The organism is Ancylobacter lacus, from assembly GCF_018390635.1.
In the GTDB taxonomy this organism is placed as follows: Bacteria; Pseudomonadota; Alphaproteobacteria; order Rhizobiales; family Xanthobacteraceae; genus Ancylobacter; species Ancylobacter lacus.
In genome coordinates, this window is sequence record NZ_JAHBGE010000079.1 from 1 (window position 1) to 56,329 (window position 56,329).

Genomic DNA, 56,329 nt, shown 5'->3' on the forward strand with positions numbered 1-56,329 from the left:
AACGGTGGCCGGATAATGATTGGAATAGGTGGCCGGTTACGTCGGAATCCGCAGGCTATGGCCGCGAGCTCGGCGACATGGGCATCCAGCAGTTCGTGAACAAGAAGCTGGTGCGCTACGTCCCGGCCATGAAGGCACCAGCTTAGGCCTGACGAACGTTCCGCCAGCGGTGCCAGCCGCTGGCGCCCCCTCGCAAGGCGAAGACCAAGGTCGTCATTATGTATGTCAACATTGCCGTTCTCCGGGAAACCCGGCCGCATGAGCGCCGCGTCGCGCTGACGCCCTCGGTCGTGCCCAAGTTGATCAGGCTGGGCGCGAAGCTTCATATGCAGGCCGGCGCCGGCACGGCCGTCCATCTCCCAGACGCCGCCTTCGACAACGTCGCGATCCTCGCCGACCGGGCGGCGATGGTCGCTGATGCGGACGTGGTCCTGGCGGTTCAGCCACCGGCGCTGGGGGTCATCGACGCGATGAAGCCCGGTGCCGTGCTCGCCTGCTACATCTATGCCGCGCATGAACCGGAGCTGGTGAGGCACCTGCTGGCGAAGAGGATCACCTGCTTCGCCATGGAACGCATCCCGCGCATTTCCCGAGCGCAGGCCATGGATGCCCTGTCCAGCCAGTCGGCGCTGGCCGGCTATTATGCGGTGGCGCTCGGCATGACCCACATGACAAGCGTGCTGCCCAAGATCACCTCGGCAGCCGGTGTCATCGGGCCGGCCAAGGTGCTGGTCATGGGGTTAGGTGTGGCGGGCCTGGAGGCAATGGCCACCGCTCACCGCCTCGGCGCGGTCGTCGAAGGGTATGACGTGCGGCCAGAGACGCGCGAGCAGGCGCTCTCACTTGGCGGCACCTTCCTCGATACCGGCATCGATGCCACCGGCGCGGGCGGCTATGCCCGTGCGCTCTCGGCGGCGGAAAAGAGCACGGTCGATGCCGCGCTCACCTGGCACATTCAATCCGCCGACCTGATCATCACCACCGCCGCCATTCCCGGCAAACCTTCGCCCAAGCTCATCAGCAAGGCGCAGGTGGCGGGCATGAAGGCCGGCTCGGTCATTGTCGACCTTTCGGCCGAGGGCGGCGGAAACTGCGAGGATACCGAACCCGGCCAGACGAAGTTGGTCGGCGCCGTGACCATCGTGGCGCCCCTCAACGTGCCCTCGCTGCTCGGCCGCGACGCCAGCGAACTCTATGCCAGGAACCAGCATGCGCTGCTCGCGCTGATGATGAAGGACAACATTCTCGTCATCGACTGGACCGACGAGGTGCTGGCCAAGACCGCGCTGACCCACGCCGGCAAGCTCTGCGATGCCGCTCATGTCGGCGAGGCGCCGCCCCCCGCATCCGGCAAGAATTCCGCAACAGCCGCCTGAGCCAAGCCCCGGAGGGCATTATGGACTTCTCGATCACGATGACCGGCTTTGTCGCCCTCTACATCTTCATGCTCGCCGGCTTTGCTGGCTGGGTGATCATCGGCCACGTTCCGGCGATCTTGCACACGCCTTTGATGTCCGGCTCCAATTTCGTCCACGGCATCGTGGTGGTCGGCGGCCTGTTCGCCCTCCTCAATGCCAGCACGGTGCAGGAACAGGCGATCAGCTTTGTCGCCGTTCTGCTCGGCGCCGGCAATGCCGCCGGTGGCTATGCCGTCACCACCCGCATGCTCGCCATGTTCAGGATCAGCGGCGCGCCAGCCAAACCCGCCCATGCGCGGGTTCATCATATCAAGAAAAGCTGAGGCGCCCATGTTCACCCTGATCCCGCAGCTCGTCATAGGAAGTGCGGACCTCGCGGCGGCCTTCCTCTTCCTGTTCGGCCTGCAACGCATGTCGTCGCCGGCAACGGCGCTGTCGGGCATCTCCATGGCCGGCATCGGCATGGTGGCGGCGGTGCTGGCCAGCTTCCTGTACGTGTTCAGCGTCAGCGACGCCGCCCGGCCGCATCTGATGACGAATGTCGCGCTGGCACTGATCGCTCTGGCGCTCGGCGGTGGGCTCGCCTGGTGGAGCGGCCGGAAGGTCGCCATGACCGCCATGCCGGAGATGGTGGCGCTCTACAATGGCATGGGCGGCGGGGCGGCCGCCGCCGTCGCCGCCGTCGAACTGTTCGGCACGCGGACCAGTGGCACCACATTAGGCGTCGCCCTGCTCGGCGCACTGATCGGCGCGGTCTCCATGTCCGGCTCACTGATCGCCTGGGCGAAATTGAGCGGGATTCTCAGCAAACCGCTCCGGGTCAAGGGCCAGCAGATCGCGAATGCCGCGGTCATGCTGGTCACGCTGGCGGTGGGCGGGGCCATCATCTTCGCAACGCTTTCGGGCGCGCCGCTGCTGCTTCCGACGTCGAGCTGGATCTATATCTTCTTCGGCTGTGCCCTGCTGTTCGGCGTGCTGATGACATTGCCGATCGGTGGTGCCGACATGCCGGTTGTGATCTCGATCTACAATGCACTGACCGGGCTTGCGGTCGGACTTGGCGGGTTCGTTCTGCAGAATCCGGCCTTGATGATCGCCGGCATGGTGGTGGGCGCGGCCGGCCTGTTGCTGACGCTGCTGATGGCCAAGGCGATGAACCGCTCGGTGGCCAACGTGGTCTTCACCAATTTCGGCGAGGGGGCAAAGCACGCGGCCAGGACGATCAAGGGCAGCCTGCGTCCCGTCGCAGCCTCCGATGCCGGCATTGCCATGCGCTATGCCGCCAAGGTCATCATCGTGCCGGGCTATGGGCTGGCGGCCGCGCAGGGGCAGCAGAAGCTCTATGAATTCGTCAAGCTGCTACAGGCGGCCGGCGTCAGCGTCCGGTTCGCGATCCACCCGGTCGCCGGCCGCATGCCCGGCCAGATGGACGTACTGCTGGCGGAAGCCGGCGTACCCTATGACATGATTTTCCAGTTGGAAGACATCAATGACGACTTCGCCACTGCCGACGCCGCGCTGGTGATCGGTGCCAACGACGTGGTGAATCCGGCGGCCCGGACTGACAAGTCGTCGCCGATCTTCGGCATGCCGATCCTCAATGTCGACAAAGCGAATCAGGTCTTCGTGGTCAAGCGCGGCGAAGGCAAGGGCTATGCCGGTATCCAGAACGCGCTGTTCTACGGCGACAACTGCAACATGGTCTACGGCGATGCACAGGCCGTGCTGGTGCAGATGATCGAGGCCGTCCGGGGGCTCGGCGCCGCAGCCGCCTGATCCACGCGCAACTTCCCACTGACATCGTTTCTCCCGAAAGGAGCCCATCATGTCTCGCCAGAAGATGCAGGCCGCCGTCGTCACGGCTTTCGGCAAGCCGCTCGAACTTCAGGAATGGGACGTGCCGACGGTCGGTCCTGGCCAGATCCTGGTCAAGACCGAAGCCTGCGGCGTGTGCCACACTGACCTGCACGCCCGCAACGGCGACTGGCCGCTGAAGCCCAGCCTGCCGTTCATTCCCGGCCACGAAGCGATCGGACGCGTGGTGGCGGTCGGTGCCGGCGTGAAGATCGTGCGGGAAGGCGACCGGGTTGGCGTGCCGTGGCTCTATTCGGCCTGCGGCCATTGCGAGCATTGCCTCGCGGCCTGGGAGACGGTGTGCGGCGAAGCTGAGTTCGGCGGCTATACGAAGAACGGCGGCTTTGCCGAATATGTCCTCGCCGATCCGAACTACGTGGCGCACATTCCCGCCGGGCTCGGCCCGCGCGAAGCCGCCCCGATCATCTGCGCCGGCATCACCACCTACAAGGGGATCAAGGAAACCCGTGCCAGGCCGGGCGAGTGGATCGTGGTCTCCGGCGCGGGCGGCCTCGGCCATCTGGCGGTGCAGTATGCCAAGGCCATGGGTCTGCACGTCTGCGCGGTCGATATCGATGACGGCAAGCTTGCCCACGCCACGCGGCTCGGCGCCGATCTCGTCGTCAATGCACGGCACGGCGATCCGGTGGCCGCGGCGAAGCAGGGGACCAATGGCGGCGCCCATGGCGTGCTGATTACCGCTCCCTCGCTGAGCGCCTTCAACCAGGGCGTCGGGATGACCCGCAAACGGGGCACCTGCGTTCTCGTCGGCCTCCCGCCGGGCGATTTTCCGTTCCCGCTCTTCGATGTGGTGGCCAATTGCATCACCGTGCGTGGCTCTTTCGTGGGCACGCGCGAGGACATGGCCGAATGCCTTTCCTTTGCCGCTGAGGGCAAGGTGAAGGCCGATATCGAGCTTCAGCCGCTCGCCTCGATCAACGACGTGTTCGAGCGGCTGGAACATGGAGATGTTCCCTCCCGCGTGGTTCTCGACTTCCTGCCGAACGTCGCGCAGGCCTCCATCGCTGCACGGCCGCTTGAGGCCGTCTGAACCAAAGGGCAGTCGACAGACACGCCAAACGTGAACACCTCACCTGAACGCCCCGGCTGCATTGCCGGGCGGTCGGGCGTTTCAGTGGGAGAAGGACATGGAAAAGATCATTGCGATGTCGTCGGCGGAAACGCCGGGCGGCGACATCGTCACCCTCTACGAGGTGGAAGACGAGATGGACGCCGGAACCGAAGCGGAACCGAACAAGCGGAAGGCCGGCATCCGGCGGATGCAGCTCGCAGACGGGCGCGTGCTGACCAGGGTCGGGGACGGTGAATACAGGCTTGTAGGGACCGATGAGGTGTTTCTGGTCCGGACGAGGGACCAGGGACAGCGCTATGACGGCGCCGTCCTCACGCCGCCCGATCACAGCAAATGATGAGAGGGGCATGCGAGGCGCCGCCCGTTGCGGAACCAGCGCATTTGCGTCTCTCTGGATCCTGTAACCCGCCAGTATTTCCGCGATGCAGGCCGCAGACGGCGCACCGTACTGAGTGTTTTCCGAACCTTCCATCTACAGATCGTCGAAGCCTATCCTTTCGATGCCGGATCGTGCTGGCGCGAAGGATTTTCACATGAGCTCCAAACCCAACGGAACGATCAAAAAGGCTCCGGCCGATGTCGCCCATCCCGGCATGATGGGGGATGGCACTGAAGAGCAGAGCCTGAATGAACGCGGTGATCCGGCCGCACGGATCACCAAGGCAGATCTCGACGCCGCATTCGCCGTCAAGATCAAACCGAAGACCGACGCCAAGCGGTGATGCAGGCGAAAGCACCGCCGGCGTCGCCCCGGTCGTACGTCCTGTTCCGCGAACTGCCGCGATGTGGAGAGAGCAATGCCCGACATCCCCGATCTGGCCATCGCCACCCGCAAGGTCTGCTACATTCTGTCCAAGGCGCGGCAGTTTGACGGTAAGGAAGGCATGACGGATCCGGATTCCGGCTCCAACGCCAGCGACGACGGCATGATTGATGTGCTTGAAGATGACGGAAACGACCCGGTTCAGCATGAGCTGCGCAGTTTCATCCACGACCTGGACGTGGATGAGCAGATTGAGCTCGTCGCGCTGGCTTGGCTCGGGCGAGGTGATGGCACCATCGCCGATTGGAGCCAGCTTCAGGCGGACGCCAGATACGCCCATAACGTCCGCACGGCCGGCTATCTGCTGGGCCTGCCGCTTGTGTCCGACTACCTGGAGGAGGGGCTCTCTTTGTTTGGCGAGACCTGTGAGGGTGTCGACGCGGAGTGACCGCTGAGGCGCGCCGCACGGCGCGATCCGACTGCCATCAGGCCGGCGCCGAGAGCCGCCCGGCTTCCTGCCCCGAAATCCGGCCATCGATGACATCAAGGATCCGGTCGCAACGCCGGGCGAGTTCGAGATTGTGCGTGACAATCAGGAACGTCGTCGAACGCTCCTTGTTGATCCGCCTCATCAGGTCGAAGACACCGTCCGCGGAGACGCTGTCGAGATTGCCGGTCGGCTCGTCAGCCAGCACAAGAGAGGGGTTCATCGCCAGGGCTCGCGCGATCGCGACCCGCTGTTGTTGGCCGCCCGACATGTTGGTGGCGCGGTTGTCGCGCCAGCGCGTTAACTCAACATCGGCGAGAAGACCATAAGCGACGTCCTGCATCGCATCGGTTCGCCGGCCATGACTCACCAGCATCGGCATCATCACGTTCTCCGCCGCCGTGAATGCGGAAATGAGGTAATGGTACTGGAAGACGAAGCCGATCGTGTGGCCGCGCAGCGCCGTCAGCCCGGATTCGGACAGGCCTGCGGTGCTCTGCCCGTTGATCGAGACGGTTCCCGATGTCGGGCGGTCCAGCAGGCCTATTATGTTCAGGAGCGTGCTCTTGCCCGAACCGGACGGCCCCATGAGCGCGACGAACTCGCCAGCGGCAAGCGTGAGATCAATGCCGTGCAGCACCTCGGTCTCGACCGGGGTACCGACGTTGTAGGACTTGCGGATCTGCCCGAGCGCCAGGACATCAACCACGGATCGCCTCCACCGGATCGAGACGCGCGGCTCTCAGCGCCGGCGCCATGCCCGCAGCCACGCCGGTCAGTGTTGCGACAGCGGCGGCAATGACGAACAGGCTCGGCTCCAGGATCAGCGGGAAGAGTTCCGTGCCGTCGGCCTGCCGTGCAGTCCCGTGCCACAGGCCAAGGGCACCGGCCCCAAGGCTCGAACCGATCAGGGAGCCGATGAGGCCGAGCACGCCACCCTGGATCAGAAACACGCCCAGCACCTGGCCACGCCGCGCGCCCATCGCCCGGAGGATGCCGATGTCCTTCGAACGCTGGATCACCGAGACGACCAGCACGGCCGCGATACCGAAGGCAACCGAGAGCCCCACGAAGGAACGGATCAGCGTGTTGGACGATTGCTGTGCACTGACCGCCGTGAAGAACTGGGCGTTGGTCTTGATCCAGCTGTCGGCCTGGATGGGAAGCGCGGCCGAGATGTCCTGCGCGATCGACTCGGCAGCGTAGATGTCGGTGACCGTGACATCGAGGGTCGTCACGCCACCGATCAGGTCTAGCAGGCTTTGCGCCGTCCGCAGCGCGACGAAGGTATTGCGCTCATTGGCGCTCTTGTTGCCGAGGTCGAAAATGCCGGTGATGGTGAGGACACGTGTGGCGCCCGACGAGACGCTCAGATTGAGCTTGTCGCCAATGGTGGCGCCGAGATCCTTGGCAAGCTCGGTGCCGATCAATATGTCGTCGCTTTCCAGCTTCGATGTTCCCACGACGATGTAGTCAGGCACCCTAACGATCTGGAAATAGAGCTCCGGCTCCATGCCGGTTAAGGTAATGCTGCGAGAAGCGTCGCCGCGAATGGCGAGCGCCGAGCCCGTCGCCGTCGGCGATACCGTGACGACGTCGGGCCGCGCCTTCATGGCGGTTCTGATGGTCTGCCACTGATCGATCGACAGGATTCGCTGGGAAGGCCTCTGCACGATGGCGCCCTCCACGATGTCGGTCCCCGACCGCAACGGCCGCGCGATCTCATCGGGTGGAATAATCTGGATATGGGCCTGGGAGGTCAGCACCCGCTTGATGAAGTTGGCCTGCAATCCCGCAAGCATCGCCGACATGAAGACGATGACGCCGACGCCCATCGCAATTCCCGTGAGGATGAAGACGGTCTGCATGATTCCCTCGGTGAGGAAGCGCAGCGCGATCGTCCATTCGATCGGCGCCCAGTTCCTCATGAGGCCACCGGCCGCAGGCGCTGCCCGGCACGAATACCCGCTGCGATAGGCACCAGCCGTTCACCAGGCGCGACGCCACTGAGTATCTCAATTGAGTCCGCGGCGCGCAGGCCGATATGGACGGTCTGCGCCTGCGCGCGTCCATTCCGGACGACGAGAACCCAGGGCGCGGCCGTGAGGGAATCGTGAACGGTGCGCGCGGGCACGACCATCACGCCGTCGCGGCGTGCGACTTCGATATCGACCGAAACCGTCATGTCCTGGCGCAGATAGGCCGGAGGCTTGGTCGTCGTCAGCTTGACCTCGATTGAGGCGCGGCTGATGTCGACCGAGGGATTGATGTAGGACAGGATCGCCGGAAAACGCTGGTCGGCATAGGCGTCGGCCGATGCGAGAGCTGCCTGCCCGAGGCTGAGCAGACCGATGTTCTTCTCGTCGATTGCCAGCACGAGCTGGACCGCGCCGGTCGGTGCGAGGACGAGAAGGGCCTGACCGGGCGCGACGACCGTGCCGCGCTCGACGCTGCGCGTGATCAGAACGCCGTCTCGCGGCGAGGTGATGGTGGCATATCCCCGCCGGGCTTTGGCCTCATTGAGGCTGGCCTGCGCCTGTTCGAGCTGGGTTTCGGCCATGACGAAATCCGCGCCGCCGGCCGTTGAGGTGAAAACCTGCAATTCGGCCGTCCGAACCTGCGTCTTGGCGATGTCGATATCCTTGGTCGCGGCATCGAGAACGGCGCGCGTGCCATAGCCGGAGGTCGCGAGTTCCTGGGCACGCTGAAAGGCAGCCTCGGCATTCAGAAGTGTTGCCTTGGCCTGCTTGAGGCTCTCCTCGGCCGCGGGCAGTGTCAGTTCGCGCATCTGGCGGAGCCGGGCGTCGGCTTGTGCCGATGTCGCGAGCGCCTGCACGACGGCGGCCTGAAGTTCCCGCTGGTCCAAGGCGACAAGAGGCTGGCCGGCGGTGACCGACTGGCCCTCCTCGACGAGAACTTCGGCAACTGTCGCCGTAATCTGGCTGGCGATTTCGACGCGAAACGGCGTCTCCACGTGCCCGCTGGCAACGACGGTCTTGACCAGATCCGAGCGAAGCACCGGGTAGACCGCGACCTCAGGGCCGACAAGCCAGCGCAGCACGCCCAGGCCGGCCGCGATGCCGAGGACGAGAACACCGGCGATCACCCATTTGCGTGCCCAGAACCACCGACCGCCTTGCAGCAGCAGAGAAGTCGGGGGCATCGGGGCGTCGATTGCCGCAGTCTGACCCACTATGACCTCATCGTTGTGCTGAGCGGTCAAATAGAAGGCCTACCATACCGATGGGCTAGCATCGGAATCTACGCAGTCCTCGTGGGAGGGCAGACATTTTACCGATCAGATTGCGATGCTGGTTGTTCCGAAGGTGTTTTAGAGAGCGGTCGATGCGTCGCTTCATGGCTGCGAGAATGGGACCTGAGTAGTTTCCGGCCCTGCTGTTCTTCTCAAGCTGGCGATAGGTTCCTTCCAGAAATGAGGGGCGTCGAGCGCCTGCCACGGGGCTGCTGAACGCAGCTCTTGAGCGATGGTTCGCGCGGGCGGCTCGCCTCGGGAGCCTCCACACGTCGCGCCAGCATCAGGACGGCGCCCTTTTCGGGCGCAGGAGCCGGTCTTTGGGACACGCACCATGACACTGCCATCTCTTGAGCGCGTCGAAATTAGGCCAAAAGCAGCCGGCACGCCCGCGAGCGTGCCGCCGGGCGTGCTGGGGCTTGGGGCTCTTACCGCCGTCGTCATCGGGTCGATGATCGGGTCTGGCGTCTTCAATCTCCCGCAAAACCTCGCGGCCGGCGCCGGCCCGCTCGCCATCATCATCGGCTGGACGATCAGCGGCATCGGCATTCTGGCTCTGGCCTTCGTCTACCAGGGTCTTTCCATCCGGAAGCCGGAGCTGAATTCGGGCCCATATGCCTACGCCAAGGCGGGGTTCGGACCCTTCGTCGGGTTCAACAGCGCCTGGGGCTACTGGCTCTCCGCATGGATCGGCAACGTCTCCTATGCGGTGGTGCTGTTCAGCGCCCTGTCCTACTTCTTCCCGCCGTTCGGCAACGGCAATACTTGGCAGGCGGTCATCGGAGCCTCAGCCGTCCTCTGGCTGATCCACAGCCTGATCCTCTCGGGCGTGAAGCAAGCCGCCTTCGCGAACGTCATCACCACGGTTGCGAAGATCGCGCCAATCGTCGTGTTCATCGCCCTTGCGATCGTCGCCTTCCGGCTGGACGTGTTCACGCTGGATTTCAACGGCCTCGCAACGCCCGGTCCCGGAACGATCCTCGATCAGGTCAAGAGCACTATGCTGATTACCCTTTGGGTCTTCATCGGCATTGAAGGGGCGAGTGTCGTCTCCGGCCGTGCGCGCCGGCGCAAGGACATTGGCGTCGCCACGTTTGCCGGTTTCGTCACCACCCTGTTGATCTACGCGCTCGTGTCTCTGCTTTCTCTGGGCATCATCAGCCGGCCGGAACTCGCCGTCCTGAAGAACCCCTCAATGGCGGGCGTGCTCGAGCATGTCGTCGGCCCATGGGGGGCTGTGCTGATCAATGTCGCCCTCGTGGTTTCCGTCCTCGGTGCCTTTCTGGCCTGGACGCTGCTTGCGGCGGAAGTGCCCTATGCGGCCTCGCGCGATGGGACGATGCCGCGGTTCTTCGGTTGGGAAAACAAGGCTGGAACGCCGGCCACGTCATTGTGGATCACCAACGGCCTGGTCCAGCTCTTCCTGATCCTGACGCTGATCGCCAACAGCACCTATCTTTCGCTGCTCAACATCGCCTCGACAGCCATTCTGATCCCCTACACCTTTTCGGGCGCCTATGCGCTGAAACTGGCTATCTCGGGCGAAGCCTACAAGCCCGGCGAGCGCCGTGTCCGAGACATGATCGCGGGCGCCGTTGCCACGGTCTATGGCATCTGGCTCGTCTATGCCGCAGGGCCGACCTATCTGCTGATGGTCGCCATGCTCTATGCGCCCGGCATCGGCATCTATGTCTGGGCCCGGCGCGAGAGCGCCGAAAAAATCTTCACTCCCATCGAGATCGCCATCGCCGTCGGGATCGCCATTGCCGCGATCACCGCCGCCTGTCTCATCTGGAACGGAAGTATCAGCCCCCTATGAACGCGATCGCCACGACCCAGATCGGCGCCTATTCCGAGGTCGGCAAGCTGCGGGAAGTCCTCGTCCACCGCCCCGACCTCAGCCTGCAACGACTGACGCCCGACAACTGCAAGGCCCTGCTGTTCGACGATGTCCTGTGGGTGAAGAAGGCCCGACAGGAGCACGACGTCTTCGTCGATGCGCTGCGCGAGCGCGGGGTCGGCGTGATAGATCAGGGCCAGTTGCTGGCGGACATCGTTGCCATTCCAGCGGCGCGCCAATGGCTGCTCGATCGCCGCGTCAGCGCGGAGACGGTTGGCACGGATCTGGTCGACGAAATGCGGGGCTGGCTGGATGGGATGTCTGCCACGGAACTCGCTCGCCTCCTCGTCGGCGGCGTGGCGCGCGCCGAACTGGCGTTCAAGCCGGCCGGCCTCGCCGGGCGGACCCTGGCGCCGCAAGATTTCGTGCTGCCGCCTTTGCCCAACCAGTTGTTCACCCGCGACAGCTCCTGCTGGATCTACGGGGGCGTCACCATCAACGCCATGTATTGGCCGGCGCGCCGCCCGGAAGCACTCAACCTCGCGGCGATCTACACGTTTCACCCGCGCTTCGCGGACGCGACCTTTGAAACATGGTGGGACGGTTCCGACGCCGCCCCCGGCATCGCGACGCTGGAGGGCGGCGACGTTATGCCGCTTGCCGACGGCCTCGTGCTGATCGGCATGGGTGAGCGCACCACACCGCAGGCGGTCTCCATGCTGGCCGCTCGGCTGTTCGCCGCCGGCACGGCAACGCGCGTACTTGCCGCGCTGATGCCGCGCGACCGCTCGTTCATGCATCTCGACACCATCTTCACCTTCTGCGATCGCAATCTGGTGACGGTCTATCCGCCAATCGTCGACCGCATCCGGACGTTTTCCCTGCGGCCCGGCGATAAAGCCGGTGTTCTGGACATCGTGGAGGAAACCGGGCCCTTCATCGATGTCGTGAAGCAGGCCCTGGGGCTCGATGAACTGCGGGTCATTGCGACTGGCGGCGATGGTTACGAAGCTGAGCGCGAGCAATGGGACGACGGCAACAACCTGCTCGCCATCGAGCCCGGTCTGGTCATCGGCTACGACCGCAACGTGTACACCAATACCTTGCTTCGGCATGCGGGCGTTGAAGTGATCACCATAGAAAGCTCCGAGCTGGGCCGTGGCCGGGGGGGAAGCCATTGCATGTCCTGCCCGATCAGCCGCGATGCTCTCTAGAGAGAAGGTCGATCCATGCCCCTCAATCTGCACGCCCGCAGCGTCCTGACGCTTGATGACTTCAGCCCCGGTGAGATCCGCTTCCTCCTACAATTGGCCAGCCAACTCAAGGCGGCCAAGGCAGCGGGGACGGAGCAGCGAAGGCTGGAGCGGCGAAACATCGCCCTCATCTTTGAAAAGGACTCGACCCGCACGCGCAGCGGCTTCGAGGTTGCGGCCTATGATCAAGGGGCGCATGTCACCTTCATCGGACCGAGCGGCAGTCACATCGGCCGCACGGAGACGATCAAGGACACCGCTCGCGTGCTCGGTCGCATGTACGACGCCATCGAGTATCGCGGCTTCGACCAGTCGGTCGTCGAGGCTTTGGCGAAATACGCCGGAGTACCGGTCTATAACGGCCTCACCAATCAGTCGCACCCGACGCAGGTGCTTGCCGACTTCATGACCATGCGCGAATTCACGCACAAGCATCTGTCCGACATGGTGCTGGCCTTCATGGGCGATGGTCAGGACAATGTGGCGATGTCGCTGGCCATCGGCGCCGCGAAAGTTGGCATGGACATGCGCATCGCCGCGCCACGCAGCCGGTGGCCCAAAGCGGGCTTCATCGCCCATGTGGAGGCTCTGTCCAGAGATACGGGCGCCAAGCTGACGGTGACCGAGACCGTGGGCGATGCGGTCAAGGGTGCCGATTTTCTTTACACCGACGTCTGGTTGTCCATGGGGGAAGATGAGGCGGAATGGGGCAAGCGCATCGAGTTGCTCGCGCCCTACCGCGTCACCCGCGACGTAATGGCGGCAAGCGGTAATCCCTACGTCAAGTTCATGCATTGCCTGCCGTCTTTCCACAACGCGGAGACCAGCGCCGGTGCCGATATCCAGAAGCGGTTCGGCATCGACTGCATGGAAGTCACCGAGGAGGTGTTCGAGTCCCCGGCCTCCATTGTCTTCGACCAGGCTGAGAACCGGATGCACTCCATCAAGGCGATCCTCATCGCCACCATCGGAGGCTGAGCGGTGCGATTGGTTGTGGCACTTGGCGGAAATGCACTGCTCAAGCGGGGTGAGCCGATGACTGCCGCCGCCCAGCGCGCCAATGTGGGCCGCGCTGCGACGTCATTGGCGGCGGTGATTGCTGCGGGCCACCACGTGTTGATTACCCATGGTAATGGCCCACAGGTGGGGCTGATTGCGCTTCAGGCGGCCGCCGGCCCCGCGGACGGGGCCTATCCGCTCGACATTCTCGGCGCGGAAAGCGAGGGGATGATCGGCTACCTGATCGAGCAGGAGCTGGGCAACCGGCTCGGTAGCGGCGCGCGGCTCGCCACCCTGCTCACGCAGACCCGCGTCGATCCCGCCGATCCGGCCTTCCATGCGCCCAGCAAGCCCATCGGCCCGCTCTATGACGGCGCCGCCATGCAGCGCCTGAAGGCGGAGCGGGGCTGGGCGTTCAAGCCTGAAAACGGCACGTGGCGGCGCGTTGTCGCCTCTCCCGAGCCGCTGGAAATTCTTGAGATCAAAGTCATCGCGATGTTGCTGGAAAGCGATGTCACCGTCATCTGCGCCGGCGGCGGCGGCATCCCCGTGGTCGCGCGCGCCGATGGCAGTCTGGCGGGTGTCGAGGCCGTTATCGACAAGGATCGCGCCAGCGCCCTGATTGCCCGTCAGCTATCGGCCGACAGGCTTTTGCTACTGACCGACGTGGACGCCGTCTATCTCGACTTCGGCACGCCGCAGGCCCGGTCGATCGTGCGCGCCGGCGCCGCCTCACTGTCGGCAGGCGCGTTTGCTGCCGGCTCTATGCGCCCGAAGATCGAGGCGGCGACGCAATTCGCGGCCCTGACCGGCCATCCCGCGGCCATCGGCCGGCTCGAAGACGCCATGGCCATGCTCGAGGGAAATGCCGGGACGCTCATCTTGCCCGGCGCGCTGGATGTTCAGTATCGCGACTGAACGCCCTCGGCACTCATGGCGTGAACCGAACCGGCAGCCGACTGGCCGGGATAATCCCGCCATGCTCGATGGCGCCTTTGGGAGCGGCTGGGTCCGCGAGCGCGGGCCCAGCCTGGACGCCACATCAATAGGTGTAGGTGTAGTCCGGCAGAGCCTTGAGCGAATCCTTAGTCGCGCCGTGCAGGGTGATACGCCCACCCACCACCTCGAGCGAGGACGCAGGCACCACCACATAGTGCTTGCCCATGCCGAGAAAGCCACCGACCGAAACGACGGCGAACGGAACGCCGTCCTTCGAGGTTACGATAAGGTCATCAATCTTGCCGATGTCTTCCTTTGCGTCATTGTAGACCGTGCTACCGACAACCTTGCTCGACCGATAGCCCGTGGCCAGGGTCAGAGAGCTAATCTCCGTCAGCGAAACGGTCTGCTTGGCGCCCTGCGCCATTGCGGGTGTGATGGCTGCCGAAGCCAGCATGACGAGAGTTCCGGCAACGAAAGCGGCTGAGCGTGTCATGGAATATCCTTCAACTGAATAGGATTGAAAGATGAAAACTCAGATGTCGGAAAAAACCGTCATCAGGCTCGCGGTTTAGCAATCCAGGAGATGCTATCGAGATAAGCATTCTGCAGTGCCGAAGCATCTAAGGCCGCTTGTCTCTGAAGCTACATGAAAAATATCGATTCCTGTGCGAGTGTGGCAGGATCGGAAAATACTCAGGGTGGATCTATTGGATGTCTATAGACGCCCTTTGCCGGGAAATTCGGCGGTGAGCGGCTGGGCAGAGTAGATTCCGAGGCTGTTCATTGGCCGTTGCCAACCATAGCCGTTGGTGCTCATGACGCCATGTGACGTCATTCCAATGAGCCGAGCTCGGGAGAAAGACATGTCGAACGATAAAGCACTGAAGCAGACCGTCCTCGACGAACTGCAGTGGGAGCCGAGCGTCAATGCCGCGCATATCGGCGTGACAGCGAAGGATGGCGTCGTCACGCTGATGGGGCACGTCGAGAACTATGCTGAGAAAGCCGCTGCCGAGAAGGCCGCGCGGCGGGTGAATGATGTCAAGGCCGTCGCCGAGGAGATCGAAGTTCGGCTGCCGTTCAGCGTCAAGCATGGCGACGATGACATCGCTTCTGCGGCCGTCAATCGCCTGCGGTGGGATTCTTCCGTGCCCGAAGGCGCCGTAAAGACGAAGGTTGAGAAAGGCTGGGTCACGCTTACCGGCGAAGTCGACTGGCATTATCAGCAGGAGGCGGCCGTGAACGACATTCGTGGGCTCTGGGGTGTGATTGGCGTGTCCAACCAGATCACCATCAAGCCCAGCCCGAATACGTCGACCATCCGGGAGAACATCATCAAGGCACTGGACCGGTCGTGGTTTGATCCCGCAGCTATCGACGTGACGGCCCAGGGCGGCAATGTGAAGCTCACCGGCCGTGTCAATTCCTGGTACGAGCGCGAGGAAGCGAACGCGGCAGCCTGGGCGGCGCCGGGCACGACATCGGTCGAGAACACTATCTCCGTCGCTTGATCATAGCAGCGGCCTCGGCGTTTGACCGAGCCTGAGCGGGTTCGCTCGATTACCGCACGGGCTTTACCAAGGGCCGATGAGCGAAACTCATCGGCCCTTGGTATCAGGCGGACGACCGCCATGAGTATCTTCCGAAGCTGATGCGACGCTCGGCCGGCCTATAAGCTGCTGTGCAGTCAGCCGCCCGCCGATGGGGTGCATAGCCCGGGGAGGCAACGCGCCGGCCGTGTACTGGCAGGCCAGGAGAGCAACATGAAAGAACCCGACATCATCGAAGCGTCCGGCACCGCAGCGGGCGTCCTTCGGTCGCTCTCGCATCCACACCGCCGTACGCTGGAGATGACGTTCCATCATCCCCTGGCACATAATCTCGAATGGCGCGACGTCGTCGCCTTGATCGCCGACATTGGTGAAGTCGAGGAGAAGGCAAGCAATGAGTTTGTCTTCGAGGTTGCCGACCACCGGCATATCATGCGCAAGCCCCACACCAAGAATCTGACGACGTCCGAGGTGATGGAGGTTCGCCACTTCCTGGAGCGGGCCGGTCTGTCCCCCAAGCCTGTGCCCGAGGCGAACGCCCCGTCTGCTCCGTCGGCCCCGGCGCTGCTGATCGCGGTTGATCATCACGAGGTGCAGATCTTCCATGTCGATGTCTCTTCCGACGACATCTCCCTGCATGCCACCTTGCCGCACGATTCGCAGAACCTCCCGCGCCATCTCCACAACGAACAATCGGGAGAACAGGAGCCGCGAGCGCCGGACGATCCGGACTTTTATGAATCGATCGCGACGGCCATCGCCTTGGGCGGCAACATCGTCATCGTCGGCCATGGAGCCGGCAACGGAAATGCCGCGCATCATCTGGCCGCGCATCTCAAGAATCACCACGTCGAGACCTATCGACGTATCGTCGGTGAGCTGACAGCGGATCTCTCGTACATCACCCCGCCGCAGCTTCTCAATCTCGCACGACAGTCCTTGCGGTCATGAACACCGGCATCGCGGCGAGCCTGGCGTTGCCCGACGTCTCTGCCGCTCTGGGGCACGAGCGAACCGACGCGGCGACATTCGGTTCGCCATCGGCTTTGCTCGATGTCCGACAGATGGGCGAGGTCGATCGCCTGACCATCGCCGCCGGAACCTCGGGTATCGTGCTCATGGAGAATGCTGGCGCTTCGGTTGCCTGCGCGATCATCGACCGGTTTCTGCCGTGCAGCGTCACCGTTCTCTGTGGTCCCGGCAACAATGGCGGCGACGGTTTTGTGGCTGCCCGCCATCTCGTTGATGCCGGCTGGACCGTGCGCCTGGCGCTGCTCGGGTCGCGCGGCGCCTTGAAGGGCGAAGCGCACCATCATGCGGAGCGCTGGAGCGGGCCGGTGGAGCCGCTGACGCCGGCCGCGCTCATCGGAGCGGAACTGATTGTGGATGCGCTCTTTGGGGCCGGGCTGAGCCGGGCGCTGGATGGAGCGGCGGCCGAAACGTTGGCCGCGGCATCCCAACGAGGGTTGCTTATCGTCGCCATCGACATGCCGAGCGGTGTGATGGGGGATACGGGCGAGGCTCTCGGCGCCGTCGCGGCCCATCTCACCGTCACCTTCTTCCGAAAGAAGCCGGGACACCTCCTGCAGCCCGGCCGGTCACTGTGCAGCGAGGTCGTGGTGGCTGATATCGGCACGCCGCCATCGGTTCTGGCGACCATCGCGCCCGCCACGTTTGAAAACGGCCCGGCTCTCTGGCTAGCGCAACTTCCGCGGCCGACCGAGGGTGGCAACAAATACACGCGCGGTCACGCGCTGATTTCCGGCGGCTATCCGATGACGGGCGCCGCCCGCATGGCGGCGCGCGCCGCTGCACGGGCCGGCGCCGGCCTGACAACAATTGCCGTGCCCGAGATCGCATTGCCGATCTATGCGGCCGCGCTGACCAGCATAATGGTCAGCCCCATCGCCGTTCCGGAACAATTTGCGCAGCTGCTCAACGACGTTCGTGTCTCCGCTTTCTTGCTAGGCCCGGGTGCGGGCGTGGGCGAGGCGACCCGTGGCCGGGCGCTTGCCATGCTGTCTACCGGCCGCGCCACGGTGCTCGACGCGGATGCCCTCACCTGTTTTCAGGATGATCCTCTGGCGCTGGATCATGCCATCGCTGGCCCCTGCGTACTGACGCCCCACGACGGTGAATTCGCGCGCCTGTTCGACACGGACGGCGACAAGCTCTCGCGCACGCGTGCCGCTGCCCGCCGCTGCGGTGCGGTCGTCGTTCTGAAGGGCACCGATACCGTGGTCGCCGCTCCGGATGGCCGGGCCATCATCAATGCGAACGCCCCGCCAACCCTCGCAACGGCCGGCGCCGGCGATGTCCTCAGCGGCATCGTATTGGGGCTGCTGGCGCAGGGCATGGCGCCGTTTCCGGCGGCCGCCGCGGCCGTCTGGCTGCACGGAGCGGCCGCAAGCGCGTTTGGTCATGGCCTCCTTGCGGAAGACTTGCCGGATCTTCTGCCGCGCGTGTTCCAGCGGCTGCGTCACACGTTGGACGCCGAAGGGAATGCACTGTGCAAGCAATGGTCCTGAAGGCGCTGCGGACCCCTCTTGAGTGGACCACTCTGCCGGATCGACAACCTGGACCGGGACAAATCCGCGTCAAGGTGTCCGCCTGCGGCGTCTGCCGGACAGATCTGCACGTGATTGACGGCGACCTGCCAGATCCTCAGCTGCCGATCATTCCGGGGCACGAGATCGTCGGCCGGATCGATGCCATCGGCTCCGGCGTGGACGGACTGAAAATGGGAGACCGCGTCGGCATCCCGTGGCTTGGCCACACCTGCGGAACCTGCCCCTATTGCCGCATGCAGCGGGAGAACCTCTGCGACCATCCCGAGTTCACCGGGTTCACCCGAGACGGCGGCTTCGCAACGGCGACGATCGCCGATGCACGCTTCGCATTTACGCTGGGCGAAGCGGGCAGCGATGTGTCGCTGGCACCTCTGCTGTGCGCCGGGCTGATCGGCTGGCGGTCGCTGGTCATCGCCGGCGCGGGCAAGAAGCTGGGCCTCTACGGCTTTGGCGCAGCGGCCCATATCATCGCGCAGGTCGCATTATGGCAGGGGCGGAGCATCTTTGCCTTCACCAAGCCGGGCGATACGGTCACGCAGGACTTCGCCCGCTCGCTGGGAGCCATCTGGGCCGGCGGGTCGGATGAGGCTCCGCCCGAGTTGCTCGATGCGGCCATCATCTTTGCAACCGTGGGGGCTCTCGTTCCGCTGGGGCTAAGGGCCGTCCGCAAGGGCGGGACCGTGGTGTGCGCGGGGATCCATATGAGCGATCTCCCGAGCTTCCCCTATGGGCTGCTCTGGGAGGAGCGCCAGCTCCTGTCTGTGGCCAATCTCACCCGGCAGGACGGCATCGATTTCCTCCGCCAGGTTCCGGACATGGGCATCGTCACGCACACCACCACCTATCGCCTCGAAGAGGCCAATCAGGCGCTGGCCGATCTGCGCGCCGGCCGTTTCGACGGCGCCGCCGTGCTGGTGCCCTGAACCGACCTTGCGATCCGGCTCCAAAGCCAGCTTGCGTAAAGCCGCCTGTGACGTGTCCAAAGGTCATCGGAGTGTCAGCAACATGTTCGGCTGGATCGAAGTAGTCCTCTTGGCGGCAGCCGTGGTGCTGTTCGCACTCCGCCTGTTGCCTCGTCTTCGGGCCTATCGCTCCCTGCTGGATGGCGGCTGCGTGCTGCTGCTGGTTACGACGCTGTTTCCACGGACAGGCAATCCGGTTGGGGAATTCCTGTTTGGTAAAAGCGGGGGCGGGCCGTTCCTGCCGCGTGAACTGTTCGGCGTCCTGTGGTGGGTGCTCGGTGCGTGGCTGGTCAAGAGCCTGCTCGACCTGGTGCTTCGGCGTACATTTTTTCCCGATAATGACGAGCCTCACGCGCGCCGGCTGTTCGCGGATCTGGCATCGGGGTTCATCTATGTCTTCGCCTTCATCGGCATCGTCGGCACGGTGTTCAACGAGCCCGTCTCCACCCTGCTGGCGACCTCCGGCGTTATGGCCATCGTGCTCGGATTGGCGCTGCAGAACACCCTTGGCGACGTCCTGTCCGGCCTCGCGATTAATATCGAACGCCCGTTCGGGGCCGGGGACTGGATCAGCCTGTCCGAACAGACGTCGGGTCAGGTCATGCAGGTCAACTGGCGCGCCACACGGTTGACGACATGGGAGCACGACACGGTCGTTATACCGAACAGCGTTGTGACGAAGTCCGTGGTGACCAACCACAGCCGTCCCAAAGGACCCCATCGCTGCATCATCCGGCTAAAGGTCGATGTGGCGGTCGCACCGTCGTACGTGATCAATGCAATGGTCACGGCGACTGCCGGCAGTGCGAACGTCGTTCACGGGACCGTGCCACAGGCCTATGCCTGCGCCGTTTTCGACTCGCTCATCGAATACGAACTGGTCTTCGCGATAGAGAGCTTCGTGAGGATGCCCGCTGCGAGATCGGAGATGCTGGGGCGCATCGTGGACGCCTTCCGGGCGCTCGGTATCAGCATCGGGACGTCTGTCCTGGATGTCCGGCTCCATCCGTGGCGTGATCCACCTGAACCCGCGCAAGGCTCAACTCCGGCGCGGCCGGATGAGCCGCCTATGGTCCTTGCGCGCGCGTACACGACGCATCTTCCCGCTCCACCGACTTGAGGCGACACGCCGATGATCTTTCCTGGACAGCGGGAACGGGACCGCATGGGAAGAAGCGGCTGGCTGAGAGCCGCCGTGCTCGGCGCCAATGACGGTATTCTCTCTACCTCAAGCTTGGTGCTGGGCGTCGCGGCTGCAATTAGAGCGTCCTTGTCGCCGGCCTTGTCGCGGGTGCGATGTCGATGGCGGCCGGGGAATATGTCTCGGTTCATTCGCAGGAGCATACCGACCTGGCGGACCTGGCGGACCTGGCGGACCTGGCGGGTGGTCGACGGCGACACGGGCGCAGTTGATGCGATGGCCGCGCGCCGTATTGGCGGTGGCCGTACTGCAACGTGTTTCCGACAGCCGCACAGCCGCACAGCCGCACAGCCGCACAGCCGCGACGGAGCAGCTGGCACCCGCTTCCGATGCGGATATCAAGATCGTCCGCGCCAAGGATGCGCCCTCGACGCCGGGACCGTCGGCCTATTTCACAGGCGACGTTCGCGTCTCCGGCAATTTCCGCGGCGATGCGCCGGTGCGTGTGAGCGGCGCGACGGTGCATTTCGCGGCGGGCGCCCGTACGGCGTGGCACACGCACCCGCTGGGCCAGACGCTGTTCATCATTTCCGGACGCGGCTGGGTGCAGAAAGAAGGGGCTCCGGTCGAGGAGGTGGCGCCCGGCGATCTCGTCTGGATACCTGCCAACCTGCGCCACTGGCACGGCGCCAGCGCCGATCAGCCCATGGCCCATCTGACCGTGGCCGAAGAACTCGACGGCAAGGTTGTCAACTGGATGGAGAAGGTGACGGATGCGACGGGCCTAGATGAATAAGGTCAGCGCGCCCTTATGAAAGGCCTCCCACGAGGCTAAAGCGCCGTTCAGGCCTTGCTTCCCGTACAGTCGTGGCGCTCGGCCTTACCGAGGCGGTGGTGACCCTATACTTGCAATCCGGAAGATCCCGCCTTTACGGAATTACTGCGCGAAAACTTCGGCAAGGGCCGCGCCGAGCCCGTGGTCTTTGACCCCCCCCCCTCCAGGGACGCGAAGCCAGTCAACGTGTCTATTGTGCCCACAACACGGGCGGACATGCTTGATGGGGTTGGTATCGCTAACGATCTGGAGGGACGGCACGAGAGGGGGGGAATGTCGCGGTGCTGCGCGCCCGTAGGTCTCAGGACACGCGCATGACCGCACCTGTATCGAGCCGTTTCACGTAATCCACCACGCGGCCGTTCCAATGATAAGCGAAATGCGCGCCCTGCGTCGGGATCGGTACGACATCGGGCCAGAACACGGCGATGCAGTCTCCATGGGAATACCGTACGCTTGGCCACGTGACACCGTTCGACCCCTCGGCCCGCCGCGCGGCACCAAATACCTGGGACGCCGTGTAATCATTCGGGTCCAGCAAGTCGGTGCTGCCTGTTGCGTCGTCCAACTCGGCATCGACCGAGCCGATCAGCTCCCGGAACTGTGACGTCCACCCGGGCGGCTCGTCGGTGGCGAGCATCATGCGCCTATGGTGGTGAATGGTTTCAGCGATAGCCACTTCGGTGCAGTCGCCTGCGTAATAGATACCGAACGAGCCGTCAGTGAAGCGGCCCGGCCGTAGGGGTGAGCAGTGGACGAAGGGCGCCATAACCCAACTGGCGCCGGGCCCGGTTATGCGGCGGGCCGCGGGTACCTTGGCGAGATCGCCTATGCTCTCGCGGATACGCGGATTGAACTTGGCTTCAGCTGAGGCGAGCGCCTCCCAGTCGGCCGGATCCGCAATATCCTCGAACAGATCGATGGGCGGATGAATCGAACGTATGATGCGGACGGTACGTGGCCAAACCACGCGGCGGACGCGCACGGTCACCATGCACCGCGCTCAGCGTCGAGATAGGCCCGCAGGTCGATGAGATCAGTAATCTCGCCACGCATCATGATGTCGAGCGCGCTTCGCCCGTCGAAGTTTGCATTCGGCTTGCGAATCCAAGCATAGCCCCGCGTGGGATCGCTGAAGAGGTAACGAAGCCCCTTATGGATGCCCATCAGGATGGCCATGCGGGCGCGCAAGTCGCGGTCGATCCGCCCGATACTGCCCTCCTTCCAACGAGCCCAGGTGCGCTGAGCCATATCGCCTAGCAGGGTTCTGGCCTCAATGTCGCTCAGTTGCCACGCCCGAAACAGGTTCACCGTCGCGCGAGCAAGAGCGGCGGCTTCCGCATCAGTGATCGCCGGGAGGTCGGGTCGGGAAGCGGTCGGTTGGATCGTGGCAAACTGCATGGCGAAACCTCATTGGCATGAAAGTAATCATTAAATGCCATTTGGCAAGGTGGAGGCGATTGAAGGTTCGCAAGCCACAGTCACGCCGCTATGCGGGAGGCTGCTATTGCTCGCCGCGCCGCCCCCGGACCGAGCCAGGAGCGAACTGTCTGGTCCTTGCAGGTCAATTCGCCAATCGATCCGAACATCGTGTCGCTGATCGCCTGCTGTTGGGTCCGAAGATGATGCTCAAGTAGCTTGTGCCGAGAAATGTAGCCGGCATTCACCCCCGGAATGGCGTGGTTCATCAACAAGCGGGCGTCAAACTCGGAGACTCCGGCTGATGTAGCGAGCGTCCGGAAGGTCTGACGTAGATCGTTACCCCACTTCGCCAGAACGCGCCGTGCCTCCTTCTGCTCGGCTAGATGTCCACTGTCACTCTCTGCTGGGAACAGCCATTGCGTGGCCTCACGCGGATAGAGATGCCGACCAAACCGCATCACCCGCAGAAGGCACAAAACCATCTGCCGCGACAATGGTATATCAAACGCTCGGTCCGCACCGCCTTTCGGCCGGGGGATATGCAGCACTCGGCGGCGAAGATCGAGATGGTGCGGTTTAGCCTCCATGAGTGCCGTCGGCCGGCTGCCCGACAACAGCGAGAACAGGTGGAATTCGCGACGAATGGGATTGGGCAGCGCTGCGACCTGCTGAAACCACTGCGGCAGGTCATTCAGTCCCATTGCTGTGCTGCGGCGCTGCTCCGAGTTCCAGTCAACGGCGCTGGCTGGGTTGTCGGTCGGTAGATGGCGATGCGCCTTGCGCGCGTGATTATAGACGGCTCGCAGCGTCCGCATGCTGCCGTTTGCAATGTAAGGGCCGTGCTCCGCCGTTATCTCATCGTGCCGTGCAATGACCCTGCTGGGATCGTCGGCGAGGACTTTCAATGGAAGATCAAGCCAATCCTTGAAGAGACGCTCTATGTGATCGCGGTAACCTTCGATCGTTCCTGCGCTCCGCCCCTTTCGGACAAGGTGCGCATCACGATAGCGCTCCCAAGCCTGCTGAAGGGTAACGCCTTGGGGAGTTGCATCACGCCGTCCATTAAAATCGATCCCAAGAGATGCGCGTGCTGGTGACGTTCGCGAGTTCGCAGTTCTGGGCTCTGGGTGCTCTCCCTTTGCGATCTGTGCGAGGTGTGATTTTGCGATCGCTCGGGCCTCACGTGTCGACATGGCTGTAGCATCGCCGATCCGCACCGAGATCGAGGCAACGCGTTGTCCGTCTTTCCGCAGGTCGCCCTGGACTGCGAATGACTTGGTCCGCGTGCCTACCACGACGTGGAAGCCCTTGAGTTGAGTATCGCGCGCGCGATATTGCCCGGAATGGGGCGGTTTCAGTTCACTTACTGACCTGTCGTTGAGGAGGATACGGATGTCGGCCATAGCGCAATCCCAGCGAATCCAATGCTTGGCGGGCTAAAATTAAGCCGGTTTTTAAGCCGGTTTTAGACTCGCACAGGATCAAGTGGCGCGTCCACGCTAAAATACGACATGATACTCAAGTGGCTGAAAATAATGGAAAATACGAGTATGTAGGTTAAAGCCGGATAGGGGCGGCGAATGATAAAAGTAAACTACGAATCTGGGGGTCAGAGGTTCGAATCCTTTCGGGCGCGCCATCGCTTTTGTGTCACGTCATAATTTCCTAATGCCTTGAATAGAAACGCGATTTCGGCGCTTACGGCTCCGTTTCGCGATTATGCGACAGGCGATTTGCGAAGGTCAGCTCGAGGGCTGTCCGCCTCGATCCTCTCTTGACCCTGGCGTATCGAGGGGTGGGCGAGGAAGGCCATCGCGCGTTCAACATCTCGTCGAACGGACGCTTTGGGCCCGGCCGATGGAAAGCTTTTTCGAGACGGCCCCCGTTTTCCCTCTCCAGCTTGGCGACGCTGCCCCCACAGGCGAGATCGCGGTGGGGTCTGGGACTCGATGATGCTGTTGACCAGCTGCTAGATTTGCCGATCGCGTCCGACCGCCCCGCGCTGTTCGCCGTGGAAGGAGTAGCGCGGCTGCCCGTCCGGGGCGGTGGCGACGGCGGAGAGGGTGGAGAGCCGATCGGTGCGAAGGAGGAAGCGGGTGTCGACGCCCTCACGCTCCAGGATGTCGGCGAGCAGCATGCCGAAGCGGTCGCGCGAGATGCCGCCGAAGCAGGTCGAGCGCGCGCCCAGCCGCGCGAGGCCGATGGCCACGTTGAAAGGCGAGCCGCCGGCAACCGCGCGCGTCGGCATCTCGGCGCCCTCCGGCGGCCCGACGAACAGGTCGATCAACGCCTCCCCACAGACGAGGATCATGAAGCGGCCCGTTCCGGCTGGATGACGCCCTTGCGCAGGATGATGTTGCCGTAGAGCCGCCGTTCACCGGAGGCGATGATGGCATAGGCGGCGCGAACGCGGTCGTAGAACGGCTCGCCGGGAATCGGTACCAGCCGGAAGCCCGGCTCGCGACGCGCGATCACTTCCGCAAACTCGACGAACACCGCCTCCAGCCGCCCGCAATCGCCATAGGCGCAGGGGCGAAAGGCCGCCGCCTCGACCGCGGCATCGAGCGGCATCAGCGAGAGCACCGCGTCGAGGATCGCCGGCGCGGCGTGCCCGTCCATTCGGATGAGGCGCCGGGCATGCGCGTCGGCCGGGTAGTTGGCATCGACGATGGCGATCTCGTCGCCATGGCCCATGGCCCGGAGTGTCTTCAGCAGATCCGGTCCGATCAGCGGGTCGATACCCTTGAGCATGGTCTACTCCTTGAACAGCACGTCGAAATCGCGGGCGAAGGTAGCCAGCAGCGGCAGCGCGGCGCCGCCGATGGCCCGGGCATCGCGGCCGACCGAGCCTTCCACCACCACGGCGTCGGTGAGGCCCTGGCGGTCGATGGCGGCGAAGCGCTGCCGGGTTCGCGCGACGAGACGGTTGCGCACATCGGCGGGGAAGGCGCCGTCGATGACGACGGCTTCGAAATCGATCACCGACAGCGTGGCCGCGATCGCCTGGGCAAGGCCGTCCGCAGCCTCGTCCATCCACTCCTCCAGCGGTTCGGCGAATTTCGACCAGTCGTCGGGCGACTGCCAGATGTCGGTGCCGGGCAGGCCGCGCGCGATCAGCCGGCGCTCGAGCCGATAGATCGAGGCGATGCGGATCAGCTGCTGCAGGCTCGCCGTGCCATCCGCCTCACGCCGCAGGACCGGCATGGAGCCGAGCGCGCCGGCATTGCCCGAGCGGCCGGGGAGCAGGCTGCCATTCAGCACCACGCCGCCACCGATGAAGGTGCCGATATAGAGATAGGCGAAGTCGTGGAATGCCGCGCCGCAGCCGAAGGTGAGTTCGGCGGCGCAGGCGGAGGTGGCATCGTTGCACATCCGCACCGGCCACTCGGGGAACAGCTCGCCCAGCGTCTGCGCCACGTCGAAGCTCCGCCAGCCGGCGAGCGCACCCGGCGCCGTCTCGAGGTCGGCTTCCCAGTTCCACAGCTCGAAGGGCATGGCGACGCCGATGCCGGTGATGCGGCTGCGCTGCTCCTCGGTGAGCACGGCGGTCAGACGGGGAATCTCGCGTTTGGCGAACGCCATCAGCGCCTGCGGCAGCGGATAGGCGTAGGTGAGGCGGGCTCGGGCGCGAATGCCGGCGGTGAAGTCCATCAGCACCAGATCGGAGGAGCGACGGCCGATCATCAGACCGAGGCCGAAGGCGCCGTCCGGGTTCAGCGAGAAAGGCACAGAGGGCTGGCCGATACGCCCGCGCTGGCGCTCGCCAGCGGTCAGCAGGCCTTCGGCGTGCAGCCGGTTCATGATCACGGTGGTGGTCTGGGTTGAAAGGCCGGTGAGACGCGCGATCTCGACCTTTCCCAGCGCCTTGTGTCGACGGATCAGGGAGAGGATGACCCGCTCATTGTAGAGCCGCACGCCGGTCGGATTGGTGCCGCGGCCCGAAGGGGAAAGCGGCACGGGATCGTCCGGGGTCCGGACGTACGCCGCCTCGTCCATGTCCCTCGCGTTCCTCATCGTCTTTTCTCGCGCTGCCGCTTCATCGGGCAGGTCTATCGCCGTGAGGATGCGCCAAGCAAGTTCACACCGTCAATTATTAAATCTGTATGATTTATTTATTGACAGCCGAAAAGCGCTGCGGCTTCATGAATGGATCAAACAACACGTCGCGGCACGAACCCGCGCAAGGTCACAATGTCCCAAGGGAGGGAAGAATGCGCCGCTCGTTCGAGCACCATCTCGTTATTTCCGCCGTGTCCGCCGTCGCGCTCGCCGCTGCCATGTTCGCGGGTGCCGGGCCCGCCGCGGCCGCCGACAAGCCGATCGTCGGCATCATCACCAAGACCAACACCAACCCCTTCTTCGTGAAGATGAAGGAGGGCGCCCAGGCCGAGGCCAACGAGCTCGGCATGGAACTGCGCTCCTTCGCCGGCAAGGTCGACGGCGACAACGACTCGCAGGTCGCGGCGGTGGAGAACCTCATCGCCGCCGGTGCCAAGGGCATCCTGATCACGCCCAGCGACAGCCGCGCCATCGTCCCGTCGATCGAGAAGGCGCGTGCCGCCGGCATCCTGGTGATCGCGCTCGATACGCCACTCGACCCGGCGAACGCGGCCGACGCCACTTTCGCCACCGACAATTTCCTCGCCGGTCAGTATGTCGGCCAGTGGGCTGCCAAAGTACTGGGCGACAAGGCCGGCAGCGCCAAGATCGCGCTGCTCGACCTCAACGTGAACCAGATCTCGGTCGACGTCGCGCGCGACCAGGGCTTTCTCAAGGGCTTCGGCGTCGACCTCGCCAATCCGGCGGTGATCGGCGACGAGAAGGACAAGCGCGTCGTCGGTCACGACACCACGCTCGGCAATGAGGAGGGCGGCCGCAAGGCGATGGAGAACCTTCTCCAGAAGGACCCCGAAATCTCCGTCGTCTACACCATCAACGAGCCGGCGGCCGCCGGTGCCTATGAAGCCCTCAAGTCGGTCGGCCGCGACAAGGACGTGCTGATCGTCTCGGTCGACGGCGGCTGCCCCGGCGTGCGCAACGTGGCCGACGGCGTCATCGGCGCCACCTCGATGCAGTTCCCGCTGCTGATGGCCTCGAAGGGCGTGCAGGCGGTGTTCGACTACGCCAAGACCGGCGCCAAGCCGCAGGCGACTCCCGGCCTCGACTTCGTGAACACCGGCGTGGAGCTGGTCACGGACAAGCCGGTCGACGGGCTCAAGTCGATCCCGTCCTCCGAAGCACTGAAGAAGTGCTGGGGCTGACCGCCCGTCCGCGCGCCATCGCCGCGCCTTGCGCGCGGCAACCCAGTTGAACCAATCGAGAGGCGCTCACGGGCGTCTCTCCCGGCACTGCGCCGCGCCAGTGCGGAGCCGGTCTGCGGGAGGACATGGCGATGACCGATGTGAGCAGTTCCGGCGCGCCCCCTTCGGGTCGCCCGGCGAAACAGGCCTTCGAGCAGGTACTCGAGAAGCGCGACAACCGCGTCGCCGAGTTCGACGTCACCCCCAAATCGCCGCTGCAGCGCGTGCAGCACTTCCTGCACGCCAACCCGACGGCGGTGCCGGCCATCGTGCTACTGCTCGGCATTGTCGGCTTCAGCCTCATCGTGGGCGGCCGTTTTCTGTCGTCCTTCAACCTGTCGCTGATCATCCAGCAGGTGACGATCATCGGCATTATCGGCATCGCCCAGACGCTGATCGTCATCACCGCCGGCATCGATCTGTCGGTAGGCGCCATCATGGTGCTGTGCTCGGTGGTGATGGGCAAGCTGGCGGTGACGATGGGGTTGCCGGCGCCGCTCGCCTTCCTGGCCGGCATCGGCGTGGGCGGCGGCTGCGGCGCCATCAATGGCGTGCTGGTGACGCGGCTCAAGCTGCCCCCCTTCATCGTCACGCTGGGAACCTGGTCGATCTTCTTCGCGCTGAACCTGTGGTACTCGGGCTCCGAGACCATCCGCTCCCAGGACGTGGCCAAGGCAGCCCCGCTCCTGCAGTTCCTCGGGACGCCGGTAGACGTGCTCGGCGCGCGCTTCACCTATGGCTCCTTCTTCATGCTGGGGCTGGTCGCGCTGGTCTGGTATGTGCTCAACCGCACGGCTTTCGGCCGGCATCTCTACGCGGTCGGCGACGACCCCGCCGCCGCCGAGCTGGCTGGCATCCGCACCCGCAAGGTCCTGTTCTCGGTCTACGTTGCGGCGGGTGTCATCTGCGCGCTGGGCGCCTGGGCGTTGATCGGGCGCATCGGCTCGGTCAGCCCGCAGGCCGGCCAGACCGCCAATCTCGACAGCATCACCGCGGTGGTGATCGGCGGCGCCAGCCTGTTCGGCGGACGCGGCTCCATCATCGGCACGCTCATCGGGGCGCTCATCGTCGGCGTGTTCCGCAACGGCCTCGCGCTCTCGGGCGTCGACGTGCTGTGGCAGGAATTCACCGTCGGCATCCTCATCATCGTCGCGGTCGCGCTCGACCAGTGGATCCGCAAGGTGTCGGCATGAGCACTCAATCCACGCTCACGGAACTGAAGCCCGCCTCCGCCCCCCTCACCCCGGTGCTGTCCGCGCGCGGCCTCGTCAAGCGCTACGGGCGGGTGACGGCCATGGACCGAGCCGATTTCGACCTCTATCCCGGCGAGATCCTCGCGGTGATCGGCGACAATGGCGCCGGCAAGTCCTCGCTCATCAAGGCGCTGTCCGGCGCCCTGATCCCCGATGACGGCGAGATCCGGCTCGATGGCGAGGTGACGAGGTTCGCCTCACCGATGGACGCCCAGAGAGCCGGCATCGAGACGGTGCACCAGTCGCTGGCGCTGTCGCCCAGCCTGTCCATCGCCGACAACATGTTCCTCGGCCGCGAGATGCGCCGGCCCGGCGTGCTCGGCTCGGTGTTCCGCATGCTCGATCGGCCGAGGATGCAGAAGATCGCCCGGGACAAGCTCTCCGAACTCGGGCTGATGACCGTGCAGAGCATAAACCAGCCGGTGGAGACGCTCTCGGGCGGCCAGCGGCAGGGCGTAGCGGTGGCGCGGGCGGCCGCCTTCGGCTCACGTGTGGTCATCATGGACGAACCGACCGCCGCCCTGGGCGTGAAGGAATCACGCCGGGTGCTGGAGCTGATCCTCGATGTGCGCTCGCGCGGCCTGCCCATCGTGCTGATCAGCCACAACATGCCGCATGTGTTCGAGATCGCCGACCGCATCCACATTCACCGGCTGGGCCGGCGGCTCTGCGTCATCGATCCGAAGAACCACACCATGTCCGACGCGGTGGCCTTCATGACCGGCGCCAAGACCCCGGCGGAGGAACTGGCGGCCTAGCGACGGTAAAGGCGCAGCGGGAAACCGTCCCGTCTTCCCAGATCGCGGCCCGTCTCCCGCCGGCGCCGCGGCGTGCCGCCGACCCGCTCGCGCCGAGCGGGTCGGCGGATTTTTCGGCGACTCCCGTCACCCGTCCGGGACGCATAGCTCCAGCGCGGATTTCGCGCTACTGCGATGCTGCATCGCACACTAGTCTCCTCATGTTCTTGCTGCTCTGCAGCACGGCCAAAGAAGGAGAACATGTCATGCAGATCGAACAGATCAGCATCGCCTTGCGGACGGCTTTTGCGCGCCGCCGCCTCTACAACAAGATCGCCGACGAGCTTTCCGCCTACACCGACCGTGAGCTCGCCGATCTCGGCCTCAGCCGCTACGACATTCCGACTCTCGCCCGGCAGGGAGCCTATCCCGCCGTCGAGAACCCGCCGGCTGCCACGGTGCAGCACGATCTGCACTTCGCGCGCGCCGCCTGAGTCGACAGCACGCCCATCGCAGCACGCCGATCCGTCCGACGGCGCGCTGCGATGGCTCATCCCCCAGGCCTGGGCTGGACGACCATCACCTGCCCCTGGTCGCGTGCCCGGCACCGCGCATTTTGCCGGCGAGGCAGGAATACCCCGCGGCTCATCGATCCCGGAGCATCCGGCATCTCGACCGCCGGAACCGCTGGCAGCAGGGGCGGAACAGCCGCCGCGCTCACATCGGCCTGCCTTGCCCCCTTCCCTGCCCTAACCGCGGGCGCGTGCCGATATCCTCCGGCGCCACCGCTTCCCCTGCCCGATAGCTCGGCTCGGTGATGTCAACGGCGCCGTCGCGCTCGAACCCTTCGTGACATGTGCGCGCCACATCCAAGGGCTCCTTGCCTCACAGGACGCTCTCCTGCAGTGGCGCTCGACACAGCGCGATATGCTGGTATATACACGCATCATGGAGACGCCCTGCTACTGCACCCAATTGCGCCAGGCCACGCGCCGGCTCAGCGCTGCCTATGACGACGCATTGGCGCCGCTCGGCATCAATGTTGCCCAATATGCGCTGCTGCGCCGGATCGAGCGGAACGAGCCGGTCAGCCTGACGCGGCTCGGCAGCCTGTGTGACCTTGACCGCTCGACCGTCGGACGCAACGTGCGTGTGCTCGAGCGCATGGCGCTGGTGACCAGCGCCCGCAGCGGCGAGGACCAGCGCGAGACCATGATCACGCTTTCCGAACATGGCCGCGACCTGCTCGAACAGGCCGTCCCGATCTGGGAAGCAACGCAGAAGGCGGTCGCGGCGCGACTCGGCCCGCACCGCGTCAAAGCGCTTGAGGATATTATCGCCGCCATCTGACCCGATTGGCCTGCCCCCTTCAGGGCCATAGCCGCGCATGGAAGCGGGCATCTACCCGCAGAGAGAGAACGATGGAAAACCCCCTGCCCGCTCCACCGGCCCCGACCCCGAGGCTTCCCGCCTTCTTCGCCCGTCGCGGCATCCATTACGGCTGGGTGGTCGCGGCCGTCACGTTCCTCACCATGCTGGTCACCGCCGGTGCGGTCGGGGCTCCCGGCGTATTGATGGGACCGCTGGAGCGCGAGTTCGGCTGGGCGACCGCGGATATTTCCTCGGGCTTCGCCATCCGGCTGGTGCTGTTCGGGCTGATGGGCCCGTTCGCCGCCGCCTTCATGAACCGCTTCGGCCTGCGTCCGGTCGCCACCGTTGCGCTGTCCCTCATCGGCCTCGGCGTGTTCGGCTCGTTCTTCATGACGAAGGTCTGGCACCTGATGCTGCTCTGGGGCGTCGTGGTCGGCTTCGGCACCGGGCTCACCGCCATGGTGCTCGGCGCCACGGTGGCCACGCGCTGGTTCGCCCAGCGGCGCGGCCTGGTGCTGGGCCTGCTCACCGCGAGCACGGCGACGGGGCAGCTGGTGTTCCTGCCGCTGCTGGCGCATCTCACCGACACGCTCGGCTGGCGCACGGCGCTGTCGCTGGTGCTGACCATGCTGCTGGTGGCCGCGGTCGCTGTCCTCACCCTGTTGCGCGACCGGCCCTCCGACATCGGGCTGCTGCCCTATGGCGCCACCCAGCCGCCCGCCAACCCTGCCCATCCCACCACCTTGAAGGCGATGCTCGCCTCGCCCCTGCTGGCGCTGCGCGACGCCTCCAAATCCGCCACCTTCTGGGTGCTGTTCGCCACGTTCTTCGTCTGCGGCGCCTCGACCAACGGGCTCGTGCAGACGCATTTCGTTTCGCTCTGCGGCGATTACGGCATGGCCGCGGTGACGGCGGCGGGCATGCTGGCGCTGATCGGGGTGTTCGACTTCATCGGAACCGTCGCCTCGGGCTGGCTGTCCGACCGCTTCGACAGCCGGTGGCTGCTGTTCTGGTACTACGGGCTGCGGGGTCTCTCGCTGCTCTATCTGCCGTTCAGCGATTTCAGCTTCTACGGCCTGTCGATCTTTGCCGTGTTCTACGGCCTCGACTGGGTCGCGACCGTGCCGCCCACGGTGAAGCTCACCGCCGACCGGTTCGGCGACCGGGCGAATCTGGCTTCGGGTGGATCTTCACCAGCCACCAGCTCGGCGCCGCCTCGGCCGCCTATGGCGCCGGCTTCAGCCGCACCTTCTACCAGACCTATCTGCCCGCCTTCTTCATCGCCGGCATCCTCTGCCTCATCGCCTCCCTCGCCATCGTCGCCGTTCGCGAGCGCCGGGCGCCGGTGGCCGTGTGACGTCACTCGACCCCATCCCATGAGGACATCATGAAGTACGCGTTGCTTGGACGAACAGGGCTCAACGTATCGGAGCTGGCGCTTGGCACGGCCAATTTCGGTGGCCGTTGGGGGCACGGCGCGGATGCGGCGGAGAGCGCCGCAATCCTGAACCTCTATGCCGAGGCCGGCGGCAATTTCATCGACACGGCGGATGTCTATCAGTTCGGCGAGTCGGAAGAATTTCTCGGCGACCTGCTGCAGGGTCGGCGGGAGGATTTCGTGCTGGCGACGAAATTCAGCAATGGCGCCTCCGCCCATGCCGGCCGGCTTGTGACCGGCAACAGCCGCAAGGCGATGGTCGCCTCGTTGGAAGCGAGCCTGAAGCGGCTGAAGACCGACAGGATCGACCTGTACTGGGTCCATCATCCCGACGCGGTGACGCCCTCGGAGGAGATCGTGCGCGGGCTCGACGACCTCGCCCGCGCCGGCAAGATCATCTATGCAGGCCTGTCGAATTTCCCCGCCTGGCGGCTGGCACGCGCGGCCACGCTGGCGGAGCTGACAGGCGCGGTGCCGATCGCCAGCGCCCAGTTCGAATACAGCCTCGTCCATCGCGAGCCCGAAGCCGACCTGTTGCCGGCCTCGCGCGCACTGGGCCTGGGCATCGTCACCTGGTCTCCGCTTGGCGGCGGCATGCTCACCGGCAAATACCGCGGTGGCGAAAAGGGCCGCGCCGAGGCGTTGGGCGGCAAGGTGTTCCAGGCGGAAGACACGGACCAGCGCAGCGCGATCCTCGACGCGGTGCTTGCCGTGGCGGCCGAGCTTGGCGCCAGCCCGGATCAGATCGCCATTGCCTGGGCGGCCAGCCGGGGCGTCATCCCGCTGATCGGCCCGCGCTCGCAGGCGCAGCTGAAGAGCAATCTGGGCGCCACCTCGCTCAGGCTTGGGCCGGACCATCTGGCGCGGCTCACCGACGCCAGCCGGCTGACGCAAAGGGCCGAGACGGCGCCGGCGGTGGGGCTCTCGCACGGTGATACCGAACGGCCCGTTCTGCCGGTCGCATGAGCGGGCGGCCACCGCGGGCGACCACGGCGCGTGACGGTACGCTGCGAGCCGCTGGCGAGGCGGGCCGCCGGTTTCAAAACCGCCGGGCAAGCCTATTGACATTAGGTGCATATACACGTATCTGATCGTCATGATACAGAAGACAAGCCGTCCTTTACCGGCCCTGATCGCGGAAGTGGGACGCACCTGCCTCTGCCGCCGCGTGCAGCATGCCAGCCGGCATGTGGGGCGCCGGTTCGATGACGCTTTCCGCCCGGTTGGCATCAACAACTGGCAGTTCACGATGCTGATGACGCTGGCGGCGCAGGCATCTCGAACCGTCAACCAGATCGCTGCCGACCTCGGCATGGATCGCACCACCACGACCAAGAACCTTCGCCCCCTCGAGCGCCGGGGGCTGATCCAGATCCGTGTCGACGACAAGGATGCCCGGGTGCGCCGCGTCAGCCTTACGGAAGCCGGCGAACAGCTGCTCGCGGAAGCGCTCGAGAATTGGCGAGTGGTCAATGACGGCATCGCCGCCGCACTGACGCCAGCGCAGCTGGAGGCGCTGCGCACGGCGCTGGAGGTCATTGCCAGAAGCTGAAGGACATGGGGATGGCGGCGACTGCGCCTCTATACGCATTCCCACCCAAGTACGTGCATATCCACTCACTATTTTCCGATCGATGACCGAGGCAGGAGATCAACCTTGGCCATCGGGGTGCGGCGGCCGGGCATGCCCCCTCCCGGCCGCCGCAAACCCCACAGCACGCATCAAAAGCCTCAGCCGAGCGGGAGCCGGACGCATGCGCTTCAAGAAGACATTGATGATTTCCGCCGCCCTGCTCATCGCCGTTGGCGTCGGCGCTGCCGTGGTGACGCGCTCGGGAGCCGTCACCGCCGCACCGGAAGACCCGCGGACGGAACCGCCGCTGGTCCGCATTGCGCAGGCCCGTCCCGCGGCGGCCTCCGCGCGCGCCTTTACCGGCGTCATCGCCGCGCGCGTGCAGAGCAATCTCGGCTTCCGCGTCAACGGCAAGATCATCGAGCGCCTGGTGGATGTGGGCGAGCGCGTCGTCGCGGGCCAGGCCCTGATGCGCATCGACCCCAAGGACCTCGAACTCACCCTGAGTGCGCGGGAGAATGCGGTCATGGCCGCGCAGGCAAAGCTGGTCCAGGTGCAGGCCGACGAGGTGCGCTACAGCCGCCTCACCGCCGATGGCTGGACCCCGAAGCAGCGCTACGAACAGGCGAAGGCGGCCGCCGACACGGCGCTCGCCGAGCTCGATTCCGCGCGGGCGCAGGCGGAAGTGGCCCGCAACGAGACGGGCTATGCCGTCCTGCGCGCCGATGCCGACGGCACGGTGATGGAAACGCTGGGCGATCCCGGCCAGGTCGTGGCGGCCGGTCAGGTGGTGGTTCGCCTCGCCCATGCCGGCGCCCGCGAGGCCGCGGTCAACCTGCCGGAGACGGCGCGGCCCGGCCTCGGCACGCGGGCGGAAGCCCAGGTCTATGGCATGGCCGGCGGCCGATCGCCGGCACAGCTGCGGCAGCTCGCCGATTCCGCCGATCCGGCCACCCGCACCTATGAGGCACGCTACGTGCTGGAGGGTGACGCCGCGCAGGCTCCCCTCGGCGCGACCGTCACGGTCTGGCTGCCGCGGACCGACCCCACCTCCGGCGAGGAGACGGAGATTCCCCTTGGCGCGCTCCTCGACGACGGGCGCTCGAGCAGCGTGTGGGGTCTCGGCGCCGACAGCTCGACCGTCAGCCGCCGCCCGGTCGCCATCCGCCGCCTTGGCAAGGAAACCGCCGTCGTCACCGGCCTTGCGCCCGGCGAAACCGTCGTCGCGCTCGGCGCCCACCTCCTGCATGAAGGCGACCGCGTCCGCGCGGCCGAGGCACAGGCTACAGCCCAATGACCGGTTTCAACCTTTCCGCGCTGGCGGTTCGCGAGCGGGCCGTCACCCTGTTCTTCCTCATCGCGATCGCGCTGGCGGGGATCTTCGCCTTCGTGAAGCTCGGCCGCGCCGAGGACCCCACCTTCACGGTGAAGGTGCTCACCGTCACCGTCGCCTGGCCCGGCGCCACGGCGCAGGAAATGCAGGAACTGGTTACCGAGCCGCTGGAGAAGCGGCTGCAGGAGCTGCGCTGGTATGACCGCGTCGAAGCGCTGATCCGTCCCGGCCTCGCCTTCCTGACCGTGACGCTGCGCGACGACACCCCACCCGCCGAGGTCCCGGAGCAGTTCTACCAGGCGCGCAAGAAGATGGGCGACGAAGCCCGCAACCTGCCGGCGGGCGCTCTCGGCCCCTTCGTGAACGACGAATATTCCGACGTCACCTTTGCGCTCTACGCCCTGCGCGCCCCGGACCTGGCGCCGCGCCTTCTGGTGCGTCAGGCGGAAGCGATCCGCCAGCGATTGCTGCAGGTGCCGGGCGTCAACAAGGTGAGCATCCTCGGCGAGCGGCCGGAGCGCATCTTCATCGAATTCTCCTATCCCCGGCTCGCGACACTGGGCATCTCGCCACAGGATGTCTTCGCTGCGCTGGCGCGGCAGAACGCCATCACGCCGGCCGGCTCGATCGACGCGGACGGACCGCAGGTGATCGTGCGCCTCGAAGGCGCCTATGACGACCTGCAGAAGATCCGCGACACGCCGGTGGTGGCGAACGGGCGCACGCTCAAGCTGGCCGACATCGCCACGGTCGAGCGCGGCTATGAGGACCCGCCGACCTTCCTCATCCGCAATCAGCAGGAGCCTGCCCTGGCGCTCAGCGTCGTCATGCGCACGGGGTGGAACGGGCTGGACCTCGGCAGGGCGCTGGAGGCGGAAACGGGCAGGATCGTCGGCACGCTCCCCCTCGGCATCACGCTGACCAAGATCACCGATCAGGCGGTGAACATCACCGAGTCCGTCAACGAGTTCATGCTGAAGTTCTTCATGGCGTTGGGCGTGGTCCTGTTCGTCAGCCTTGTCAGCCTCGGCTGGCGGGTGGGCATCGTTGTTGCGGCCGCGGTGCCGCTCACACTTGCAGCCGTCTTTGTCATCATGCTGGAGACCGGCCGCTTCTTCGACCGCATCACCCTTGGCGCGCTCATCCTCGGCCTCGGCCTGCTGGTCGACGACGCCATCATCGCCATCGAGGTGATGGTGGTGAAGATGGAAGAGGGCATGGACCGCATCAAGGCGGCCGCTTACGCATGGAGCCACACGGCCGGGCCGATGCTCTCGGGCACGCTGGTGACCATCATCGGCCTCATGCCGGTTGGCTTCGCCCATTCCTCGGCGGGTGAATATGCCGGCAACATCTTCTGGATCGTCGCCTTCGCGCTCATCGTGTCCTGGTTCGTGGCGGTGGTGTTCACGCCCTATCTCGGCGTCAAGCTGCTGCCCGACATCAGGCCCATTCCCGGCGGCCACCACGCCATCTACGACACGCCGGGCTACCGCCGGCTGCGCGGCGTCATCTCCTGGGCGGTGCAGCGCCGGTTCCTCGTCGCCGGGGCGGTGGTGCTGGTCTTCGCCGTCGCGATCCTTGGCATGGGCAAGGTGCGGCAGCAGTTTTTCCCGGTTTCCGACCGGCCCGAGGTGCTGGTCGAACTCCGCATGCCGGAAGGCACCAGCATCGCCGTCACCCAGAACGCGGTGGAGCAGGTCGAGGCCTGGCTGCACATGCAGAAGGAGGCCGAGATCGTCACCTCCTATATCGGCCAAGGAGCGCCGCGCTTCTTCCTCGCCATGTCGCCGGAGCTGCCCGATCCTGCCTTCGCCAAGATCGTCATCCTGACCCCGAACGCCGAAGCGCGCGAGGCGCTCAAGCTGCGCCTTCGACAGGCCGTCGCCGAAGGGCTTGCTCCCGCCGCCTATCTCCGCGTGACGCAGCTCGTTTTCGGCCCCTACACGCCCTTCCCGGTCGAGTTCCGGCTGCGCGGGCCGGACGCCACCGTGCTGCGCGGCATCGCCGACGAGGCGCTCGCCATCATGCGCGCCAACCCGAACACACGGCAGGCCAATCAGGACTGGGGCCGGCGCGCGCCGACCCTGCGCTTCGTGCTCGACCAGGACCGCCTGCGGCTGATCGGCCTCTCACCGGCCGAGGCGGCGCAGCAGCTGCAGTTCCTGCTCACCGGCGTGACGGTGACCCAGGTGCGCGAGGACATCCGCACGGTGGACGTCATCGCCCGGAGCGCCGGTGGCGAGCGGCTCGATCCGGCTCGGCTGTCCGACTTCACCCTTACCTCGCGGGACGGCAAGCTCATCCCGCTCGACCAGATCGGCCATGCCGAAGTCCGCATGGAGGAGCCGATCCTGAAGCGCCGCGATCGCATTCCGACGATCACCCTCCGCTCCGATATTGCGGAGGGCCTGCAGCCGCCCGAAGTCTCGAAGGAACTGCTCGCCGCTTTCCAGCCGCTGATCGCCCGCCTGCCGGAGGGCTACAGCCTGGAGATGGCCGGCTCGATCGAGGAGGCGGGCAAGGCCAACGTCGCGCTGGCCGCGGTCTTCCCGCTCATGCTCACCCTGATGCTGGCGGTCATCATGCTGCAGGTACGCTCCTTCTCCGCCATGGCCATGGTCATGCTCACGGCGCCGCTCGGCCTTGTCGGCGCGGTGCCGACGCTGCTGGCGTTCAACCAGCCCTTCGGCTTCAACGCCATCCTCGGGCTGATCGGGCTGGCCGGCATCCTGATGCGCAACACCCTCATCCTCATCGGCCAGATCCACACCAATCAGGAAGAAGGGCTCGATCCGTATCGGGCGGTGGTCGAGGCGACGGTGCAGCGGGCGCGGCCGGTCATCCTCACCGCGCTGGCGGCGGTGCTGGCCTTCATCCCCCTGACCCATTCCGTCTTCTGGGGCTCGCTCGCCTATACGCTGATCGGCGGCACGGCGGTGGGCACGGTGCTGATCCTCGTCTTCCTGCCCGCGCTGTACGCCATCTGGTTCCGGGTGCAGCCGGTGACGCCGCAGCCCTCCGCCGCCGCGCCATCCCGACTGGGCGAGAGGGCCCCGCACGTCGCCATCGTTACGGAATGAGGCTCCGTCGCCCGACAGGTCCTGAGCGTGCGGTCATGGAGGGAGATAGTGCGGCATCGCCGGGCCACGCGTTGCCCCCCTTCATCACCGAACCTCCCGATGATCGGGGCGACGGCACAAAGCCGAAGGAGAGGGCCGTCATTCCGCTGATGCAGAAGCGGCCGGAAGCTGAACGGCTCGATGCCGCGGGCAGCTACCTCCTTCAGGCCGCGGGCGTGCCGGCGAGCTGAAGGGCCATGTCGATCGCCTCGATCAGGCTTTCCTCATTGGCGATGCCTTTGCCGGCAATGTCGAAGGCGGTGCCGTGATCGACCGAGGTCCGCAGGATGGGCAGCCCGAGGGAGATGTTGACGCCGGACAGCGCCTTCCACGCGCCGGTTGCGGGATCGACGTCGAAGCCGAGCAGTTTCACCGGGATGTGGCCCTGATCGTGGTACATCGCGACCACGGCATCGTAGCTGCGGCCGCGCAACTTGACGAAGACGGTGTCGCCGGGCACCGGGCCGATCACCGTGACGTCCGAACCCTCGTAGCTCGCGACGAGAGGGGCGGTCACCTCGATATCCTCGCGGCCGAAGATGCCACCTTCGCCGGCATGGGGATTCAAGGCGGCGATGCCGATGCGCGGGTGCGGGATGCCGAGCGAGCGCAGCATCGCCGCGGTCAGCTCGATGACGCGGCGCAGGCGCGCCGGCGTGAGCTTCGACGGAACATCCGCCAGGGCGACATGGGTGGTGAGGTGGCTGACGCGAAACGCGCCATGCGCCAGCATCATCACGGAATCACGCGCGCCCGTGAGGTGGGCGAGCATGTCCGTGTGCCCTGAATAGGCGTAGCCGGCGAGATTGAGCGCCTCCTTGTTGAGCGGCGCGGTGACGAGCCCGGCCACCGCGCCAGCCTCGGCGAGGCGCACGGCCTTCTCGATGGCGAGGTAGGCAAGCCGACCGCCTTCCGCACTCATCTGGCCGAGCCGGATCGGCTCCAGCTCGGCGCCGGCAGCCACAATGGCGAGGGGCGCGGGCTGCGCGGCATCAGTGATCTCGGGGATCGGCGGTGTCGCGAGCCGGGACTCCGCCGCACGAAGGGCGGCCACGCTGCCGATGACGAGGAGCGACAGCTCTCCGGCCTCCAGACGATGGGCGAGACGGGCGCCGGCCTTGGCGATGATTTCCGGGCCGATGCCGGCAGGGTCGCCCATGGTGATGGCAAGACGCGGAACGGCCATGAACGTCACCCATTGATCAGAATACGTCATTAAATATCAAAAAATATCATCCGCGCGCAATGACGTTCTTCAGGACACGTCCGACGCCTCATCCAGTAGCGTGCGCAGAAGGCCCGGACGGCCGAACGCCCCGGACTTGGAAAGGACGCGGGTGCCCCCGAAGCGCCCGCCCTGCAGCCGCGACACGGCCAGCCCCGGCTCACGCGCGCCCTCCACCGCGAGACGCTCAGCACAAACGGCATCGGCGACATCGCGCAGCGTCTCCCCGCCGGCTACGAACAGCGTTCCGGGCGGCGGGCAATGGGCGAGCAGGCGGGAGAAGCGTTCGGCAATGACGGTCGCCGCGGCGGCGCGATCGCCCTCGAAGGCCACGGTGACGATGCAGGAGCGGCCCCGCGCGAGACGCTCCAGAACCGCGTCGATATCCGATGGGTTCGCCGAGAGCCTTGCCAGGCGGCGCGGGTCGGGCGCCACGGCATGGTCGATCTGTGCCCGCATCACCGGATGATGCGAACCTATGAGCGCCAGAACGGGGCCTCGCACCGACCGATCGGCGGGTGGCTGGCCTGCGGCAGGGGATGGGGGCCGGGCCCGTGCGAGCGCGGCGGCGAGACCGCCGGTGCCGACCCACAGCACGCGGGTGCCGCCGGCCATCTCCTGCGCGACGACAGCGTCGAGATCGCGATCCGTCTGCGCGTCATGCACATGGAGATCGGCATCGACGAGCCCGGCGCCGCGCAGCGCAGCGGCGATATCGCCCCCGAGCGGCTGGTCGGCATCCCGCCGCCACTGGCGGCCGGCCCGTGTGACCCGTCCCTGGAAGGGAAAGGCCGGGGCCACGACGACCCGCCAGCCCGCCAGCCGTGTCGCCAGCCCGCCGAGTTCGGCGGCCCAGTTGCCGCGCATCAGGCTGTCGATCTTCTTGAAGGCGAGCCCGCCGCCCAGAAGCCAGTCGGCGAACCTGTCGTGGCGGCTGGCCGCCCGTTCGGCATCGACCTCGCGCGTGGCGGCATCGACGGCCGCCATGGCCGGCAGCACGAGCGGGACGCGCCACAGGACCGGGACCGGGCAATGCGGCGTGGCGAAGGCCGCGGCGCTGTCCAGCGCGCCGGTCAGGTCGTCGGCGAGAAGACGCAACCCCGTGCGTTCAGCCACGGCCGCGGCCCTGCCGGGGCACGGAGATGACGCGCAGCGCGACGTTCAGCCCCCTCAACTCCGCCAGCACCGAGGGGGCGGCGCCGTCGTCGGTGACGATCTCCTGGACATCCGCGACATCGCAGATGGTGCAGAAGCTCGCGGTGGTGAATTTCGAGCTGTCCGCCAGCACGATGACGTGCCGGGCCGCGGCAATCATCGCCTGCTTCATCGCCGCGACATCGAGCGCGGTCTCGGTCAGTGTCCTCCCGGTAATGGCATGGGTGCCGAGCAGGGCGATGTCGGCATGGATGCCGCGCAGGAACTCCTCTCCGGGTCGGCCGACCAGCGTCGTCGATCCCGGACGTACCGTTCCACCCGGCACGATGAGCTGCACGGCGGGCGCCTCGGCCAGCACTTGGGCGGTCGTGAGGCTGTTGGTGACGGCCGTCAGGGGAAGGCGCCGGGCGACCACGGCGCGCGCCACCGCGAGCACCGTCGTGCTGGCGTCGAAGATCACGCTCTGTCCGGGACGCAGCCCGTCAGCGACAGCCGCGGCGATGGCGTGCTTCTCGTCGCGCCGCAATTGCGCGGCAAGGGCGACATCCGGCTCGAAGGTGGCGCGCTCGGTGCTCTGGAGCAGCGCGCCGCCATGGGTGCGTTCCAGCGCGCCCTGCTTCACCAGATGTTCGAGGTCGCGCCGGACGGTGGAGAGCGAAGCGCCGATGGCGTCGGCAAGCTCCTGTATGCCCGCCGCCCCCTCGCGCCGGAGGCGCTCCAGGATGAGCGCGCGGCGCTTGGCCGGTATCATCTCGACCCGGCCGCGCGGGGAGTCCTCGACGCCATCGCCCTGCCCTTCGCGACTGTTCATGCGGCCTCCGCAGCACCGCGCGCGTGCGGGATGTCCGCGGCGCACAATGATTGATCATGAAACATTTTGACGAATTTCGATGGCTTCTTCCAGGTCCGGCGGAAATTTTCGATGCGCGGTCTACCCGCCGCTTCCCTGTGCGCGCCTCTGCCTTGCGAAGGAGACGGCGCCCGCCGTGGCACGCCCACCGCCCACGCAGGCGCAAGCGCCCAGCGTCTCGCCCTGCCGGGCGCGATCTATTTTCGTAAGACATATCAATGATCTAATCTACACCTTCTCCGCCCCGGCATAGCCCGAGCCACAAAACGGAATAACGGCGCTTGACCGAAGTCCGAAACCACGCCAACAATGAGAACGTTCTCAGAGAACGTTCCCCGATAGAGGGACGACTCCGGGCGCGTGGAGGAAAAAGAATGACGGACGCCAAAGGCCGCCCCGGCACCGGGGAGCGGCACCCCTTGTCTCGTGAGATGCGCGCCGCTGGCCTCAGCAAGTCCTATGGCGCGACCGTTGCTCTCGAACATGCCGACATCGCCCTCAAGGCCGGCGAGGTTCATGCCCTCCTCGGCGAGAACGGGGCCGGCAAGTCCACTCTCGTGCGCATCTTCACCGGTGCGGTGATCCCCGACCGCGGCGAGATGCAGCTGCATGGCGAGCCCTATGCGCCGCGCTCCATCCTCGAGGCGCGCCGGCGCGAGGTCGCGACGGCCTTTCAGGAACTCAGCCTCGTTCCAAACCTCAGTGTGGCGCAGAACTTCCTTCTGCCGGCGCTGGCCGGGGCCGGCTCGCCGCTGATATCGCGGCGCCATGTCCTCGCCCGCGGCGCGGACATCCTCGCGCGCCATGGCCTCGGCCGGATCGATCCGGCCGCGTGCGTCGGCGACCTGCCGCTCGCCGAGCGCCAGCGCATCGAGATCGCCCGCGCCATCGAGAACGCCGGTCGTGTGCTGATCCTCGACGAGCCGACCGCCTCGCTTGCCGAGACCGACTGGCTGTTCGAGCAGATCGCCAAGGCCCGCGCGCGCGGGGTAGCCATCCTCTACATCTCCCATCGCCTCGCCGAGGTGCGCGAGATCTGCACGTCCGCAACCGTGCTGCGCAACGGCCGCTCCATCGGCACGGTGGGCCTTGGCAGCGCCAGCGACGGCGACATTTTCGAGATGATGGTCGGCCACCGGGTCGAGCATGCCCGGCGCCCGGCCCGCGTGGCGGGGGCGGCGCGCGCCCCGCGCCTCGCCGCCGAGGATCTGGCCGGCCACGGGTTGCGCGGGGTCAGCCTGCAGCTCGGGGAAGGCGAAATCCTCGGTGTTGCCGCGCTGGAAGGTCAGGGACAGCGTGGTCTGTTCCGGCTGCTGGCCGGGCTCCAGACGCCCACCGGCGGGGTGATCCGCGTCGACGGCCGGGCCGCGGCCTATCGCAGTCCGCGCGCCGCCCTGCGCTGCGGCTCGGGCATCAGCTACCTCCCGGAAGAGCGCAAGACCGAGGGCATCCTCGCCGGCCTCTCGGCCGCCACCAATGTGGTCCTGCCCTTCCTGCCGCGCGTTGGCCGGGCGGGGTTTATCGGCCGGCACGACGAGGCGAAGGCGGCGCAGCCCTCGGCGGATGAGGTGGCGCTGAACCCGCGCTATCTCGCCTTCGCCATCGGCGACCTCTCGGGAGGCAATCAGCAGAAGGCGCTGATGGCCCGCACGCTGGCCACCGGCGCCCGCACGTTGCTGCTTTTCGACCCCACGCGGGGCGTCGATGTCGGCACCAAGGAATCCATCTATGCCGCGATCCGCGCCTTCGCCGAACGCGGCGGCTCGGTGCTGTTCTATTCCTCGGAACTGCCGGAGATCGTCCAGCTCGCCGACCGCTGCCTCGTCCTCTACGGCGGGCAGGTGTTCCGCGAACTGGAGGGCGACGACATCGCCGAACAGAAGCTGGTGGCGGCGATGATCGGTCATGGCTCCCGTGCGGCGACCGGCCATGTGCCCGCACCCGCCGCTCCCGCCCACGCCCACGCCGCCGCGGAGAGTGCCCGATGAGCGATATCGCCACCACGGGCGCATCCCCGCCGGCGGCTTCCGTCACCCGCTCCGGCCCGGCCCCGCGTCACCGGCTCTGGCGTCTGACGCACGGTGCCGGCCTGATCTTCGGGCTCTACGTCCTGCTTTATGCGCTCTACGCCTACCAGCAGCCGCGGGCGCTGGACGCCTATGCCATCGCCGCGCTGGTGAACAACACGGCGCCGCTGGCGCTGGCGGCGGCCGGGCAGACCCTGGTGGTGCTGAGCCGGGGTTTCGACCTCTCCATCGCCGGGGTGATCTCGCTCACCAACGTCGTGCTGGCGGTCTATCCCCTGGACGGGCCGGGCGGCGCGCTGGTCTCGCTGCTGGTCTGCCTTGCCATCGGCGGTGTTGTGGGGGCGGTGAACGGCTGGCTGGTCGCCTATCTCCGGCTCCAGTCCATCGCCGCCACGCTGGCGACCATGATCATCTGCCAGGGCATCGCGCTGGTCATCCTCAATGCGCCCGGCGGGGCCGTTTCAGACTGGATCGCCGACGAGCTGACAGCCCGGCTGGGCAGCGTCGTGCCGGTGTCCGGGCTGGTGGTCGCCACCGTGGTCGGACTCTGGCTGCTGGTGCGGCGCAGCGATTACGGCGTCGCGCTCTATGCCATCGGCGCGGACGAGCCCGCCGCCGCGCTCTCGGGCGTCAATGTGCGGCGGACCCGCTTCATCACCTTCGTCGGGGCCGGCATGCTCTACGGCCTCGCCGGGCTGATGCTGAGCGCGCAGACCGCGACCGGCAATCCCAATTCCGGCACGCCGCTGCTGCTGCTCTCCTTCGCGGCCGTGGCGCTGGGCGGCACCTCGCTGAGCGGCGGGCGCGGCGGGCTGTTCGCCTCGGTGATGGGAGCGGCAACCCTCACCCTGCTGCAGAAGGTGCTGTTCTCCAGCGGCGTCTCCTCCTTCTACACCGGCCTGTTCCAGGGCGTGGTGCTGATCGTGGCGGTGGTCTTCAGCGGCCTCCTGAGCCGGATCGGAGAGCGGAAATGACGGTCATGAACGAAAATCCGATCGCGCAGGCCGGTTTCCAGCAGAGCGCCGACACCCGGCGCAGCGCACGGGTCAGCGCCGAGACGGTCAGCACCCTCGCGGTCGCGGCCCTGTGCGTCGTGCTGCTGGTCGGTGCGCGCTTCATCAGTCCCTCGCTCGGCTCCTGGTCGCAGGTCGAGACCGTGCTGGTGCTGGGCTCCTTCCTGGTGGTGCTGTCCTTCGGGCAGGGACTGGTCATCCTCACCGGCGGGCTCGACCTGTCGCTGCCGGCGGTGGCGACGCTGAGCGGCATCCTCGCCACCAACTGGGTGGGGGCGAGCGACCCCGGCGCCTGGTGCCTGCTGCCCGTGGTGCTGCTGGCCTGCGGGTGCGTCGGCTTCCTCTCCGCCGCCGGCATCGTCTGGCTGAAGGTGCCGCCCTTCATCATGACGCTGGCGATGTCGATCATCGTGTCCTCGCTGCTGCTCGGCTACACCAAGGGCACGCCGCGCGGCGCGGCGCCGGATGCGGCGGTTGCGCTGATGAAGGGCCACCTGCTCGGCCTGCCCGCGCCCGTGCTGTTCCTCGTCGGCTTCGTCCTGCTGGGCTGGCTGTTCCAGAGCCGCTCCGTGTACGGGCGCTACCTCTATGCCATCGGCACCAATGTCGAGGCGGCGCGCATTGCCGGCGCCCCGGTCACGGCGATGCGCATCCTGCCTTATGTGATCAGCGCGCTGAGCGCCGGCTTCGCCGGCCTGATGCTGGTCGGCTATTCCAGCGGCGCCACGCTGCGCATGGGCGACAGCTACCTGCTGCCCTCGATCGCCGCCGTGGTGATTGGCGGCTCCTCGATCCTCGGCGGGCGCGGCACGTTTCTCGGCACGGTGGGCGGGGCGATCCTGCTGACCACGCTCGGCACCATCATCTCCGCCATCGGGCTCGAATTCGGCCTGCGCACCATCATCGAGGGCGCCATCGTCCTCGTGGCGCTGCTGCTGCTGCGCGAGGAGCTTTTCCAGAAACTCGGCTCTCTCTGGCGCTGATCCAGGACGGGCGAGACGAACGACAAGAACAAAGTCAAATATCAGGAGGAACGACCATGATATCGACACTGCTCAAGACCGCGACCGCCGCGCTGCTGCTGGGCGCGGCGTGCCTTGGCGCAATCCAGCCCGCCGAGGCCGGCGCCCCCAAGGACGGAAAGAAATACAAGATCTATCTCAGCCTCAGCTATTCGGGAAATGCGTGGCAGTCCGAGGCGGCCAACATCGTCAAGGCGCTGGCGGCCACCCCGCCCTATAACGATCTCGTCGAGCTGAAGGAGGTCATCTCCGGCGCCGACCCGCAGGCGCAGATCTCCGCCTATGAGAGCATGATCGATGCCGGCGCCGACGGCATTGTGAGCTTTCCGATCTCCGCCACCGCGCTCAACCGCACCATCAAGCGCGGCTGCGAGCAGGGCGTGCTGTTCTTCATGTACGACGCCACCGTGACCGAGAGCTGCGCCTACAATGTGAGCTATCTCTCCTCCGGCTTCGGCGAGAACTCGGCGCAGGCGCTGGTCAACGCGCTGGGCGGCAAGGGCAAGATCTTCCTGTCGCGCGGCGTGCCCGGCAACTCGGTGGACCAGCGCCACACCGACGGTGCCAAGCACATCTTCGCCAAATATCCCGGCATCGAGGTGGTGGCCGAATATTACTCGTTCTGGGACGACCGCACGACCCAGCAGGAGACCGCCAAGGCCCTCGCCGCGCATCCCGACGTCCAGGGCATCTGGGCGCAGGCGGGTGAATACGGCGCCATCCAGGCGCTGCTCGACAAGGGCGGAAATCTCGTACCGGTCACGGGCGAAAACTCCAACGGCTTCCGCCTCGCCCTTGCCGATCCGGCGATGCAGGCCAAGGGGCTGACCGGCGTCTCGGCCGGCTCGCCGCCGGCGCAGTCGGGCTATGCCTTCAAGCTGATGATGGAAATCCTCACCGGCAAGCGGGAGCTGAAGCCCACCAATATCGAATACCCGCTGCCCTGGGTTCCCGCCGATAAGGTGAAGCTGTGCTCGGGTGACACGTTCGAGAACGGCTGCAACGTCTTCCCGAAGGAGCGCGTGCCGTCGTCCTTCGTCACCGAGGTGCTGAACCCCGTGCTGCTGCCCGAGCTGAACATCGAATCGGCCCTGAACGGCACGCCGGTGAAGGGCGCGACCATCCAGCCGCTGCCGGCGGAAGTGATCAAGGCGGCCAATGAGCCGGGCATCAACTGCTCCCGCTGCGAGGCCGCGAAGGACCAGTACAAGCTCACCAAGATCGCGCCGACGGTCAACTGAGCCGGTGTGAACCGACCCGATCTGCCGTCTGGCCCCCTCACAGGTGCCAGGCGGCTCCGCCCACCGGCTCGCTCGATATCGTGGTTGCGAGAGAATCAGCTCTCCTGCCGCAGCGGGATCGACGGCGCCGCCGGTGGTTATGAGGAAGGGAGACAGGCCTTGAGTGACGCACAGCGAGGCAAGGGACGTCGGGTGACCGTGAAGGATCTCGCGCGCGATCTCGGCATGTCGGTCTCGACGGTCTCGCGCGCCTTTTACCCCGACGCCATCATCGCTCCGGAGACGCGCCGGCTGGTGCTGGAGCGCGCCACCGCGCTCGGCTACCGCCCCAACCCCTTCGCCCAGAGCCTCATCACCAAGAAGACCCAGATCGTCGGCATGGTGGTCGCCGACCTGACGAACCCGTTCTATCCCGAAGTGATGACCGAGATGACGGCCATGCTGCAGGAGGCGGGCATGAACGTGATGCTCGCCGCCGCCAACCAGCCGGAAAAGATCGACGATGCGGTCGACCTGCTGCTGACCTATCAGCCCGACCTCGTCATCGTGCTGGCCGCCAACATGGCCTCGCACGCCCGCGAGAAATGCGAGGGCGCCGGGGCGCCGTGCATCTTCTTCAACCGGTTGTCCGCCGACGGCCTCGGCTTCGGGGTGACCTGCGACAACGAGGCCGGCGGCCGGCGGGTCGCCGACCACCTCATCGAGAGCGGGCACCGCCATCTCGCCTATGTCTCGGCCTTTCCCGGCGCCTCCACCAATGTAGAGCGCGGCAAGGGCTTCTGCAGCCGGGCGGTGGAACGCGGCTTCGCGCCGCCGCTGGTGATCGAGGCCGGCCGGTTCAGCTACGAGGCCGGCTATGCCGCCGGGCTCGAGGCGGCGCAGGCGGAGCGCCCGCTCGACGGCGTGTTCTGCGCCAATGACATCGTCGCCATCGGCTTCATCGCCGGGGTTCAGGAAAGCGGCCGGTTGCGCGTGCCGGACGACATCTCGGTGGTGGGTTTCGACGACATCACCATGGCCGGCTGGCCCTCGCACCTGCTGACGACGGTGGCGCAGCCGCTGGACGGGATGATGGCGGCGACCGTCAGCCTCGCCCGCGCGCTCGCCGTCGACCGCCGGCAGGACCCGCACATCCTGCGGCTGCCGCCGGGCGAGCTGATTGAGCGAAACACCACCCGCAGGCGCGATGGAGGGGCCGCATGACGATGCAACAACGTGTTCTCTTCGACCGACTGACGACGGTGCATCGCCCCGACTGCGCGTTCTTTGCCGACGGGCCGCTCCCCGTGCCGGTTGCCGGCCCCGACGATCTGGCCCCGCAGCTCGGCTCGGACGCGGTCGCCCGCTACGCCGAGGCGTGCCGCCCGGTGTTCGAGGATCTGCGGCGGGTCATCGGCCAGCTGGCCGGGCTGATGATCCTGGCCCAGCTCACCCGCTCGTCGGAGGTGGCCGGCCTCGACGAGCTGGCGAGCTGCCGGCGGCGCTGGGCCGAGGCGGGCGAGCGGATCGAGGCGCTGACGGGACCCGATCCCCTTGCCCCGCACCGGGCCCAGATCGTGGCCGCGCACGCTTTTTCCGGCCTGGCGCTGAGAACCTTCTCAGAGCTTCGTCCGCGCGCCGACAACGAGGCCGCCTTCGACACCATCTCCCGCCATGTGCGCCGCGCCTACGCGCATCTGAGCGCGGCCACCGCCGAAAAGGCCGGGCTCGCCATGGTGGACCTCTCCCATGCCTGTTGCTCCTGCGGACGCTGAACGACCCGCCGGAAACAAGAGAAAAGCAGAAAAGGAAGGAAACGAGCCATGTCCGACTATTCGATCTGGGTGTGCGAATATTCCTACGTCAAGAACTACCACAAGAGCGGCGTGCTCTACGGCGCGCATAACCAGGGTTTCGTCAAGCTTCCCTACTGCTACGTCGTCATCAAGGGCCGCGATCATGTCGCGATGGTCGATGTCGGCTACAGCGACAAGGACTATGGCAAGGTCCTGGGCGATCGCTTCGGTGTCGAGAACTGGCGCAATCCCACCACGGTTCTCGCCGAGATCGGGGTGAAGCCGGAAGAGGTGGACACCTGCTTCATCACCCACGCGCATTTCGATCATTTCGGCAATGTCGAGGACTTCCCGAACGCCAAATTCTACATTCAGGAACGCGAGATCGCGAAATGGGTCTGGGCGATGTCGCTGCCCGATCGGCTGCGCTGGATGATGGTGGCGGTCGATCCCGGCGACATCGTGCGCGGCGCCGATCTCGCCCGGCAGAAGCGCCTCGTCACCGTGAACGGCGCGGTGAGCGACGTGCTGCCCGGCATCGACCTGCACGCGGCCGATGACAGCCACACCTGGGGCTCCATGTGGGTCACGGTGCGCAACGACGGGAAGACGGCCTCGCAGGACAGCTGGGTGCTGGCGGGCGACCTCGTCTATGTCTTCGAGAACATCCACGGCCCCGGCGCGGCGGTGGACGAGAAGGAAGTCTACACCCCGGTGGGCCTCGCGGTCGGCAGCCAGGCCAATCTGGTGCTCGCCACCGAGGCGATGATGAAGCAGGTCAATTACGACTCCCACCGCGTCATTCCGGTGCATGAGGAGCGCCTGCGCGACACCTTCCCCTCGCGCATCACCCGCGAGGGGCTGCGGATCACCGAGATCTGCCTCGCCGACGGCGAAACCTCGAAGGTGTCGGCATGACGCGCCCGGCCCCCGTCGCGGCCCCGATCACGCCCCCGCCGGCCGCCCATGCCGTCGCCATCGTCGGCGCCGGACTGGTCGGCTCCGGCTGGGCGCTGGTGTTCGCCCGCGCGGGACTGCGGGTCCAGATCTACGATCCCGTCGCCGGGGTGCGCGCCGGCATCCCGGCCTGGGCGCGGGAGAGCGCGGCCGCGCTGGCCGGGGCCGGGCTGATCGCGGATGTCGAGGCGGTGATCGGCCGGCTCCATGTGGTCGACACGCTGGAGGCGGCGCTCGCGGGCGCCACCTATGTGCAGGAATCCGTTTTCGAGCGGGTGGAGGTGAAGCGCGACATCTGCCGCGCCATCGACGCCGCGATGGCGCCGGAGACGATCGTCGGCTCCTCCTCCTCCGGCATTCCCGCCTCGCGCTTCACCGAGGGCTGCACCCACCGCGGGCGCTTCCTCATCGCCCATCCGGTCAACCCGCCGCATCTCGCCCCCGTGGTCGAGCTGGTGCCGGCGCCCTGGACGGAGGCCGCCGCGCTGGCGGGGGCGCGCGAGCTGATGCTGGCGGTCGGGCAGGTGCCGGTGGCGCTCACCCGCGAGATCGACGGCTTCATCCTGAACCGCCTCCAGGGCGCGCTGCTGAACGAGGCCTGGGCGCTCTATGACGAGGGCTATGCCGGGCTCGCCGACATCGACGCCACCATTGCCCATGGGCTCGGGCTGCGCTGGGCCTTCATGGGGCCGTTCGAGACGATCGACCTGAACGCGCCCGGCGGCATTGTCGATTATGCCGCCCGGCTCGGCGGCATGTACCACGCCATGGCGCAGAGCCGCACGCCGCGCGCCTGGCCGGAAGACACCATCCGCCGCGCCGGCGAGGAGCGGCGCCGCGCGCTTCCCGAAACGGAGCTCGCCGCCCGCCGGGCCTGGCGCGACCAGGCGCTGACCGGCCTCGCCGCCTTCAAGAAGGCCAGCGGGCTCGCTCCCTAGCCCGCCGCCCTTCCCTTCCCGCCTTCGAGACACACCTGAACGTAAGGACCAGCACCATGGCCGTAACCCATTTGAAGCGCGGCAAGCCTGCCGAGGAGCGCTCGCAGGACGACCGCAAGGTTCGCGAGACGGTCGAGACCATCCTCGCCGATATCGAGGCGCGCGGCGATGCGGCGGTGCGCGAGCTGTCGGAGAGGTTCGACCGCTATTCGCCGCCGGCCTTCCGGCTGACGCTGAGCGAGATCGAGGCGCTGATGGCGCGGGTCTCGACGCGGGATATGGAGGACATCCGCTTCGCGCAGGCGCAGGTGCGCAATTTCGCGCAGGCCCAGCGCAATTCGATGACGGATATCGAGATCGAGACGCTGCCCGGCGTCATTCTCGGCCACAGGAACATCCCGGTGCAGTCGGTCGGCTGCTATGTGCCGGGCGGCAAGTTTCCCATGGTCGCCTCGGCCCACATGTCGGTGCTGACCGCCGCGGTGGCGGGCGTGCCGCGCATCGCCGCCGCCACCCCGCCGTTCAAGGGAGAGCCCAACCCGGCGGTGATCGCCGCCATGCATCTGGGCGGCGCCCACGAGATCTACGTGATGGGCGGCATCCAGGCCGTCGGCGCGCTGGCGATCGGAACCGAAACCATCGCCCCGGTCGACATGCTGGTCGGCCCCGGCAATGCCTATGTCGCCGAGGCCAAGCGCCAGCTCTATGGCCGCGTCGGCATCGACCTGTTCGCCGGTCCCACCGAGACCATGGTGATCGCCGACGACACGGTGGATGGCGAGATCTGCGCGACCGATCTGCTCGGGCAGGCCGAGCACGGCTACAACTCGCCGGCTGTTCTGGTCACCAACAGCCGCCGGCTGGCCGAGGACACGCTCGCCGAGATCGACCGCCTGCTCGGGCTCCTGCCGACCACCGATACCGCGACCAGGTCGTGGGCCGACTATGGCGAGGTCATCCTGTGCGACACCCATGAGGAGATGCTGGAGGTCGCCAACGACATCGCCTCCGAGCACGTCCAGGTCATGACCGACCGCGACGACTGGTATCTCGCCAACATGCACTCCTATGGCGCGCTGTTCCTCGGCCCCCGCACCAATGTCGCCAATGGCGACAAGGTGATCGGCACCAACCACACGCTGCCCACCCACAAGGCCGGGCGCTATACGGGCGGGCTCTGGGTCGGCAAGTTCCTGAAGACGCACAGCTACCAGAAGATCACCACCGACGAGGCGGCGGCGACGATCGGCGCCTACGGTTCGCGGCTGTGCCTGCTGGAAGGCTTCGTCGGTCACGCCGAGCAGTGCAATGTGCGGGTGCGCCGCTACGGGCGCAAGAACGTGCCCTATGGCGAGGCCGCGGAATGAGCGCCGCCGCGCCCCCGTTCCGGCTCGACGGGCGCCGGGTGCTGGTCACGGGTGCGGGGCGCGGCATCGGCCTCGCCATCGCCCGGGCCTGTGCCGCCTCGGGCGCGGAGGTCACGCTCTGCGCCCGCTCGGCGGACGAGATCGGCGCGGCGGCGGAGGCCCTGCGCGGGGAGGGCCTGAAGGCGGAGGCCCTGCCCGCCGACGTCACCGATGTGGCGGGGTTTGCCGCGCTCATCGCCGCCCTGCCGGCCTTTGACGCGTTCGTCAACAATGCCGGCACGAACCGGCCGAAGCCGCTCGCCGACGTGACGGTCGAGGATTACGACGCCGTGCTGGGGCTGAACCTGCGCAGCGCCATCTTCGCCGCGAAGGCGGTGACCGCCCGCATGATCGAGGCGGGGCGCGGCGGATCGGTGATCAACATGTCCTCGCAGATGGGCCATGTCGGCGCGGCCAGCCGCACGCTCTACTGCGCCTCGAAATGGGGGCTGGAGGGCTTCACCAGGGCGCTGGCGGTGGAGCTGGCGCCGCACCGCATCCGCGTCAACACCATCTGCCCGACCTTTGTCGAGACGCCGATGACGGAGCCCTATTTCCGCGACCCCGCCTTTCGCGCCGAGGTGCTGGGGAAGATCCCGCTCGGCCGCGTGGGCCGGGTGGAGGAGGTGGCGGCGGCGGCGGTGTTCCTCGCCAGCGAGGCCGCCGCCCTGATGACCGGCAGCGCGCTGATGCTGGATGGCGGCTGGACGGCGCTGTGAGCCCGGCCGGGCGGTGCCGGTCCGTCTCCCGGCGGGCCGCCGACAGCGAGAGCCGCACGGCAGCGGAGGCGCGGGCGAAGCGCGCCCGCGCCGCTGGACCGCGATCTCTGAACCGCTATTCTCGATCTGCCCGGATCCCTTTGGAAACAAAGGCGATTCGGGCCGTCGGGGGTGCATCGAAAGGGCGGTCTCGCTCAGAACAGGGCGAGCGGGTCCGGGTTTTTTCGCGGGCGCCGGCGGCGTTGGCCGGAAAAGCGCACGATGTTCTCATCGTGCCGATCCGTGAAGCTCAGTTATGTGGACATCGCCGCGCGGGGGCAGATTGGCCTCGATGCGGCGCAGGTAGGCTTCACATTGTTCCTTGCCGTTGCCGAAGCGGGCGATGTCGACGACCCTTTCCACGGCGTCAGGCCCCCGGCTTCGGCTTGCGAGCGGGAAAGCCGGGATCGAGGACGCGGCCGAGCTCATCGATGCGCACCTGCCGCGCCTTCCAGCGCCGCAGCGAGCCCGGCGAGCCATAGACGTAGCGGAAGGGGTCGCTCTTGTCGGCGTCGCGCGCCTTCAGGCTGCCCGCCTCCTGCGGCGGGGCGAGCACGAGCGTGCCGCCGGAGAACTTCGCCACCCGCATCAGCTCGCGCGCGCCCTCGCGCTCGATGGCCACGACGTCGTTCTGCTGGAGCGAGAGGACCTTGCGCGCGGTCGGGTTGTCGCGGCGGGTCGGCGATGTCCTGTCCCGCTGGTGCGCCTCGAACATCGAGACGACCTCGTCCTTCCACACGCCGGTCTTCAGTTCCCAGACGTCGAAGCGATAATTGGAATCGCCCTTATAGGCCTTGTAGGGGCACCCGCTGCGGTCGCGGATCGGGATGACGGAGAGCGGCTCGACCACCCGGACACGGCGGATGCCGGGGTAGAGGCGCGGGCCGCGCTCGGGATGGCCGAAGCTGCGCACGGCCTGCTCGAAGGCGGCGCCTTCCTTGCCGGCGGTCCAGTCCCTGAGCTTCACCCTGAGATCGTCGTCGCGGATCGCCTCGATGTCGGACGGCTTCCGGAATGCGGAGAGAGGCTTGCGGGTGACGACGATGTCGCGGCCGCTCCTGTCCTTTGCGCCGGTCAGTCCATAGGCGGTCTCGTTGTGGAGCCGGCCCGCGGTGGCGTTGCGGTCCTTCGGCCGCCCGGCCTTGGCGGCGCTGCCATGGTCGGGGCGATGGCTGACCGTGATGTTGCGCACGATCCGCCCGACCTCGTCGGAGAACCCCTCCCAGGGATCGGGAATCGCCTCGGCGACCCGGCCCGCCGCCATCAGCCCCTCGCGGCCGGCCTCACGGGCGATGCGGCTGAGGAGGGAGCGATCGGTCACGCCGACGACGATCGCGTCGATCGCGTGGTGCCGGTGGTCGCGGCGGTTCTTCGGCTGGTCGCCGCCGCCCGAGAGATTGTGGTCGGGCAGGTGGTGATTGAGGCCCCAGCTTCGGCGCAGCATCTCGGTGAGCCGGCCCGGCGAGACCCAGACATGGCTGGAGCCCTCGCCCTTTTCGGGATAGAGCGCCGACAGATACTCCCGCGCGAGGCGGGAGAGATATTGCGTGTCGGTGAGATGACGGGCGAGGAAGCCGCCCTTGTCGTTGAACCGGGCCATCGCGTCCGGCTCGAAGCGCCGGCGTTTCTCGCGCGGGAGGCGCGCCGTGCGCGCGGCGATGGCCTCCCAGCCGGCATCCGGCCCGAAATGGGCGCGCAGGTCGTCCCGGGCTTCATAGGGCGAGCGGTTGCGCTTGATGCGGTTCACCTCGCGCAGGCAGAGGATGCGGTTGGCGTTGGAATCGTCCAGCGTCTGGCTGAAGGGGAGAATGTGATCGACCTCGACGGCACCGGAGAACAGCATCTCCACCGGGATCTGCCGCCCGGTGTAGACGCAGCGCCGGTCGTGCGCATTGTCTTCGTTCAGCTCCTCCCACAGCCTGAGGATGGCGCGGTTGCCGCCCTTGTCGGCGATGCCCAGCTCGTTCAGCTTTCTTGAGCGCCCCTCCGCCGCCACGCGGTTCCTGCGGTTCCTGTCGTTGACCTCGCCCTTGCGCTCCGCGTCGAGCTTGAGTTCGCGGGCGAGCTCAATGGCTATCTCTGCCGGCGGCCCGTAGCGGCGGATCAGCGCGTTGAGCACCCGGCGGAGCTGGTTGAGGCCGATATGCACGGTCGGGTTGGTCAGCCGGCCGAGGCGGAGCGCCTCGTCCTGTTCGTTGGGATCGGCGGTGCCCGGCAGGATGGGCCGTTCGAGAACGGGCGCCATAATAAGGCAGGGCGGCATGGCCCTTGCCGTCCTGCCAGACCCGCCCGTCGCGGAAATCCGAGTGGTGGCCGAGCCCCGCCCGCTGCACCGCCTCGCTATAGACGATGACGTCTTTTCCATCTCGGCGATCAGCCGGCGCGTCGCCGTTTCGCCGAAGCGGCCAAAGCCCTCGGCCAGCCGCACGCGCGTCACGGCCCGGGCCTCCTCGGCCGAGAGGCCGTGCCGTTGCCGCAGCCCATCCGAAGGCGGCCATCTCGGCGTCGCTTTCCAGCCCGTCGAGGCCGGCGAGGACCTCCCATTGAACGGCAGGATCGAGGCCGAACCAGCGCTTCCCGAAGCGGGTCTTGCCGGCCATCTCGGCGGCGACCTCGTCGCCCTTCATATCCCTGCGGTTCTCGCCTTCCTTGTTGAAGCGGGCGTCGGGATCGAGCTTGAGCGCCTTGCGAAGGCTTTCATAGGAAACAGACGTGCGCTGGCCCAGCCTGGAGAGGAGCGCGTCGCGCTCGGCCCGTGAAAGCGCGCGCGCCTCGGCGCCCGGCAGCAGGACGCGCAGCGCATTGACCTCTTCCAGCAGCCGCCGCCGCTGGAACAGTGGATGCGCCTTGGGCAGGCGCGGCTCCGGCGGCAGCAGGGTGCAGAAGCCGATCCTTCGGCTTCCGGAGCGGGCGCTGGTGGAAGATGATCTCGTAGAACTGCGCGCGCGGCTCCTCGGTCAGGACCTCGGGATGGTGCGGGGACTGCGCCTGCCAGATGGCGGCGAACTCGTCTTCCAGCATCTGGCGGTCGGGGTAGAAATCATAGGCTTCGCTCGCCTTGCCGTCCTCGGCGGTGAGGGTGACGACGCGCGTGCGCACATGGGGAATGGCGTTCGGGTCGTCGGCGCCAGCCCGCCTTTTGTGGAGGAACGCGCCGAGCGTGCGCGCTTCGGCCTCCTCCATCTGCTCATGGAGCCGGGCGACACCGACGCGGATCGTGCCGGCGTCGTCCTCGGCGCCGCGATCCGCCTAGCGGTTCGACTTGAAGCCGCGCCGCTGGTTGAGATGGAACAGCGCGCGACCGATCTCCGGCAGCGTCAGCTTTTCGTCGAGAGCCCGGGCACGCAAGGCATAGGGGTCGAGCCCGGCCAGCGCCTCGCCGGCCTCCGGATCGGATGGGAACAGACCGGCACGCGTCAGATATTTGATCAGCGCCGCCCGGCGCTGCTTGTA

51 protein-coding genes and 3 pseudogenes are annotated in these 56,329 nt (G+C 66.6%); 38 read left to right on the top strand and 16 right to left on the bottom strand.

Annotated elements, in window-relative coordinates; genetic code table 11:
• The first annotated feature begins 218 nt into the window (after positions 1-218).
• The 7 genes from KHC27_RS19695 to KHC27_RS19725 all read left to right on the top strand — a co-directional run bounded on the left by KHC27_RS19695 (position 219) and on the right by KHC27_RS19725 (position 5,576).
• A complete protein-coding gene (locus tag KHC27_RS19695; protein WP_213341436.1) occupies positions 219-1,376 on the top strand; it encodes an NAD(P) transhydrogenase subunit alpha in 1,158 nt (385 codons plus the stop codon).
• A 20-nt stretch (positions 1,377-1,396) separates the two neighbouring features.
• Positions 1,397-1,741 (top strand): NAD(P) transhydrogenase subunit alpha part 2, encoded by a 345-nt coding sequence (locus tag KHC27_RS19700; protein WP_213341439.1) that lies wholly within the window; start codon positions 1,397-1,399, stop codon positions 1,739-1,741.
• 7 nt (positions 1,742-1,748) lie between these two features.
• Positions 1,749-3,194, top strand: coding sequence for an NAD(P)(+) transhydrogenase (Re/Si-specific) subunit beta (locus KHC27_RS19705; RefSeq protein WP_213341442.1), 1,446 nt, complete (start codon positions 1,749-1,751; stop codon positions 3,192-3,194).
• 49 nt (positions 3,195-3,243) lie between these two features.
• Positions 3,244-4,323 (top strand): alcohol dehydrogenase AdhP, encoded by a 1,080-nt coding sequence (gene adhP / locus KHC27_RS19710; RefSeq protein ID WP_213341444.1) that lies wholly within the window; start codon positions 3,244-3,246, stop codon positions 4,321-4,323.
• 97 nt (positions 4,324-4,420) lie between these two features.
• The gene (locus tag KHC27_RS19715; RefSeq protein WP_213341446.1) at positions 4,421-4,702 is read left to right on the top strand and encodes a hypothetical protein; all 282 of its coding nucleotides are present in this window, start codon (positions 4,421-4,423) and stop codon (positions 4,700-4,702) included.
• Positions 4,703-4,898: 196 nt separating this feature from the next.
• Positions 4,899-5,087: a hypothetical protein gene (locus KHC27_RS19720; RefSeq protein WP_213341448.1), complete on the top strand. Its 189-nt coding sequence runs from the start codon at positions 4,899-4,901 to the stop codon at positions 5,085-5,087.
• Between the two features lie 75 nt (positions 5,088-5,162).
• Positions 5,163-5,576, top strand: a complete 414-nt coding sequence (locus KHC27_RS19725) for a DUF3775 domain-containing protein (protein ID WP_213341451.1) — start codon at positions 5,163-5,165, stop codon at positions 5,574-5,576.
• A 37-nt stretch (positions 5,577-5,613) separates the two neighbouring features.
• Here the strand turns inward: KHC27_RS19725 and KHC27_RS19730 are convergent, their stop codons facing one another.
• The 3 genes from KHC27_RS19730 to KHC27_RS19740 are packed head-to-tail and all read right to left on the bottom strand — an operon-like array spanning position 5,614 to position 8,778.
• Positions 5,614-6,324, bottom strand: coding sequence for an ABC transporter ATP-binding protein (locus KHC27_RS19730; RefSeq protein ID WP_213341452.1), 711 nt, complete (start codon positions 6,322-6,324; stop codon positions 5,614-5,616).
• Entirely contained in the window at positions 6,317-7,543 is a 1,227-nt protein-coding gene (locus KHC27_RS19735) for an ABC transporter permease (RefSeq protein WP_213341455.1), read from the bottom strand. Before KHC27_RS19735 ends, KHC27_RS19730 begins: the two co-directional genes overlap by 8 nt.
• Positions 7,540-8,778 carry an efflux RND transporter periplasmic adaptor subunit gene (locus KHC27_RS19740; RefSeq protein WP_213341546.1) on the bottom strand — a complete coding sequence of 413 codons (1,239 nt, stop codon included), beginning with the start codon at positions 8,776-8,778 and terminating at the stop codon, positions 7,540-7,542. The genes KHC27_RS19735 and KHC27_RS19740 overlap by 4 nt, the downstream gene beginning before the upstream one ends.
• Before the next feature lie 424 nt (positions 8,779-9,202).
• On the opposite strand from KHC27_RS19740, the gene arcD reads away from it, so the two are divergent.
• From arcD to arcC, 4 genes are read left to right on the top strand one after another with little or no spacing between them, the layout of a single operon-like run.
• Positions 9,203-10,687, top strand: coding sequence for an arginine-ornithine antiporter (gene arcD, locus KHC27_RS19745; protein ID WP_213341459.1), 1,485 nt, complete (start codon positions 9,203-9,205; stop codon positions 10,685-10,687).
• On the top strand, positions 10,684-11,922 hold the full coding sequence (locus KHC27_RS19750; protein WP_213341462.1) for an arginine deiminase: 1,239 nt from the start codon (positions 10,684-10,686) through the stop codon (positions 11,920-11,922). Before arcD ends, KHC27_RS19750 begins: the two co-directional genes overlap by 4 nt.
• A 15-nt stretch (positions 11,923-11,937) precedes the next feature.
• Positions 11,938-12,939 (top strand): ornithine carbamoyltransferase, encoded by a 1,002-nt coding sequence (gene argF, locus KHC27_RS19755; RefSeq protein ID WP_213341465.1) that lies wholly within the window; start codon positions 11,938-11,940, stop codon positions 12,937-12,939.
• 3 nt (positions 12,940-12,942) lie between these two features.
• Positions 12,943-13,878 carry a carbamate kinase gene (gene arcC, locus KHC27_RS19760; protein ID WP_213341467.1) on the top strand — a complete coding sequence of 312 codons (936 nt, stop codon included), beginning with the start codon at positions 12,943-12,945 and terminating at the stop codon, positions 13,876-13,878.
• 124 nt (positions 13,879-14,002) lie between these two features.
• Here the strand turns inward: arcC and KHC27_RS19765 are convergent, their stop codons facing one another.
• Positions 14,003-14,395 carry a PRC-barrel domain-containing protein gene (locus KHC27_RS19765; RefSeq protein ID WP_213341470.1) on the bottom strand — a complete coding sequence of 131 codons (393 nt, stop codon included), beginning with the start codon at positions 14,393-14,395 and terminating at the stop codon, positions 14,003-14,005.
• Positions 14,396-14,765: 370 nt separating this feature from the next.
• Between KHC27_RS19765 and KHC27_RS19770 the strand changes: the two genes are divergently transcribed.
• From KHC27_RS19770 to KHC27_RS19800, 7 genes and pseudogenes are all read left to right on the top strand, one after another.
• Positions 14,766-15,413 (top strand): BON domain-containing protein, encoded by a 648-nt coding sequence (locus tag KHC27_RS19770; protein ID WP_213341472.1) that lies wholly within the window; start codon positions 14,766-14,768, stop codon positions 15,411-15,413.
• A gap of 252 nt (positions 15,414-15,665) precedes the next feature.
• Positions 15,666-16,403 (top strand): hypothetical protein, encoded by a 738-nt coding sequence (locus KHC27_RS19775; protein WP_213341474.1) that lies wholly within the window; start codon positions 15,666-15,668, stop codon positions 16,401-16,403.
• Entirely contained in the window at positions 16,400-17,980 is a 1,581-nt protein-coding gene (locus KHC27_RS19780) for an NAD(P)H-hydrate dehydratase (RefSeq protein WP_213341476.1), read from the top strand. The genes KHC27_RS19775 and KHC27_RS19780 overlap by 4 nt, the downstream gene beginning before the upstream one ends.
• Positions 17,962-18,945: a zinc-dependent alcohol dehydrogenase family protein gene (locus KHC27_RS19785; RefSeq protein ID WP_213341478.1), complete on the top strand. Its 984-nt coding sequence runs from the start codon at positions 17,962-17,964 to the stop codon at positions 18,943-18,945. Before KHC27_RS19780 ends, KHC27_RS19785 begins: the two co-directional genes overlap by 19 nt.
• Before the next feature lie 82 nt (positions 18,946-19,027).
• Positions 19,028-20,104: a mechanosensitive ion channel family protein gene (locus tag KHC27_RS19790; protein ID WP_213341480.1), complete on the top strand. Its 1,077-nt coding sequence runs from the start codon at positions 19,028-19,030 to the stop codon at positions 20,102-20,104.
• Between the two features lie 12 nt (positions 20,105-20,116).
• Positions 20,117-20,349 (top strand): annotated as a pseudogene (locus tag KHC27_RS19795) (VIT1/CCC1 transporter family protein); the annotation flags it as partial.
• A gap of 47 nt (positions 20,350-20,396) precedes the next feature.
• The gene (locus tag KHC27_RS19800) at positions 20,397-20,921 is read left to right on the top strand and encodes a (R)-mandelonitrile lyase (protein ID WP_213341482.1); all 525 of its coding nucleotides are present in this window, start codon (positions 20,397-20,399) and stop codon (positions 20,919-20,921) included.
• 340 nt (positions 20,922-21,261) lie between these two features.
• Here KHC27_RS19800 and KHC27_RS19805 read toward each other — a convergent pair whose 3' ends face one another.
• The 6 genes from KHC27_RS19805 to KHC27_RS19830 all read right to left on the bottom strand — a co-directional run bounded on the left by KHC27_RS19805 (position 21,262) and on the right by KHC27_RS19830 (position 26,378).
• The gene (locus KHC27_RS19805) at positions 21,262-21,954 is read right to left on the bottom strand and encodes an RES family NAD+ phosphorylase (protein WP_213341484.1); all 693 of its coding nucleotides are present in this window, start codon (positions 21,952-21,954) and stop codon (positions 21,262-21,264) included.
• Entirely contained in the window at positions 21,948-22,361 is a 414-nt protein-coding gene (locus tag KHC27_RS19810) for an MbcA/ParS/Xre antitoxin family protein (protein WP_213341486.1), read from the bottom strand. The genes KHC27_RS19805 and KHC27_RS19810 overlap by 7 nt, the downstream gene beginning before the upstream one ends.
• Before the next feature lie 80 nt (positions 22,362-22,441).
• On the bottom strand, positions 22,442-23,785 hold the full coding sequence (locus KHC27_RS19815; RefSeq protein WP_213341488.1) for a tyrosine-type recombinase/integrase: 1,344 nt from the start codon (positions 23,783-23,785) through the stop codon (positions 22,442-22,444).
• A 566-nt stretch (positions 23,786-24,351) separates the two neighbouring features.
• Positions 24,352-24,693, bottom strand: coding sequence for a PfkB family carbohydrate kinase (locus KHC27_RS19820; protein WP_213341490.1), 342 nt, complete (start codon positions 24,691-24,693; stop codon positions 24,352-24,354).
• The gene (locus KHC27_RS19825) at positions 24,690-25,133 is read right to left on the bottom strand and encodes an RbsD/FucU family protein (RefSeq protein ID WP_213341492.1); all 444 of its coding nucleotides are present in this window, start codon (positions 25,131-25,133) and stop codon (positions 24,690-24,692) included. The genes KHC27_RS19820 and KHC27_RS19825 overlap by 4 nt, the downstream gene beginning before the upstream one ends.
• A gap of 3 nt (positions 25,134-25,136) precedes the next feature.
• The gene (locus KHC27_RS19830; RefSeq protein WP_213341494.1) at positions 25,137-26,378 is read right to left on the bottom strand and encodes an ROK family transcriptional regulator; all 1,242 of its coding nucleotides are present in this window, start codon (positions 26,376-26,378) and stop codon (positions 25,137-25,139) included.
• Between the two features lie 215 nt (positions 26,379-26,593).
• On the opposite strand from KHC27_RS19830, the gene KHC27_RS19835 reads away from it, so the two are divergent.
• The 10 genes and pseudogenes from KHC27_RS19835 to KHC27_RS19880 all read left to right on the top strand — a co-directional run bounded on the left by KHC27_RS19835 (position 26,594) and on the right by KHC27_RS19880 (position 38,470).
• Positions 26,594-27,643, top strand: a complete 1,050-nt coding sequence (locus tag KHC27_RS19835; protein WP_425514897.1) for a sugar ABC transporter substrate-binding protein — start codon at positions 26,594-26,596, stop codon at positions 27,641-27,643.
• Positions 27,644-27,774: 131 nt separating this feature from the next.
• Entirely contained in the window at positions 27,775-28,875 is a 1,101-nt protein-coding gene (locus KHC27_RS19840) for an ABC transporter permease (protein ID WP_213341496.1), read from the top strand.
• The gene (locus KHC27_RS19845; RefSeq protein ID WP_213341498.1) at positions 28,872-29,693 is read left to right on the top strand and encodes an ATP-binding cassette domain-containing protein; all 822 of its coding nucleotides are present in this window, start codon (positions 28,872-28,874) and stop codon (positions 29,691-29,693) included. Before KHC27_RS19840 ends, KHC27_RS19845 begins: the two co-directional genes overlap by 4 nt.
• A gap of 245 nt (positions 29,694-29,938) precedes the next feature.
• Complete coding sequence (locus KHC27_RS19850; RefSeq protein ID WP_213341500.1) at positions 29,939-30,166, top strand: DUF1127 domain-containing protein; 228 nt, start codon at positions 29,939-29,941, stop codon at positions 30,164-30,166.
• Between the two features lie 454 nt (positions 30,167-30,620).
• Positions 30,621-31,022 carry a MarR family winged helix-turn-helix transcriptional regulator gene (locus KHC27_RS19855; RefSeq protein WP_213341502.1) on the top strand — a complete coding sequence of 134 codons (402 nt, stop codon included), beginning with the start codon at positions 30,621-30,623 and terminating at the stop codon, positions 31,020-31,022.
• Positions 31,023-31,093: 71 nt separating this feature from the next.
• Positions 31,094-32,400: pseudogene (locus KHC27_RS19860) on the top strand (MFS transporter).
• A 30-nt stretch (positions 32,401-32,430) separates the two neighbouring features.
• Complete coding sequence (locus KHC27_RS19865; protein WP_213341504.1) at positions 32,431-33,447, top strand: aldo/keto reductase; 1,017 nt, start codon at positions 32,431-32,433, stop codon at positions 33,445-33,447.
• A gap of 130 nt (positions 33,448-33,577) precedes the next feature.
• Positions 33,578-34,033: a MarR family winged helix-turn-helix transcriptional regulator gene (locus KHC27_RS19870; protein WP_213341506.1), complete on the top strand. Its 456-nt coding sequence runs from the start codon at positions 33,578-33,580 to the stop codon at positions 34,031-34,033.
• A 202-nt stretch (positions 34,034-34,235) separates the two neighbouring features.
• Positions 34,236-35,351 (top strand): efflux RND transporter periplasmic adaptor subunit, encoded by a 1,116-nt coding sequence (locus tag KHC27_RS19875; protein WP_213341508.1) that lies wholly within the window; start codon positions 34,236-34,238, stop codon positions 35,349-35,351.
• Positions 35,348-38,470: an efflux RND transporter permease subunit gene (locus KHC27_RS19880; RefSeq protein ID WP_213341510.1), complete on the top strand. Its 3,123-nt coding sequence runs from the start codon at positions 35,348-35,350 to the stop codon at positions 38,468-38,470. The genes KHC27_RS19875 and KHC27_RS19880 overlap by 4 nt, the downstream gene beginning before the upstream one ends.
• 202 nt (positions 38,471-38,672) lie before the next feature.
• Here the strand turns inward: KHC27_RS19880 and pdxA are convergent, their stop codons facing one another.
• The 3 genes from pdxA to KHC27_RS19895 form a co-directional block, all read right to left on the bottom strand.
• Entirely contained in the window at positions 38,673-39,695 is a 1,023-nt protein-coding gene (gene pdxA / locus KHC27_RS19885; RefSeq protein WP_246520125.1) for a 4-hydroxythreonine-4-phosphate dehydrogenase PdxA, read from the bottom strand.
• 69 nt (positions 39,696-39,764) lie between these two features.
• On the bottom strand, positions 39,765-40,850 hold the full coding sequence (locus KHC27_RS19890) for a four-carbon acid sugar kinase family protein (RefSeq protein ID WP_213341512.1): 1,086 nt from the start codon (positions 40,848-40,850) through the stop codon (positions 39,765-39,767).
• Complete coding sequence (locus KHC27_RS19895) at positions 40,843-41,700, bottom strand: DeoR/GlpR family DNA-binding transcription regulator (protein WP_213341513.1); 858 nt, start codon at positions 41,698-41,700, stop codon at positions 40,843-40,845. Before KHC27_RS19895 ends, KHC27_RS19890 begins: the two co-directional genes overlap by 8 nt.
• 413 nt (positions 41,701-42,113) lie before the next feature.
• On the opposite strand from KHC27_RS19895, the gene KHC27_RS19900 reads away from it, so the two are divergent.
• The 10 genes from KHC27_RS19900 to KHC27_RS19945 all read left to right on the top strand — a co-directional run bounded on the left by KHC27_RS19900 (position 42,114) and on the right by KHC27_RS19945 (position 52,837).
• Positions 42,114-43,727, top strand: coding sequence for a sugar ABC transporter ATP-binding protein (locus KHC27_RS19900; RefSeq protein ID WP_246520126.1), 1,614 nt, complete (start codon positions 42,114-42,116; stop codon positions 43,725-43,727).
• Positions 43,724-44,740, top strand: a complete 1,017-nt coding sequence (locus KHC27_RS19905; RefSeq protein ID WP_213341515.1) for an ABC transporter permease — start codon at positions 43,724-43,726, stop codon at positions 44,738-44,740. Before KHC27_RS19900 ends, KHC27_RS19905 begins: the two co-directional genes overlap by 4 nt.
• 5 nt (positions 44,741-44,745) lie before the next feature.
• Positions 44,746-45,762 (top strand): ABC transporter permease, encoded by a 1,017-nt coding sequence (locus tag KHC27_RS19910; protein WP_213341517.1) that lies wholly within the window; start codon positions 44,746-44,748, stop codon positions 45,760-45,762.
• Positions 45,763-45,818: 56 nt separating this feature from the next.
• Complete coding sequence (locus KHC27_RS19915) at positions 45,819-47,042, top strand: sugar ABC transporter substrate-binding protein (protein WP_213341519.1); 1,224 nt, start codon at positions 45,819-45,821, stop codon at positions 47,040-47,042.
• A 159-nt stretch (positions 47,043-47,201) separates the two neighbouring features.
• Entirely contained in the window at positions 47,202-48,245 is a 1,044-nt protein-coding gene (locus KHC27_RS19920; protein ID WP_213341521.1) for a LacI family DNA-binding transcriptional regulator, read from the top strand.
• Entirely contained in the window at positions 48,242-48,796 is a 555-nt protein-coding gene (locus KHC27_RS19925; RefSeq protein WP_213341523.1) for a hypothetical protein, read from the top strand. The genes KHC27_RS19920 and KHC27_RS19925 overlap by 4 nt, the downstream gene beginning before the upstream one ends.
• Before the next feature lie 48 nt (positions 48,797-48,844).
• The gene (locus KHC27_RS19930; protein WP_213341525.1) at positions 48,845-49,735 is read left to right on the top strand and encodes an N-acyl homoserine lactonase family protein; all 891 of its coding nucleotides are present in this window, start codon (positions 48,845-48,847) and stop codon (positions 49,733-49,735) included.
• Positions 49,732-50,712: a 3-hydroxyacyl-CoA dehydrogenase gene (locus KHC27_RS19935; protein ID WP_213341527.1), complete on the top strand. Its 981-nt coding sequence runs from the start codon at positions 49,732-49,734 to the stop codon at positions 50,710-50,712. The genes KHC27_RS19930 and KHC27_RS19935 overlap by 4 nt, the downstream gene beginning before the upstream one ends.
• A 56-nt stretch (positions 50,713-50,768) precedes the next feature.
• Positions 50,769-52,079 carry a histidinol dehydrogenase gene (gene hisD / locus KHC27_RS19940; protein WP_213341529.1) on the top strand — a complete coding sequence of 437 codons (1,311 nt, stop codon included), beginning with the start codon at positions 50,769-50,771 and terminating at the stop codon, positions 52,077-52,079.
• Entirely contained in the window at positions 52,076-52,837 is a 762-nt protein-coding gene (locus tag KHC27_RS19945) for an SDR family NAD(P)-dependent oxidoreductase (protein WP_213341531.1), read from the top strand. The genes hisD and KHC27_RS19945 overlap by 4 nt, the downstream gene beginning before the upstream one ends.
• 267 nt (positions 52,838-53,104) lie before the next feature.
• Here KHC27_RS19945 and KHC27_RS21935 read toward each other — a convergent pair whose 3' ends face one another.
• The 3 genes and pseudogenes from KHC27_RS21935 to KHC27_RS22135 form a co-directional block, all read right to left on the bottom strand.
• The gene (locus KHC27_RS21935; RefSeq protein WP_281417114.1) at positions 53,105-53,239 is read right to left on the bottom strand and encodes a hypothetical protein; all 135 of its coding nucleotides are present in this window, start codon (positions 53,237-53,239) and stop codon (positions 53,105-53,107) included.
• A 4-nt stretch (positions 53,240-53,243) separates the two neighbouring features.
• Complete coding sequence (cas9, locus tag KHC27_RS19950) at positions 53,244-55,313, bottom strand: type II CRISPR RNA-guided endonuclease Cas9 (RefSeq protein ID WP_343210949.1); 2,070 nt, start codon at positions 55,311-55,313, stop codon at positions 53,244-53,246.
• A gap of 238 nt (positions 55,314-55,551) precedes the next feature.
• A pseudogene (locus KHC27_RS22135) lies at positions 55,552-55,767 on the bottom strand (hypothetical protein); the annotation flags it as partial.
• Positions 55,768-56,329 lie beyond the last annotated feature (562 nt).

What these genes read in the sequence shown, in the direction of transcription:
- argF (WP_213341465.1), top strand. Translation starts at nt 11,938, where the DNA reads ATGCCCCTCAATCTGCACGCCCGCAGCGTCCTGACGCTTGATGACTTC.
- KHC27_RS19840 (WP_213341496.1), top strand. Translation starts at nt 27,775, where the DNA reads ATGACCGATGTGAGCAGTTCCGGCGCGCCCCCTTCGGGTCGCCCGGCG.
- KHC27_RS19800 (WP_213341482.1), top strand. Translation starts at nt 20,397, where the DNA reads ATGCGATGGCCGCGCGCCGTATTGGCGGTGGCCGTACTGCAACGTGTT.
- KHC27_RS19820 (WP_213341490.1), bottom strand. Translation starts at nt 24,693, where the DNA reads ATGATCCTCGTCTGTGGGGAGGCGTTGATCGACCTGTTCGTCGGGCCG.
- KHC27_RS19925 (WP_213341523.1), top strand. Translation starts at nt 48,242, where the DNA reads ATGACGATGCAACAACGTGTTCTCTTCGACCGACTGACGACGGTGCAT.
- KHC27_RS19850 (WP_213341500.1), top strand. Translation starts at nt 29,939, where the DNA reads ATGCAGATCGAACAGATCAGCATCGCCTTGCGGACGGCTTTTGCGCGC.
- KHC27_RS19825 (WP_213341492.1), bottom strand. Translation starts at nt 25,133, where the DNA reads ATGCTCAAGGGTATCGACCCGCTGATCGGACCGGATCTGCTGAAGACA.
- KHC27_RS19835 (WP_425514897.1), top strand. Translation starts at nt 26,594, where the DNA reads ATGCGCCGCTCGTTCGAGCACCATCTCGTTATTTCCGCCGTGTCCGCC.
- KHC27_RS19855 (WP_213341502.1), top strand. Translation starts at nt 30,621, where the DNA reads ATGGAGACGCCCTGCTACTGCACCCAATTGCGCCAGGCCACGCGCCGG.
- KHC27_RS19865 (WP_213341504.1), top strand. Translation starts at nt 32,431, where the DNA reads ATGAAGTACGCGTTGCTTGGACGAACAGGGCTCAACGTATCGGAGCTG.
- pdxA (WP_246520125.1), bottom strand. Translation starts at nt 39,695, where the DNA reads ATGGCCGTTCCGCGTCTTGCCATCACCATGGGCGACCCTGCCGGCATC.
- KHC27_RS19805 (WP_213341484.1), bottom strand. Translation starts at nt 21,954, where the DNA reads ATGGTGACCGTGCGCGTCCGCCGCGTGGTTTGGCCACGTACCGTCCGC.
- KHC27_RS19945 (WP_213341531.1), top strand. Translation starts at nt 52,076, where the DNA reads ATGAGCGCCGCCGCGCCCCCGTTCCGGCTCGACGGGCGCCGGGTGCTG.
- KHC27_RS19735 (WP_213341455.1), bottom strand. Translation starts at nt 7,543, where the DNA reads ATGAGGAACTGGGCGCCGATCGAATGGACGATCGCGCTGCGCTTCCTC.
- arcD (WP_213341459.1), top strand. Translation starts at nt 9,203, where the DNA reads ATGACACTGCCATCTCTTGAGCGCGTCGAAATTAGGCCAAAAGCAGCC.
- KHC27_RS19695 (WP_213341436.1), top strand. Translation starts at nt 219, where the DNA reads ATGTATGTCAACATTGCCGTTCTCCGGGAAACCCGGCCGCATGAGCGC.
- KHC27_RS19740 (WP_213341546.1), bottom strand. Translation starts at nt 8,778, where the DNA reads ATGCCCCCGACTTCTCTGCTGCTGCAAGGCGGTCGGTGGTTCTGGGCA.
- KHC27_RS19770 (WP_213341472.1), top strand. Translation starts at nt 14,766, where the DNA reads ATGTCGAACGATAAAGCACTGAAGCAGACCGTCCTCGACGAACTGCAG.
- adhP (WP_213341444.1), top strand. Translation starts at nt 3,244, where the DNA reads ATGTCTCGCCAGAAGATGCAGGCCGCCGTCGTCACGGCTTTCGGCAAG.
- KHC27_RS19810 (WP_213341486.1), bottom strand. Translation starts at nt 22,361, where the DNA reads ATGCAGTTTGCCACGATCCAACCGACCGCTTCCCGACCCGACCTCCCG.
- KHC27_RS19845 (WP_213341498.1), top strand. Translation starts at nt 28,872, where the DNA reads ATGAGCACTCAATCCACGCTCACGGAACTGAAGCCCGCCTCCGCCCCC.
- KHC27_RS19815 (WP_213341488.1), bottom strand. Translation starts at nt 23,785, where the DNA reads ATGGCCGACATCCGTATCCTCCTCAACGACAGGTCAGTAAGTGAACTG.
- KHC27_RS19715 (WP_213341446.1), top strand. Translation starts at nt 4,421, where the DNA reads ATGGAAAAGATCATTGCGATGTCGTCGGCGGAAACGCCGGGCGGCGAC.
- KHC27_RS19765 (WP_213341470.1), bottom strand. Translation starts at nt 14,395, where the DNA reads ATGACACGCTCAGCCGCTTTCGTTGCCGGAACTCTCGTCATGCTGGCT.
- KHC27_RS19720 (WP_213341448.1), top strand. Translation starts at nt 4,899, where the DNA reads ATGAGCTCCAAACCCAACGGAACGATCAAAAAGGCTCCGGCCGATGTC.
- hisD (WP_213341529.1), top strand. Translation starts at nt 50,769, where the DNA reads ATGGCCGTAACCCATTTGAAGCGCGGCAAGCCTGCCGAGGAGCGCTCG.
- KHC27_RS19725 (WP_213341451.1), top strand. Translation starts at nt 5,163, where the DNA reads ATGCCCGACATCCCCGATCTGGCCATCGCCACCCGCAAGGTCTGCTAC.
- KHC27_RS19930 (WP_213341525.1), top strand. Translation starts at nt 48,845, where the DNA reads ATGTCCGACTATTCGATCTGGGTGTGCGAATATTCCTACGTCAAGAAC.
- KHC27_RS19895 (WP_213341513.1), bottom strand. Translation starts at nt 41,700, where the DNA reads ATGAACAGTCGCGAAGGGCAGGGCGATGGCGTCGAGGACTCCCCGCGC.
- KHC27_RS19790 (WP_213341480.1), top strand. Translation starts at nt 19,028, where the DNA reads ATGTTCGGCTGGATCGAAGTAGTCCTCTTGGCGGCAGCCGTGGTGCTG.
- KHC27_RS19915 (WP_213341519.1), top strand. Translation starts at nt 45,819, where the DNA reads ATGATATCGACACTGCTCAAGACCGCGACCGCCGCGCTGCTGCTGGGC.
- KHC27_RS19900 (WP_246520126.1), top strand. Translation starts at nt 42,114, where the DNA reads ATGACGGACGCCAAAGGCCGCCCCGGCACCGGGGAGCGGCACCCCTTG.
- KHC27_RS19750 (WP_213341462.1), top strand. Translation starts at nt 10,684, where the DNA reads ATGAACGCGATCGCCACGACCCAGATCGGCGCCTATTCCGAGGTCGGC.
- KHC27_RS19935 (WP_213341527.1), top strand. Translation starts at nt 49,732, where the DNA reads ATGACGCGCCCGGCCCCCGTCGCGGCCCCGATCACGCCCCCGCCGGCC.
- KHC27_RS19830 (WP_213341494.1), bottom strand. Translation starts at nt 26,378, where the DNA reads ATGGACGAGGCGGCGTACGTCCGGACCCCGGACGATCCCGTGCCGCTT.
- KHC27_RS19780 (WP_213341476.1), top strand. Translation starts at nt 16,400, where the DNA reads ATGAACACCGGCATCGCGGCGAGCCTGGCGTTGCCCGACGTCTCTGCC.
- KHC27_RS19880 (WP_213341510.1), top strand. Translation starts at nt 35,348, where the DNA reads ATGACCGGTTTCAACCTTTCCGCGCTGGCGGTTCGCGAGCGGGCCGTC.
- KHC27_RS19700 (WP_213341439.1), top strand. Translation starts at nt 1,397, where the DNA reads ATGGACTTCTCGATCACGATGACCGGCTTTGTCGCCCTCTACATCTTC.
- KHC27_RS19705 (WP_213341442.1), top strand. Translation starts at nt 1,749, where the DNA reads ATGTTCACCCTGATCCCGCAGCTCGTCATAGGAAGTGCGGACCTCGCG.
- KHC27_RS19775 (WP_213341474.1), top strand. Translation starts at nt 15,666, where the DNA reads ATGAAAGAACCCGACATCATCGAAGCGTCCGGCACCGCAGCGGGCGTC.
- KHC27_RS19910 (WP_213341517.1), top strand. Translation starts at nt 44,746, where the DNA reads ATGAACGAAAATCCGATCGCGCAGGCCGGTTTCCAGCAGAGCGCCGAC.
- KHC27_RS19905 (WP_213341515.1), top strand. Translation starts at nt 43,724, where the DNA reads ATGAGCGATATCGCCACCACGGGCGCATCCCCGCCGGCGGCTTCCGTC.
- KHC27_RS19870 (WP_213341506.1), top strand. Translation starts at nt 33,578, where the DNA reads ATGATACAGAAGACAAGCCGTCCTTTACCGGCCCTGATCGCGGAAGTG.
- KHC27_RS19875 (WP_213341508.1), top strand. Translation starts at nt 34,236, where the DNA reads ATGCGCTTCAAGAAGACATTGATGATTTCCGCCGCCCTGCTCATCGCC.